General features: G+C 71.5%; 44 protein-coding genes, 1 tRNA gene and 2 pseudogenes (1 of these 47 only partly in view). 29 read left to right on the top strand and 18 right to left on the bottom strand.

The features are described 5' to 3' along the window. Positions 1 to 1,384, bottom strand: partial view of a molecular chaperone DnaK gene (dnaK, locus tag ACFYXC_RS17690; protein ID WP_388917874.1) — the 5' portion only. It extends 482 nt beyond the left edge of the window; only the first 1,384 of its 1,866 coding nucleotides appear in the window; its start codon is at positions 1,382 to 1,384; its stop codon lies off the left edge, out of view. A 602-nt stretch (positions 1,385 to 1,986) separates the two neighbouring features. On the opposite strand from dnaK, the gene ACFYXC_RS17685 reads away from it, so the two are divergent. Further along, positions 1,987 to 4,272 carry a heterodisulfide reductase-related iron-sulfur binding cluster gene (locus ACFYXC_RS17685; protein WP_388917871.1) on the top strand — a complete coding sequence of 762 codons (2,286 nt, stop codon included), beginning with the start codon at positions 1,987 to 1,989 and terminating at the stop codon, positions 4,270 to 4,272. 91 nt (positions 4,273 to 4,363) lie between these two features. Here ACFYXC_RS17685 and ACFYXC_RS17680 read toward each other — a convergent pair whose 3' ends face one another. Beyond that, positions 4,364 to 4,885: a GNAT family N-acetyltransferase gene (locus tag ACFYXC_RS17680; RefSeq protein ID WP_389552384.1), complete on the bottom strand. Its 522-nt coding sequence runs from the start codon at positions 4,883 to 4,885 to the stop codon at positions 4,364 to 4,366. A 63-nt stretch (positions 4,886 to 4,948) separates the two neighbouring features. Further along, complete coding sequence (locus ACFYXC_RS17675; protein ID WP_389552381.1) at positions 4,949 to 7,690, bottom strand: AAA family ATPase; 2,742 nt, start codon at positions 7,688 to 7,690, stop codon at positions 4,949 to 4,951. A 239-nt stretch (positions 7,691 to 7,929) separates the two neighbouring features. Between ACFYXC_RS17675 and ACFYXC_RS17670 the strand changes: the two genes are divergently transcribed. The 3 genes from ACFYXC_RS17670 (at position 7,930) to ACFYXC_RS17660 (ending at position 11,495) form a co-directional block, all read left to right on the top strand. Beyond that, positions 7,930 to 8,598: a LuxR C-terminal-related transcriptional regulator gene (locus tag ACFYXC_RS17670; RefSeq protein ID WP_388917862.1), complete on the top strand. Its 669-nt coding sequence runs from the start codon at positions 7,930 to 7,932 to the stop codon at positions 8,596 to 8,598. A gap of 192 nt (positions 8,599 to 8,790) precedes the next feature. Then, the gene (locus ACFYXC_RS17665; protein WP_389552833.1) at positions 8,791 to 9,492 is read left to right on the top strand and encodes a DUF4255 domain-containing protein; all 702 of its coding nucleotides are present in this window, start codon (positions 8,791 to 8,793) and stop codon (positions 9,490 to 9,492) included. Then, the gene (locus tag ACFYXC_RS17660; RefSeq protein WP_389552378.1) at positions 9,489 to 11,495 is read left to right on the top strand and encodes an ATP-binding protein; all 2,007 of its coding nucleotides are present in this window, start codon (positions 9,489 to 9,491) and stop codon (positions 11,493 to 11,495) included. Before ACFYXC_RS17665 ends, ACFYXC_RS17660 begins: the two co-directional genes overlap by 4 nt. 63 nt (positions 11,496 to 11,558) lie before the next feature. On the opposite strand, the gene ACFYXC_RS17655 is transcribed toward ACFYXC_RS17660, so the two are convergent. The 3 genes from ACFYXC_RS17655 to ACFYXC_RS17645 form a co-directional block, all read right to left on the bottom strand. After that, complete coding sequence (locus tag ACFYXC_RS17655) at positions 11,559 to 12,989, bottom strand: hydrolase (protein ID WP_389552376.1); 1,431 nt, start codon at positions 12,987 to 12,989, stop codon at positions 11,559 to 11,561. An 89-nt stretch (positions 12,990 to 13,078) separates the two neighbouring features. Beyond that, entirely contained in the window at positions 13,079 to 14,500 is a 1,422-nt protein-coding gene (locus ACFYXC_RS17650; protein WP_389552373.1) for an RICIN domain-containing protein, read from the bottom strand. Positions 14,501 to 14,584: 84 nt separating this feature from the next. Then, positions 14,585 to 15,760, bottom strand: coding sequence for a hypothetical protein (locus ACFYXC_RS17645; RefSeq protein WP_389552370.1), 1,176 nt, complete (start codon positions 15,758 to 15,760; stop codon positions 14,585 to 14,587). Between the two features lie 237 nt (positions 15,761 to 15,997). Here ACFYXC_RS17645 and ACFYXC_RS17640 point away from each other — a divergent pair, with 237 nt between their 5' ends. The 4 genes from ACFYXC_RS17640 to ACFYXC_RS17625 all read left to right on the top strand — a co-directional run bounded on the left by ACFYXC_RS17640 (position 15,998) and on the right by ACFYXC_RS17625 (position 18,768). Beyond that, positions 15,998 to 17,578 (top strand): phage tail sheath subtilisin-like domain-containing protein, encoded by a 1,581-nt coding sequence (locus ACFYXC_RS17640; protein ID WP_388917847.1) that lies wholly within the window; start codon positions 15,998 to 16,000, stop codon positions 17,576 to 17,578. 88 nt (positions 17,579 to 17,666) lie between these two features. After that, complete coding sequence (locus ACFYXC_RS17635; RefSeq protein WP_143640089.1) at positions 17,667 to 18,110, top strand: phage tail protein; 444 nt, start codon at positions 17,667 to 17,669, stop codon at positions 18,108 to 18,110. Further along, entirely contained in the window at positions 18,110 to 18,613 is a 504-nt protein-coding gene (locus ACFYXC_RS17630) for a hypothetical protein (protein WP_389552366.1), read from the top strand. Before ACFYXC_RS17635 ends, ACFYXC_RS17630 begins: the two co-directional genes overlap by 1 nt. Further along, positions 18,610 to 18,768 (top strand): DUF6760 family protein, encoded by a 159-nt coding sequence (locus ACFYXC_RS17625; RefSeq protein WP_188114298.1) that lies wholly within the window; start codon positions 18,610 to 18,612, stop codon positions 18,766 to 18,768. The genes ACFYXC_RS17630 and ACFYXC_RS17625 overlap by 4 nt, the downstream gene beginning before the upstream one ends. Here the strand turns inward: ACFYXC_RS17625 and ACFYXC_RS17620 are convergent. Then, positions 18,717 to 20,663 (bottom strand): hypothetical protein, encoded by a 1,947-nt coding sequence (locus ACFYXC_RS17620; protein WP_389552362.1) that lies wholly within the window; start codon positions 20,661 to 20,663, stop codon positions 18,717 to 18,719. The two genes, ACFYXC_RS17625 and ACFYXC_RS17620, sit on opposite strands and share 52 nt — an antisense overlap. 412 nt (positions 20,664 to 21,075) lie before the next feature. Between ACFYXC_RS17620 and ACFYXC_RS17615 the strand changes: the two genes are divergently transcribed. The 14 genes from ACFYXC_RS17615 to ACFYXC_RS17550 all read left to right on the top strand — a co-directional run bounded on the left by ACFYXC_RS17615 (position 21,076) and on the right by ACFYXC_RS17550 (position 38,672). Beyond that, positions 21,076 to 22,575 (top strand): hypothetical protein, encoded by a 1,500-nt coding sequence (locus ACFYXC_RS17615; protein ID WP_389552360.1) that lies wholly within the window; start codon positions 21,076 to 21,078, stop codon positions 22,573 to 22,575. Between the two features lie 99 nt (positions 22,576 to 22,674). Beyond that, the gene (locus ACFYXC_RS17610; RefSeq protein WP_388917836.1) at positions 22,675 to 23,100 is read left to right on the top strand and encodes a phage tail protein; all 426 of its coding nucleotides are present in this window, start codon (positions 22,675 to 22,677) and stop codon (positions 23,098 to 23,100) included. Positions 23,101 to 23,114: 14 nt separating this feature from the next. Further along, positions 23,115 to 23,840: a peptidase M23 gene (locus ACFYXC_RS17605; protein WP_388917833.1), complete on the top strand. Its 726-nt coding sequence runs from the start codon at positions 23,115 to 23,117 to the stop codon at positions 23,838 to 23,840. Then, positions 23,840 to 25,741 (top strand): VgrG-related protein, encoded by a 1,902-nt coding sequence (locus ACFYXC_RS17600; protein WP_388917830.1) that lies wholly within the window; start codon positions 23,840 to 23,842, stop codon positions 25,739 to 25,741. Before ACFYXC_RS17605 ends, ACFYXC_RS17600 begins: the two co-directional genes overlap by 1 nt. 97 nt (positions 25,742 to 25,838) lie before the next feature. Continuing rightward, positions 25,839 to 26,285 carry a GPW/gp25 family protein gene (locus tag ACFYXC_RS17595; protein WP_388917827.1) on the top strand — a complete coding sequence of 149 codons (447 nt, stop codon included), beginning with the start codon at positions 25,839 to 25,841 and terminating at the stop codon, positions 26,283 to 26,285. Continuing rightward, positions 26,285 to 28,243, top strand: coding sequence for a putative baseplate assembly protein (locus ACFYXC_RS17590; protein WP_389552355.1), 1,959 nt, complete (start codon positions 26,285 to 26,287; stop codon positions 28,241 to 28,243). Before ACFYXC_RS17595 ends, ACFYXC_RS17590 begins: the two co-directional genes overlap by 1 nt. A 31-nt stretch (positions 28,244 to 28,274) precedes the next feature. Then, complete coding sequence (locus tag ACFYXC_RS17585; protein ID WP_388917822.1) at positions 28,275 to 28,832, top strand: phage tail protein; 558 nt, start codon at positions 28,275 to 28,277, stop codon at positions 28,830 to 28,832. Beyond that, the gene (locus ACFYXC_RS17580) at positions 28,829 to 30,553 is read left to right on the top strand and encodes a zinc ribbon domain-containing protein (RefSeq protein WP_389552350.1); all 1,725 of its coding nucleotides are present in this window, start codon (positions 28,829 to 28,831) and stop codon (positions 30,551 to 30,553) included. Before ACFYXC_RS17585 ends, ACFYXC_RS17580 begins: the two co-directional genes overlap by 4 nt. A gap of 204 nt (positions 30,554 to 30,757) precedes the next feature. Then, positions 30,758 to 32,068 (top strand): FG-GAP repeat domain-containing protein, encoded by a 1,311-nt coding sequence (locus ACFYXC_RS17575; protein WP_389552348.1) that lies wholly within the window; start codon positions 30,758 to 30,760, stop codon positions 32,066 to 32,068. Beyond that, complete coding sequence (locus ACFYXC_RS17570) at positions 32,068 to 33,531, top strand: FG-GAP and VCBS repeat-containing protein (RefSeq protein ID WP_389552345.1); 1,464 nt, start codon at positions 32,068 to 32,070, stop codon at positions 33,529 to 33,531. The genes ACFYXC_RS17575 and ACFYXC_RS17570 overlap by 1 nt, the downstream gene beginning before the upstream one ends. 318 nt (positions 33,532 to 33,849) lie before the next feature. Further along, complete coding sequence (locus ACFYXC_RS17565) at positions 33,850 to 35,319, top strand: FG-GAP-like repeat-containing protein (RefSeq protein ID WP_389552342.1); 1,470 nt, start codon at positions 33,850 to 33,852, stop codon at positions 35,317 to 35,319. Positions 35,320 to 35,386: 67 nt separating this feature from the next. Next, entirely contained in the window at positions 35,387 to 36,373 is a 987-nt protein-coding gene (locus ACFYXC_RS17560) for a YIP1 family protein (RefSeq protein ID WP_388917807.1), read from the top strand. A 52-nt stretch (positions 36,374 to 36,425) separates the two neighbouring features. Then, positions 36,426 to 37,661: a sulfite oxidase gene (locus tag ACFYXC_RS17555; protein WP_389552340.1), complete on the top strand. Its 1,236-nt coding sequence runs from the start codon at positions 36,426 to 36,428 to the stop codon at positions 37,659 to 37,661. 132 nt (positions 37,662 to 37,793) lie between these two features. Continuing rightward, complete coding sequence (locus ACFYXC_RS17550) at positions 37,794 to 38,672, top strand: GyrI-like domain-containing protein (RefSeq protein ID WP_389552337.1); 879 nt, start codon at positions 37,794 to 37,796, stop codon at positions 38,670 to 38,672. Between the two features lie 17 nt (positions 38,673 to 38,689). Here ACFYXC_RS17550 and ACFYXC_RS17545 read toward each other — a convergent pair whose 3' ends face one another. Further along, positions 38,690 to 39,199, bottom strand: a complete 510-nt coding sequence (locus ACFYXC_RS17545; protein ID WP_388917798.1) for a phosphoribosyltransferase — start codon at positions 39,197 to 39,199, stop codon at positions 38,690 to 38,692. After that, entirely contained in the window at positions 39,196 to 39,771 is a 576-nt protein-coding gene (dcd, locus tag ACFYXC_RS17540) for a dCTP deaminase (protein ID WP_388917796.1), read from the bottom strand. Before dcd ends, ACFYXC_RS17545 begins: the two co-directional genes overlap by 4 nt. A 547-nt stretch (positions 39,772 to 40,318) precedes the next feature. Between dcd and ACFYXC_RS17535 the strand changes: the two genes are divergently transcribed. The 3 genes from ACFYXC_RS17535 (at position 40,319) to ACFYXC_RS17525 (ending at position 41,805) form a co-directional block, all read left to right on the top strand. Then, a tRNA-Gly gene (locus ACFYXC_RS17535) sits at positions 40,319 to 40,392 on the top strand. 73 nt (positions 40,393 to 40,465) lie between these two features. Next, positions 40,466 to 41,575 carry a DUF1152 domain-containing protein gene (locus tag ACFYXC_RS17530; protein WP_389552334.1) on the top strand — a complete coding sequence of 370 codons (1,110 nt, stop codon included), beginning with the start codon at positions 40,466 to 40,468 and terminating at the stop codon, positions 41,573 to 41,575. After that, positions 41,572 to 41,805, top strand: coding sequence for a hypothetical protein (locus tag ACFYXC_RS17525; RefSeq protein WP_389552331.1), 234 nt, complete (start codon positions 41,572 to 41,574; stop codon positions 41,803 to 41,805). The genes ACFYXC_RS17530 and ACFYXC_RS17525 overlap by 4 nt, the downstream gene beginning before the upstream one ends. 266 nt (positions 41,806 to 42,071) lie before the next feature. Here the strand turns inward: ACFYXC_RS17525 and ACFYXC_RS17520 are convergent, their stop codons facing one another. The 4 genes and pseudogenes from ACFYXC_RS17520 to ACFYXC_RS17505 all read right to left on the bottom strand — a co-directional run. Further along, positions 42,072 to 44,321 carry a caspase family protein gene (locus ACFYXC_RS17520; RefSeq protein WP_389552329.1) on the bottom strand — a complete coding sequence of 750 codons (2,250 nt, stop codon included), beginning with the start codon at positions 44,319 to 44,321 and terminating at the stop codon, positions 42,072 to 42,074. Positions 44,322 to 45,465: 1,144 nt separating this feature from the next. After that, positions 45,466 to 46,274 (bottom strand): IS5 family transposase gene (locus ACFYXC_RS17515; RefSeq protein ID WP_389552326.1). Its coding sequence is split into 2 segments (ribosomal slippage): positions 45,466 to 45,924 and positions 45,927 to 46,274, totalling 807 coding nucleotides; the frame shifts between segments, so codons are not numbered across the junction. A gap of 42 nt (positions 46,275 to 46,316) precedes the next feature. Further along, positions 46,317 to 46,465, bottom strand: a pseudogene (locus ACFYXC_RS17510) (VapC toxin family PIN domain ribonuclease); the annotation flags it as partial. 24 nt (positions 46,466 to 46,489) lie between these two features. Then, positions 46,490 to 46,681 (bottom strand): annotated as a pseudogene (locus ACFYXC_RS17505) (hypothetical protein); the annotation flags it as partial. Positions 46,682 to 47,077: 396 nt separating this feature from the next. On the opposite strand from ACFYXC_RS17505, the gene ACFYXC_RS17500 reads away from it, so the two are divergent. After that, positions 47,078 to 47,848, top strand: coding sequence for a polysaccharide deacetylase family protein (locus ACFYXC_RS17500; protein ID WP_389552323.1), 771 nt, complete (start codon positions 47,078 to 47,080; stop codon positions 47,846 to 47,848). A 7-nt stretch (positions 47,849 to 47,855) separates the two neighbouring features. Here the strand turns inward: ACFYXC_RS17500 and ACFYXC_RS17495 are convergent, their stop codons facing one another. The 5 genes from ACFYXC_RS17495 to ACFYXC_RS17475 all read right to left on the bottom strand — a co-directional run bounded on the left by ACFYXC_RS17495 (position 47,856) and on the right by ACFYXC_RS17475 (position 53,949). Further along, positions 47,856 to 48,227 carry a hypothetical protein gene (locus ACFYXC_RS17495; protein WP_389552320.1) on the bottom strand — a complete coding sequence of 124 codons (372 nt, stop codon included), beginning with the start codon at positions 48,225 to 48,227 and terminating at the stop codon, positions 47,856 to 47,858. A gap of 213 nt (positions 48,228 to 48,440) precedes the next feature. Beyond that, positions 48,441 to 50,396: a YncE family protein gene (locus ACFYXC_RS17490; RefSeq protein WP_389552318.1), complete on the bottom strand. Its 1,956-nt coding sequence runs from the start codon at positions 50,394 to 50,396 to the stop codon at positions 48,441 to 48,443. Positions 50,397 to 50,570: 174 nt separating this feature from the next. Continuing rightward, positions 50,571 to 51,731: a TAXI family TRAP transporter solute-binding subunit gene (locus tag ACFYXC_RS17485; protein WP_389552315.1), complete on the bottom strand. Its 1,161-nt coding sequence runs from the start codon at positions 51,729 to 51,731 to the stop codon at positions 50,571 to 50,573. Beyond that, a complete protein-coding gene (locus ACFYXC_RS17480) occupies positions 51,728 to 53,230 on the bottom strand; it encodes a sensor histidine kinase (protein ID WP_389552312.1) in 1,503 nt (500 codons plus the stop codon). Before ACFYXC_RS17480 ends, ACFYXC_RS17485 begins: the two co-directional genes overlap by 4 nt. 11 nt (positions 53,231 to 53,241) lie before the next feature. After that, positions 53,242 to 53,949: a response regulator transcription factor gene (locus ACFYXC_RS17475; RefSeq protein ID WP_389552310.1), complete on the bottom strand. Its 708-nt coding sequence runs from the start codon at positions 53,947 to 53,949 to the stop codon at positions 53,242 to 53,244. A 233-nt stretch (positions 53,950 to 54,182) separates the two neighbouring features. Here ACFYXC_RS17475 and ACFYXC_RS17470 point away from each other — a divergent pair, with 233 nt between their 5' ends. From ACFYXC_RS17470 to ACFYXC_RS17460, 3 genes are read left to right on the top strand one after another with little or no spacing between them, the layout of a single operon-like run. Continuing rightward, on the top strand, positions 54,183 to 55,208 hold the full coding sequence (locus ACFYXC_RS17470) for an amidohydrolase family protein (RefSeq protein WP_389552307.1): 1,026 nt from the start codon (positions 54,183 to 54,185) through the stop codon (positions 55,206 to 55,208). A 5-nt stretch (positions 55,209 to 55,213) separates the two neighbouring features. Further along, positions 55,214 to 56,152: an amidohydrolase family protein gene (locus ACFYXC_RS17465; RefSeq protein ID WP_389552304.1), complete on the top strand. Its 939-nt coding sequence runs from the start codon at positions 55,214 to 55,216 to the stop codon at positions 56,150 to 56,152. A 1-nt stretch (position 56,153) separates the two neighbouring features. Next, on the top strand, positions 56,154 to 57,512 hold the full coding sequence (locus ACFYXC_RS17460; RefSeq protein WP_389552301.1) for an MFS transporter: 1,359 nt from the start codon (positions 56,154 to 56,156) through the stop codon (positions 57,510 to 57,512). The last annotated feature ends 159 nt before the right edge of the window (positions 57,513 to 57,671 follow it).

Raw genomic sequence — 57,671 nt, 5'->3', positions numbered from 1 at the left:
GGTCCTTCGCGGTCACGTGCATGATGCCGTTGGCGTCGATGTCGAAGGCGACCTCGATCTGCGGCACGCCGCGCGGGGCCGGCGGCAGACCGGTCAGCTCGAACATCCCGAGCTTCTTGTTGTACGCCGCGATCTCGCGCTCGCCCTGGTAGACCTGGATCTGCACCGACGGCTGGTTGTCCTCGGCCGTCGTGAAGATCTCGGACCGCTTGGTCGGGATCGTGGTGTTGCGCTCGATGAGCTTCGTCATGATCCCTCCCTTGGTCTCGATACCCAGGGACAGCGGGGTCACGTCGAGGAGCAGGACGTCCTTGACCTCACCCTTGAGGACACCGGCCTGCAGGGCGGCGCCGATGGCGACGACCTCGTCCGGGTTGACGCCCTTGTTGGCGTCCTGGCCGCCGGTCAGCTCCTTGACGAGCTCGGCCACGGCGGGCATGCGGGTGGAGCCACCGACGAGGACGACGTGGTCGATCTCGCTCAGCTGGATGCCGGCGTCCTTGATGACGTTGTGGAACGGCGTCTTGCAGCGCTCCAGCAGGTCGGCCGTCAGCTGCTGGAACTGGGCGCGGGTGAGCTTCTCGTCCAGGTGCAGCGGGCCCTCGGCGGAGGCCGTGATGTAGGGGAGGTTGATCGAGGTCTCCGTGGAGGAGGACAGCTCGATCTTGGCCTTCTCGGCGGCCTCGCGCAGACGCTGGAGGGCCATCTTGTCCTTGCCCAGGTCCACACCGTGGCCGGAGGCGAACTGCTTCACCAGGTAGTCGACGACCCGCTGGTCCCAGTCGTCACCACCGAGGTGGTTGTCGCCGTTGGTGGCCTTCACCTCGACGACGCCGTCGCCGATCTCCAGGAGGGACACGTCGAACGTGCCGCCACCGAGGTCGAAGACGAGGATCGTCTGGTCGTCCTTGTCGAGGCCGTAGGCCAGGGCGGCGGCCGTCGGCTCGTTCACGATGCGCAGGACGTTCAGGCCCGCGATCTCGCCGGCCTCCTTCGTCGCCTGGCGCTCGGAGTCGTTGAAGTACGCCGGGACGGTGATGACCGCGTCGGCCACCTTCTCGCCCAGGTACGCCTCGGCGTCGCGCTTCAGCTTCTGCAGGATGAAGGCGCTCATCTGCTGCGGGTTGAAGTGCTTGCCGTCGAGCTCGATCTTCCAGTCCGTGCCCATGTGACGCTTCACGGACCTGATGGTCCGGTCCACGTTCGTGACCGCCTGGCGCTTCGCGACCTCGCCGACGAGCACCTCGCCGTTCTTGGCGAAGGCGACGACGGACGGCGTGGTCCTGGCGCCCTCGGCGTTGGTGATGACGGTGGGCTCACCGCCCTCCAGAACGCTGACGACGGAGTTAGTCGTGCCCAGGTCGATGCCGACCGCACGTGCCATTTCAATTCCTCCAGCAATGACTTGAGTGGAACAGGCTCAAGTGTGCACGACGCCGGCCGCTCGGTCAACAGAGGTGAGTCGTGGGGGCTCAACTCTTATCTCTTGCTTACGCGCACGTTGGGCTGTGACCTGCGGGTCGCTCCGCGGGTCGCGCGTCATCTGCGGGCCGGCGGGGGCCGTTCGCGCCGTTCCCCGCGCCCCTGAAAACCGCGTCCCGCGGTTGTCGGGTGCGGGTGCGTGGGGGTTGAGCGCGCAGTTCCCCGCGCCCCTGAAAACCGCGTCCCGCGGTTGTCGGGTGCGGGTGCGTGGGGGTTGAGCGCGCAGTTCCCCGCGCCCCTGAAACGCGGGGCTGCGCCCCAGCTTTTCGTCTTTGGGGGCGCGGGGAACTGCGCGATCAGCCCCCGCCGGCCCGCAGGCGACGAACAGGCCCGCCCCCGCCGGTCCGCAGGCGGCAGACAAGGCTGGGCCGCGCCATAGGCGGGCCTCAGCGACGCAGATCACCGTGCCGCTGACTACAGTGCGGGCACAGGAATGGGTAGTCTCGTAGGACTGCGTAAGCTACCGCTCAGTAATAGACCCTCGCAGGCCCGAGGAGCCCCGAAATGCAACTCGCCGCGATCATCGTGTCGCTGGTCCTGGCCGTGGTCGGCGTCGCGCTGCTCGCACGCGCCATCGGCCAGTTCGTCCGGCACTTCAAGCTCGGCCAGCCGGTTCCCGCCGGAACCCGCACCGACAACCCGTACCAGCGCAGCGTCACGCTGGTGAAGGAGTTCCTCGGTCACACCCGGATGAACCGGTGGGGCATCGTCGGTTTCGCCCACTGGTTCGTGGCCGTCGGCTTCCTGACGCTGCCGCCGACCCTCGTCCAGGCGTTCGGCCAGCTCTTCCAGGCCGACTGGGTGCTGCCGGTCATCGGCGAGTTCCTGCCGTTCGAGCTCTACATCGAGTTCATCGGCGTGATGACGGTCCTGGGCATCGCCGTGCTGATGGCGATCCGGCTGCTGAACCTGCCCTCACGGGCCGGCCGCAAGTCCCGCTTCGCGGGCTCCAAGTCCGGTCAGGCGTACTTCGTCGAGTACGTCATCCTCACCATCGGCCTCGCCATCTACGTGCTGCGCGGCCTGGAGGGCGCCCTCCACCACGTAGAGCACTACGAAGCCGGCTACTTCGCCTCGTACCCGCTGGTCCTCGCCTTCGACGGCCTGAGCACCGGCACGCTGCAGAACCTGGTCTACCTGGTCGCGACGATCAAGATCGGCACGTCCTTCGTATGGATGATCGTCGTCTCGCTCAACACCAACATGGGTGTCGCCTGGCACCGCTTCCTGGCCTTCCCGAACATCTGGTTCAAGCGCAACGCCGACGGCGCGACCGCGCTCGGGGCGCTGCAGCCGATGACGAGCGGCGGCAGGCCGATCGACTTCACGGACCCGGGCGACGACGACGTCTTCGGCGTCAGCCAGGTGGAGCAGTTCTCCTGGAAGGGTCTGCTCGACTTCTCCACGTGCACCGAGTGCGGGCGCTGCCAGTCGCAGTGCCCCGCCTGGAACACCGGCAAGCCGCTCTCCCCCAAGCTGCTGATCATGTCGCTGCGCGACCACGCCCACGCCAAGGCCCCCTACCTGCTGGCCGGTGGCGGCAAGGACATGGAGGGCACGGAGAAGGCGACCGCCGAGCAGCTCAAGGACGTGCCCGCCGCCGCGCTCGCGGAGGCCGAGCGGCCGCTGATCGGGACCCTTGAGGAGAACGGGGTCATCGACCCCGACGTCCTGTGGTCCTGCACCACCTGCGGCGCCTGCGTGGAGCAGTGCCCGGTCGACATCGAGCACATCGACCACATCGTCGACATGCGCCGCTACCAGGTGATGATCGAGAGCGCCTTCCCGTCCGAGGCCGGGACGATGCTGAAGAACCTGGAGAAGAAGGGCAACCCCTGGGGTCTGGCCAAGAAGCAGCGCCTCGAATGGACCAAGGAGGTCGACTTCGAGATCCCGGTCGTCGGCCGGGACATCGAGGACCTCACCGAGGTCGAGTACCTGTACTGGGTCGGCTGCGCCGGCGCCCTGGAGGACCGGGCCAAGAAGACCACCAAGGCGTTCGCCGAGCTGCTGCACATGGCGGGCGTGAAGTTCGCCATCATGGGCGGCGACGAGAAGTGCACCGGTGACTCCGCCCGCCGCCTCGGCAACGAGCCCCTGTTCCAGGAGCTCGGCATGGAGAACGTCATGTCCCTCAACGCCGCCTTCGGCGAGGAGACGGACGACGACGGCAAGGTCCTCCCGGAGTCCGCGAAGCCCAAGTCGGCCAAGAAGATCGTCGCCACCTGCCCGCACTGCCTCAACACCCTCGGCAACGAGTACCCGCAGCTCGGCGGCGACTACGAGGTCATCCACCACACCCAGCTGCTCCAGCACCTCATCGACGAGGGCAAGCTCATCCCGGTGACCCCCGTCGAGGGCCTCATCACCTACCACGACCCCTGCTACCTGGGCCGGCACAACAAGATCTACACGCCCCCGCGCGAGATCATGTCCGCCGTCCCGGGCCTGCGCCAGCAGGAGATGCACCGCCACAAGGAGCGCGGCTTCTGCTGCGGCGCCGGTGGCGCGCGGATGTGGATGGAGGAGCGGATCGGCAAGCGGATCAACAACGAGCGCGTGGACGAGGCGCTGTCGCTGAACCCCGACATCGTCTCCACCGCCTGCCCGTTCTGCCTCGTCATGCTGACCGACTCGGTCAACGGCAAGAAGAACGATGGCAAGGCCAAGGAGTCCGTCCAGGTCGTGGACGTGGCCCAGCTGCTCCTCGACTCCGTGAAGACCCTGCCGGAGCCTCCGGCGGGTGCGGCCGAGGCGGAGAGCGAGCCGCAGCCCGAGCCGGTCAAGTAGGCACGCGCGCAGTCAGGTGAGCCGAACGGCCCCCGCCCACCGGTGGGGGCCGTTCGCGCGGTTCCCGCGTCCCTGGAAAGCGTGCCGCCGCTCAGACGTCGTCGAACGGCTTCGCGTAACTGAACGTGCCGCGCAGGCTCGGTTCGTACGTCGTGAGGGTGCGGACCTGGAAGTACTCGCCCCAGGCCGGGTCCGGCGGGCGGATGCCCAGGTCGGTGGCGGGGCGGAAGCCGAAGCGGCCGTAGTAGGCGGGGCTGCCGAGCAGGGCGACGAGCGGTTCGCCGAGGGCGTCGGCGGCGCCCAGCACCGCGTGCATCAGGGCGCGGCCGGTACCGCGCCGCTGCAGGCCGGGCCGTACGCCGATCGGGCCGAGCCCTAGCACGGGGGCGCCGTCGAGGTGTCCGCGCGTACAGACGACGTGCCCGGCGACCTCCCCCTTCTCGTCGGCCGCCACGAACGACAGCTCCGGCAGCCAGCCGTCACAGGTCCGCAGCGCGTCGAGCAGGGTGGCCTCGACCGGATCCCGGTCCGGGGTGTCCGGCCCGGCGAAGGCCGCCGCGATCACGGCACGCGCGGCGGGGACGTCGGCGGGGGTCTCACGTCGTGTCAGCACCGGCCCAGTGTGGGCGGCGGGCGAGGGCGCGCGCAAAGCGATATCGGACCTCCCCGTCACCCGTCACCCGTCCCGCCGCTGCCGGCCGAGCACGGCCGGCAGGTCGGCCCGTCGGCGTATCCCCAGCTTCTTGTACGTGCTGGTCAGATGCGTCTCCACGGTACGGCGCGCGAGGTGCAGCAGTTCCGCGATCTCCGTGTTCGTACGCCCGCCCGCGGCCAGCTCGGCGATACGGCGCTCGCTGCCGGTGAGCGCGTCCGAGCCGGTGAGCGCGGTCGCGGCGCGGCGGGCCCCGCCCTCGCGCAGGGCCTCCTCGGCGGCGGCCCGCAGCCGTACGGCACCCAGCCGTTCGGCGCGTTCGGCCGCCTCCCGCAGGCAGTCGCGGGCGCGGGCCCGCTCCCCCGCGGCGGTGAGCTGGCGGCCCTGCGCGACCAGCGCGGGAATCAGCTCCGGTTCCACGGCGGCGTCCCGCAGCACCCGTACGGCCCGGTCCGCGAGTTCCAGACCGCGCCGCCCGCCGGTCGCCAGACCGAGCACCCGCAGGGCGCGGCCCACCGGGCGCGGGGTGTCCCACACCTCGGCCAGCCGCAGTTCCTCCTCGGCCAGCTCCAGCGCCTCGCGGGGCCGGCCGAGCGCCAGGCGGCACTCCGCCGCCGCCGTCCGCCAGGGGGTGACGACCGGGCTCACCACGTCGCGGGCCGTCTGGCGGCGCCCGCACTCGAGGAAGTCGTCGAGCGCGCCCGCCGGGTCCCCGGCGGCGGCCCGGAGCACCCCGCGCGCGTACAGGAACCGGTTCAGCTCCCAGGAGTCCTGCGCCTCCCGCAGGTCGAAGCCGCCCGCGAGACGGCCGGCCTCCGGCACCCGGCCGGTCTCGACCAGCGCGACCACCGCGTGGGCCTGGCCGTTGGCCGGGCCCTGGAGGCTTCCCGCCGGCCGCCGGGCCTCCGGGCCGCTGAGCAGCCGCGCGTAGTCCCCGCGGGCCGCGGCGATGTCGGCCCGCACGTTCAGCAGCGCCCGGTGCATCGGGTGCAGCAGGGACGGGCGCTGGCGGGCGAGACCGCGTTCGACGAGGCGTTCGGCCTCCTCCAGTTCGTCGGCCCACTGGGCGACGGCGGCGGCCGTGCCCAGCAGGTAGGGCTCGGCGAGCGGGTCGACGGGTTCCGCGAGGAGGGCGCGTATCCGGTCCATCGCGGCGTCCGCCGAGAGCAGGCCGGCCGTCGCCTCGTACCGGACGAGCAGTGCCTGGCCCGCGGTGCCGACCAGACCCGGTGAACGGTCCGCGGTGTCGTGCAGCCAGCGGTAGACCTCCTGCCGGATCTCGTGGTCGTGGTCGGACAGCAGCGCGGAGGCGATGTGCACCGTGCGGGCCAGGTCGGGGTGGCCCGTCAGCTGGGGGTCCAGGGAGCGCAGCACGTCGACCGCGGCGCGGGCCTCGCCCCGGCCGGCCAGTGCCGTGCCCAGGGCCACCGCCGCGCGCACCCGGTCCTGCGGGACACCGGGCAGCCGGACCGCCTCGGCGAGGCGCGGTATGCCGGCCGAGGAGCGCACGGTGGCGTACTCCAGTGAACCCAGTTCGGTGAGGAGCCGCTGCCGGCGGTCGTCGGGCAGCGGCTCGTCCAGAGCACGGCGCAGGAAGGGCAGGGCGTCGGCGGTGCGGCCGTCGCGGACGGCGATGGCGGCGGCGTCCAGCAGCACGCCGGTGACCCACGCCTCGCCGACCGCGTCGGTGCGCAGCAGCTGGCCGGCGACGGCCTCGGCGCGTTCGCCGCGCCGGAGCATCACCTCGGCGGCCGTCCGGTGCGCCGCCCGGCGCCGCAGGACGGGCCAGCCGCTCAGCACCGCGTCCCGCAGCAGGGGGTGCGCGTACCGGGGCCGCCCGTCGGCCCCCGGGCGCAGCAGACCCAGCCGTGTCATGGCGGTGAGCCACCCCGCCACCCGCGCGGGATCGGCGTCGGCGACACCGCCGAGCAGGTCGGCGAACTCGTCGGGGACCGCGTCGTCGTCCAGGGCGGCCAGCGCCCGGGCCACCTCCGCGGTCGCAGGGCCCGCGCTGTCCAGCCACCAGGACACCGCGGCCTGGTACCCGCCCGGGTACAGCGCGGCGGACACCTTGGGCACCGTGGCCGGCAGGGTGCCGCGCAGGTCGTCCAGGAGGGCACGCAGCAGCAGCGGGCTGCCCGCACTCGCGCGTACGCAGTCGTCCACCCACGTCTGCGGGACCGTGCCGAAGTCCGCGCGGACCAGTTCCGTCGCGGAGTCGACGCCCAGCGGGGCGAGGGTGAGGGTGCGGACGAGCGCGGGCGACAGCGTGTGGGCGAGACCGGCCGACGGCGCGTCGATGTCGTACTGACCGCGCTCGGTCACCACCAGCAGTATCGGTAATCGGTCCACCCGCCGGGCGGCGTCGACGAGCCAGCGCCGCGAGGAGTCGTCCGCGAGGTGGACGTCGTCCACGGTGACGAGGAGCGGTGCCCCGGCCGTGAACGAACGCAGCAGCCGCCACAGCCAGGCGCCCCGGACGCGTTCGTCCGGCACCTCACGGGTGTCCGCGAACTCCGCCGCGGGGGCCAGCAGTTGGCGGACGGCGGCGAAGGGCAGACCGGTGTCGTCGGGAGAGCAGCGGGCCCGCAGCACCCGCATCCCGTCCTGCGCCGCCTGCTCGGCGGCGGCCTCCAGGAGCGCGGTGCGGCCCGTGCCGGTGGCGCCCCGCAGCAGGACCAGCCGGCCGGTGCCCGCCCGGGCACGTCCGGCCTCCGCGGCGATCAGCTCCAGGGCTTCCCGGCGCTCAAGCAGCGGTGTGTTCATCCCTGCCTCCCTCGCGGCCGTGGTGCGGCCCACTGTGTGGGACGGCGGAACTCCTGTTGCCCGTTGCGTGACATGACCCACTGTCAAGACCGGAACATACGCAAGGTGGTTGCAATTCCCGTGGTGTGTCTCGTGGTGCTCCACGATTGCGCCGACGGCACGGCTCACAGAAGTGTGATGAGTGCACGCCTGTCACGGACGCCACAGAGGTGACGGGCTCGTGAACATAGGGGAGTCCGTTGCGCAGCTCATTTGGGACCGCGGCTCCGGGCACGGCCGAACCGGAGTCCCGGATACCCGTGGCGGTCCACGCCTCGGATCCGATCAGCCGGGAGGGGGCGCTCAGCCAGTTGCGGCAGCACCCGGTGATCGACCTCCGCGAGGAGACCGAGACCGGGCCGGACACCGTCGCCCTGCTGATCGCCGAGACACTGGACGAGACGGCGCTCTCCCGACTGCGAAGACTGGTGCGCAGCGAGGGCGCGCGTGCCGTGCTCGTGGTGAGCGTGATCCGCGAGACCGAGCTCCTCGACGTCATCGAGTGCGGTGTCGGGGCCATCGTGTGGCGCCACGAGGCCACCGCGCACCGGCTGGTGCAGGCCGTCATCGCGGCCTCCCGCGGGGACGGGGACCTGCCCGCGGACCTGCTCGGCCGTCTCTTCAACCAGGTGGGTTCGCTGCACCGCACAGCGAGCAGCCATCCCGGTGCCCCTTCTTCGGGACTCGCACCGCGTGAGGTCGATGTGCTGAGGCTCGTCGCCGAGGGGCTCGACACCGGAGAGATCGCCAGCAAGCTGTCCTACTCCGAACGGACCGTCAAGAACGTGATGCACGGACTCACCACGCGGCTGCATCTGCGCAACCGGGCGCATGCCGTGGCACACGCGCTGCGCGAAGGCTACATCTGATCGAACGGGCAGCCGGAGGCGGACACCCGGGCAGCACGGTCTGCCCGGCTGCCGTCCCCGGCGTGCCTGCGGAGGCGGGGGGCCGGAGGGCACGATCGGTTCCGACAGTGGTTCGGACGGCGGTTCCGGTGCCGGCGCAGGTCAGCCGTGCCGGCATCCGGCGACACGGCACGGCAGGGCGGGAGCGCGACGGTGATCCACGAGGTGGACGAGGTCCTCAAGCGGCTGCTCGGGGGTGGCGCGCTGGCCGGTTCGGGCATCGACGTGTCCTTCGAGGCCCCCACCCGCGACTGGGCGGCCCGGCGCAACGCGCCCTCCGTGAACGTCTACCTGTACGACATCCGTGAGGACGTCCGGCGGCGCCAACGCGGCCAGATGTCCGTCCGTGACGAGCGCGACATCGTCGTACGCCGCCGCCAGCCGCCCCGCTGGTTCCGGCTGTCGTACCTGGTCACCGCCTGGACCAAGCAGCCGCAGGACGAGCACCGGCTGCTGTCCGCGGTGCTGGCGACCCTGCTGCCGCGCGAACTGCTGGCTCCGGACGAACTGCCGGGCGCCCTGGGCGCGCTGGGCCTGTCCGTGCCGCTCACGGTGGCCGGGCTGCACACCGAGTCCCGGTCCCTCGCCGAGATCTGGTCGGCCCTGGGCGGCGAGCTGAAACCGTCCCTGGACCTCGTGGTCACCGTCCCCTTCCCGTCCTTCCCCGAGTACGACGCCGGTCCCCCGGTCACCGAGGGCGCGGGCGTGCGCGTACGCGGTCTCGACGGCACGCTGGAGGGATCGCAGGAACGCAGGCACCTGCCCCGGCACCTGAAGTCCTCGCCGACGGCCCCGCCCGCGCCCGCCTCACCGGCGTCGCCCGCGTCGCCCGCCAGTGGAGAACGGCAGAAGTGACCACCCACGCCCCCCGTACGTCCGACCCGCTCCTCCTCCGCCTGGCCCGACTGCGCGACCGTGTCGCGGAGTTGGTCGACGAGCGTTCCGCCGGCGATCCCACCGCGGGCGACCCACTGCGCGGCCTGTACCTCTCCGACGAGGCCGTACGCCATCTCCTGGCGCCCACGACGGCCCCGTTCCCCTCCGTGTTCGGGGACGGCACGGGGGCCGGGGACGAGGCCGGGACCGGGGCGACGGACGAGGGCACCGGAGCCGGCCGGCTGGAGCTGCTCGCGGTACGGCTCGGGCTCACCGAGCTGGACACCCGGATCCTGCTCATCGCCCTCGCCCCCGACCTGGACCGCTCCTTCGAGCCGCTGTACGGATACCTCAACGACGACGTCGGCAGGCGCCGGGCCACCACGGGGCTCGCCCTCGACCTGTGCGGACTGTCCGTGCACCTCGCGGACGCGAGGGCCCGCTTCCACCCCTCGGCGCCGCTGACCGCGCTCGGCCTGCTGAGCGTCGAGGAACCCGAACGGCCCTTCCTCAGCCGCTCGTTGCGCGTACCCGACCGGCTCGTCGCCCATCTGCTCGGCGACGACACCCTGGATCCCGCGCTCGTCGGCCACGTCCACCCGCTCGCCACGGCCCCCGCGTCGCACGACGACGAGTTCACCGCCCGGCTGGCCGCCCGGCTCACCGCCGCGCCCCTCACGGTCTATCTGCGCGAACACCGCGAGGGCGACGGGCTCGCGGGCGCGGCCGCCGCACTGCGGACCGCCGGCTTCGAGGCGCTGCACTACACGGGCCCCGAGGACCGCGTACCCGAGCTCCTGCGGGAGGCCCGGCTGCGCGGCGCCGCGATCGTCGCGTCCGCCCTCCCCGACAGACCCGGCGCGCTCGTCCGGGCGCTGGCCGGGTCCGGGGTGCCCGTGCTGCTCACCGGGCCGCGTCCGTACGACCCGCAGTGGTGCGAGCACGACCCCCTGGTCCTCGACGCTCCCCGGCAGCGGGCGGGCGCGGTGGACGCCTGGTCGGCCGCCCTGCGGGAGGAGCCCGGCTTCGACCTCGCGGCCGTCGTCGCCCCCTACCGGCTCGGCGGCGACCGCATCCTGCGCGCCGCGCACGCCGCCGAGGGCCTCGCCGTCTTCGACGGCACCCCGGTGACCGCCACCCACCTGCGGCTCGCCGCCCGGCAGCAGTCCGCCTCGGGCCTGGAGCGGCACGCCCGCCGGATCCGGCCCGACGTCGGCTGGCAGGACCTCGTGCTGCCCGACAAGCCCCTCGTGCAGCTGCACGAACTGGCTCTGCGCGCCCGCCACCGCGACCAGGTCCTCGGCGACTGGCGGCTCAGCGCCGGCGGCGGGCGGGGCCGCGGTGTGCTCGGTCTCTTCGCGGGCGAGTCGGGCACCGGCAAGACCCTGTCGGCCGAGGTGGTCGCCGCCGAACTCGGCCTCGACCTCTATGTGGTCCAGCTCTCCTCGATCGTCGACAAGTACGTGGGCGAGACCGAGAAGAACCTGGAGCGGATCTTCACCGAGGCCGACCGCACGGACGCCGTCCTGCTCTTCGACGAGGCGGACGCGGTCTTCGGCAAGCGCTCGGAGGTCAAGGACTCCCACGACAAGTACGCCAACATGGAGAGCGCCTACCTGCTCCAGCGCCTGGAGTCCTTCGACGGCATCGCCCTGCTCACGACCAACCTGCGCGCCAACATCGACGAGGCGTTCACCCGGCGCCTGGACCTGGTGGTCGACTTCCCGTTCCCGGACTCCGGGCAGCGCCTCGCCCTGTGGCGGCACAGCCTCGCCGCGGTGCCGTGCGCGGACGGCACCGACCCGTCGTCGGTCGCCCGCGACTTCGAACTGGCCGGCGGCTCGATCCGCAGCGCGGTCGTCACCGCCGCCTACGCCGCCGCGGGGCGCGGCGCCCCCGTCACGACGGCGGATCTGCGGGAGGGCGCCGAGCGGGAGTACCGCAAGGCGGGCCGCCTGGTCCCCGGAGAGGGCAACTGGTAGCCCGCCGCACCCCGTCGGCGTCGACGGGACGACAGACGGCCGGTCACGTGCGGCCGGCGGCCGTCACACCGTGAACTTGACCGCTTCGAGCCACCGGTCGTTCTCCAGCGATCCGCCGAAGACGAACCCCTCGCCGGCCCCGGGGTCGTCGCAGGCCATGCCGAGCCACGCCGCGTGCCGGACGTGCGCGGTCTGGCAGACGGCCCCGCCTCCGTTGTCGACGTTGATGGTGAAGCCCAGCAGGTTCGGGGCGTCCTTCTTGGTGCTGCCGATGTAGTTGTCGAGCCCGTCGGCGACACCCGACCACGGCGCGTTGTAGTGGCCGCGGCCGTCGGTGGACTCCGGGTTGTGGACGAGGGCGGCGCTGGCCGTGCCCTTGGTGCCGGACACCGCGATGTTGAGGCTCTTGAGCGGTGTCTCCTCGCCCACCGTGCCCGCCGTCTCGCCGTCGCAGACGGCGTCCGTCCAGCCCTTGCCCGCCACATAGGCGCGGTAGCAGATGTGCCGTCCGCCCGGGTCCTCCGCGGCCAGCTGCTGGACGGCGGTCGCCGCGGTCCGCTCCGGGGCCTTCGTCTCCTTCTCCTCCTCTTCCCCGCCACCCGCCGAGCCGGCGCCGCCCGCGGACTGCGTCGGTGCGGCGGCCGGGGGTGTCGTGGCAGCGACGGTGGGAGAGGGCGGTGCGGGGGGCGACGCCGTGGGGCTGGGCGGCAGGGTGCTGATGCCGGCTTCCTGGAGCTTTTCGGTGGCCATGCTGCGGACGGACGGTTTGTAGGCGATCCACAACAGCACGAACGTGATCGCGAGGGCCATGAACACCCCCAGGAACGTCGCCAGCCACCGCGGCAGAAAGCCCCGCTGAACGTACGTGCCCTCCACGTCCAGCGGCGCGACCCCCGACCGCTGCACCGCCAGCGTGTAGGGCCGGTCCTCCTTCGACCCGAACCAGATGATCTGCCGCGGCTTCAACGTCGTCTTCACGAACGCCGCACGACCCGGCTCGATCTGCACATTGCTCGGATAGATGTCATACGACAACTGATCACCGTTGTCGCTCCCACTCACCGACGCCGTCAGCCTCGTATTGCCGAGATTGTCCACCGCCAGCCTCGGACGACCCCGAAACCGCCCCTTCACCGTCGGCGGCACCAACTCCGCCCGCACCTCCGTGAACGGAGTGACCGTCAGATTCCCCTCCGGAACCGTCGTCGCCTCCGGATGCTCCGTCGGCGAGATCCGCACCGCATACGCGTTCGGACCCGCCGTCGCATCCGGCGTACGCGGCGGCCTGAACGTCAAGTCCACCGACCCCGTCGTCCCCGGATACAACCGCAACACCTGCGGCTCCACCGACGTCCACGGAGCAACCGGCCCCACCGCCTCGAAGCGGTACTCGTCCACCACATCACCGGTATTGCGCAACCGCAGCCGCACCGTCGTACTACCACCCGGGTCCACGGTCGCGGAGGCGGGTTCCAGGGAAGTCCAAAGGCTCACTCTCGGACGTTAAACGGCGCGCGGGTGCCGGGTCAGGAAGCGCCGGGGCACGATGGCTGCCCGAAGAGGCGTACGCGCTGCCCCGTGCCTCAGTCCTGGGACGGGTGGATGATCAGCCACTCCTGGTCATCGGAGTTGGAGCAGTCGTAGAGCGTCAGTTTCGTGTCGACGCCACCGGTGCTGAACCCGGAGACGTCCAGGCACTTGTTGTTGCTGGCGTAGTTGCGGATCCAGTAGGCGCCGCTCTCCTGCTTGTCGACCCACCACAGCTGGTTGTCGGCGGTCGTACCGTCGCAGTCGGCCTCGGAGATCTCCGTCCGGACGGGCTGTGCCCCGGAGCCCGGCAGGTCCATGCAGAGCTGGTCCTTGACGTTGCGGATCTGGAAGAGGACGGTGCCGCCGGGGCCCAGCTTCGGGTAGCGCTCCTCCAGGTCCCAGAGCTGGTTGTCGTCCTCCGTCTTCGCGGTGCAGCCGGCCTGCTGCACGAGGACGCCCGGCTTGCCCTTGTCCCGGCCCGGGAGTTCGGCGCACATCTTGGTGGTCGTGTTCCGCAGGAGGACGTCGGTCGCGGGGACGACGCCCTTGGGCTTCTCCTTCGGCTTCGGCTGCGGGGCCCCCGCTCCTCCGCCACTGTCGCCGGACGCCTCGGGGGCGGCGGGCTGGGAGGCCGCCGGCTCGGCGGACGGAGCCTTCGGCGCCTCGGGGGTAGGGGAGGGAGAGGGCGGCAGGGTGCTGATGCCGGCTTCCTGGAGCTTTTCGGTGGCCATGCTGCGGACGGACGGTTTGTAGGCGATCCACAACATCACGAACGTGATCGCGAGGGCCATGAACACCCCCAGGAACGTCGCCAGCCACCGCGGCAGAAAGCCCCGCTGAACGTACGTGCCCTCCACGTCCAGCGGCGCGACCCCCGACCGCTGCACCGCCAGCGTGTAGGGCCGGTCCTCCTTCGACCCGAACCAGATGATCTGCCGCGGCTTCAACGTCGTCTTCACGAACGCCGCACGACCCGGCTCGATCTGCACATTGCTCGGATAGATGTCATACGACAACTGATCACCGTTGTCGCTCCCACTCACCGACGCCGTCAGCCTCGTATTGCCGAGATTGTCCACCGCCAGCCTCGGACGACCCCGAAACCGCCCCTTCACCGTCGGCGGCACCAACTCCGCCCGCACCTCCGTGAACGGAGTGACCGTCAGATTCCCCTCCGGAACCGTTGTCGCCTCCGGATGCTCCGTCGGCGAGATCCGCACCGCATACGCATTCGGCCCCGCCGTCGCATCCGGCGTACGCGGCGGCCTGAACGTCAAGTCCACCGACCCCGTCGTCCCCGGATACAACCGCAACACCTGCGGCTCCACCGACGTCCACGGAGCAACCGGCCCCACCGCCTCGAAGCGGTACTCGTCCACCACATCACCGGTATTGCGCAACCGCAGCCGCACCGTCGTACTACCACCCGGGTCCACGGTCGCGGAGGCGGGTTCCAGGGAAGTCCAAAGGCTCACTCTCGGACGTTAACGAGCCGGTCGTCCCGCGGCAGCAGGCCCAGGTGCAGGCTGCGCTGCCCGAACGGCCCAGCGCCGTGGCCGTCAGCTCCTCGGGACCGGCGATCCGGTCGCCGTCATGACGAAGTGCGCGTAGGAGTCGGCGTTCATGAGCGCGCGCCGGCCCATCGCGTACCAGTTCTGCTGCCGCTGCGGACGCGCCGTCTCGTTCCGGCCCGTGTAGGTGTCCGGGTCGCGGGCGACGCGCCTGCCGAGCATCTCGGCCTCCTGCCCGGCCGCGTCGGCCGGGTCCAGGACCGCCGCCAGGGCTCCCTGCGCGGTGTCCTCGTGCAGCTCGTGCTCGTACGAGCTGTACTGGTAGTCGAGCGTGCCGGCGAACCGGTGCGTGGCCTCGTGGATGACGTACCAGGCCACCTCGCCCTCCTCCCGCAGATTGATCGGGCCGGAGCGCCCCGAGTCCATGGGGGGAAGGTCCTCGCTCTTCATGTGGTTCGGGTTCAGCCGGGCCAGCAGGTCCTGGCCGCTGGGGCCGACCCAGCCGGCCACCCCGGCGTCGCCCGCTCCCCTCGCCCCCAGGTCGAGCGGCGAGGTCTGCCCGACCAGGGCGATCTGCGCGCCCTGCGAGTTCAGGCCCGCCTGGACACGGCGCAGCACCTTGCCGATCCGCGGCAGGAACTGGCCGATCTGCTGGGAAGTCGCCGTCTGGAACACTGGGAAAGCCGACTTCAGCGCCCGCAGCAGCGGACCGTTCGGGCTGGCGCCCGCCGAGTCCAGCAGGGCCAGTGCGGCCGCCATCTTCTGCTGGGCCTCGACCACGGCCTTGCGGGTCCTGGTCTCGCGTCCGGGATAGGCGGCGTCGGGAATGGTCCCCCGTCGGGAGAAGGCGACGCTCCCGCTGCTGTGCAGTTGCCGGGTGACGTCGTCGTACTTGTCGCCGTGGTGCACGGACGCGGGGTCGACCCGCAGGTCGGCCGAGGTCCGGGTCCGGCCGGTGTCGTCGTACCACAGGCCGGAGTCCTGCCCCACGACGTTGTGCGTCCTGGTGCTGCCGTTGAACGTCCACACGGCACGCTGGACCACCGGCCCGGCGGAACTGTGCCGGTGCTGCTCCCCCTGCACGGCCCGGGTCACCGCCGCGTTGCCGGCCGCCCTCTGGAGCGCCAGGAGCCGGTCGGCGGTGGTACCGCGTTCCGTCGCCGGGCGGACCCGTGCCCGACCATCACCACCGGCCCGGTCGGCCCGGGCTTCCTGCGCGCGCATGCGTTCCCCATCTACCGCTGACCGCCCAGCCTTACCCGACGGGGCCGGGCGGCGGGGGAGCGGTGGGGGCAGTCCCACGGGCAGACCGGCGGGACCCGGGGGCACCGGGACGCGACGGACTGCCCTTGTGGGCAGGGACTGTGCCCCCGATCAGGTACCGCAGGACGTTTCAACGGACGCGCTTCGCGCGTGAGGGTCGTACGAGAGACCTGTCTCGTATCCCGAGGAGAGCAGAGCATGCCGTCCTACCTGTCACCCGGCGTATACGTCGAGGAGGTGGCCAGCGGCTCGCGTCCCATCGAGGGAGTGGGCACGTCGGTTGCGGCGTTCGTCGGGCTCGCCCCGACCGGCCCGCTGAACCAGCCGACCCTGGTGACCAACTGGTCCCAGTACGTCGCGGCCTTCGGAGCCTTCACCGACGGCTTCTACCTCGCGCACTCCGTGTACGGGTTCTTCAACAACGGTGGCAGCGCGGCCTACGTCGTACGGGTCGGCGGCAGCCCCGAGGGCGCGTCGTCGAACGGCTCCCCGGCCGCCGTCACCGGCTCCGCGGCCCCGGCCGCGCTCCCGGCGGGCGAGCCGAAGCAGCTCGGCACCTTCAGCGTGACCGCCGTCGCGGGCGGCTCGCTCAGCGTCGAGGTCGCCGACCCCGAGGGCGAGGGTCCCGCCGAGCGTTTCAAGCTGATCGTCAAGGACGGCGAGAAGCCGGTCGAGACCTTCGACGTGACCGCCAAGAAGGGCGGCCGCAACTACGTCGTCACGCAGGTGAAGGAGCGCTCCAAGCTCATCACCGTGCAGGAGGCGGCGCCCACCGCGCAGCTGGCGCGGCCGGAGAACCAGACCGTCACCCTGGCCGCCCCCGCGGCGTCCGCCGCGCCCGCCGTGCCGGCCGGCTCGGACGACGCGCACCCCGGCCCGGCCCAGTACCTCGGCGACTCCGCCGACCGCACCGGCTTCGGCGGCCTGGAGGCCGTGGACGAGATCTCCATGGTCGCCGTCCCCGACCTGATGGCCGCCTACCAGCGCGGCGCGATCGACCTGGAGGCCGTGAAGGCGGTCCAGCTCGGTCTGATCGCGCACTGCGAGCTGATGGGCGACCGCGTCGCCGTCATCGACCCGCCGCCGAGCCTCAACGCCCGGGAGATCCGCGTCTGGCGACAGGAGACCGCGGGCTACGACTCCAAGTACGCGGCCCTGTACTACCCCTGGATCAAGGTCTTCGACCCGGCGTCCGGCCAGTCCCGGCTGACCCCGCCGAGCGGCCACGTCGCCGGCATCTGGGCCCGCAACGACTTCGAGCGCGGCGTGCACAAGGCGCCCGCCAACGAGGTCGTACGCGGCGCGGTGGACCTGGAGCTCCAGATCACCCGCGGTGAGCAGGACCTGCTCAACCCCATCGGCGTCAACTGCATCCGCGCCTTCCCGGGCCGCGGCATCCGCGTCTGGGGCGCGCGCACCATGTCCTCCGACCCGGCCTGGCGCTACCTGAACGTCCGCCGGTACTTCAACTACCTGGAGGAGTCGATCCTGCTCGGCACCCAGTGGGTGGTGTTCGAGCCGAACGACCACAACCTGTGGGCGCGGATCCGGCGCAACGTCTCGGCGTTCCTGGTCAACGAGTGGCGCAGCGGCGCGCTCTTCGGCCAGCGGCCCGAGGAGGCGTTCTACGTCAAGTGCGACGAGGAGACCAACACCCCGGAGTCGGTCGACCTCGGGCGCGTGATCTGCGAGATCGGCATCGCCCCCGTCAAGCCCGCCGAGTTCGTGATCTTCCGGCTGGCCCAGTTCTCCAGCGGCAGCGGAGAACTGGAGGAGTAGGCACCGCCTGCCCCCGTAGTCCGCTCGTGCCGCTCCGTACGCCCACTCGTACAGCACCGACAAGAACCCTCAGAAGGACAGAGAACAGATGAGTCTCAGCCCGGGTGACGCTCTCACTTCACATAATTTCGGTCTCCAGATCGACGGCGTGATGGTCGAGTACCTCGCCGAGGTCAACGGCCTCAGCATCGAACAGGACGTCATCAAGCACCTGTCGAACTCGGCGCAGGGCAGGCCCGAGGTCAGTCTCATGCCCGGCGTGCAGAAGGACGGGCAGTGCACGGTGGTGCGCGGCATGACCCAGTCACCGGCGTTCACGACGTGGATCAACGACTCGATCGCCGGTCAGATGAGCACGGCCCGCAAGAACGCCTCCATCATCATGATGGATTACCAGAACAACCCGGTGAAGCGGTACAACATGCGCAACGCCTGGTGCAGCAAGATCGACGCCAGTGCCCTGAAGGCCGGCGAGGCGTCCGCGCTCACCGAGACCGTGACCATCGTCTTCGAAGAACTGGTCATCGAGTAATGCGCCGTACGGCTGCCAGGGCGGGCGCGCACCCGGTCGTGGACGCACCGGCGCCGGAACCGGTGGCGGTGCCGGAGCAGCATGCCGCTCCGGCGCCCGCCGCCGCCCCGGCCCCCGCGCCGGTGGCCCAGCCGCTGCGCACGGAGTTCCCCTTCGAGCTCCCGCGCGGCTACGTCGACGACTCGGGCACGGTGCACCGGGACGGCGTGATGCGTCTGGCCACCGCCCGGGACGAGCTGATCCCGCTGCGGGACGTCCGTGTCCAGGAGAACCCCGCCTATCTGTCGGTGGTCCTGCTGGGCCGGGTCATCACCCGCCTCGGCACACTGGCGATGGTGCACGACGGGGTGGTGGAGAACATGTTCGCCTCCGACCTCGCGTTCCTCCAGGACTTCTACCGGCAGGTCAACGCCGAGGGCCACACCCGGGCCGCCGTCCAGTGCCCGCACTGCTCGGAGCCCTTCGAGGTCGAACTCGGCGGGAGCCGCCTGGGGGAATCGTGACGTACGCGACCGACCGGCTGCACGAGGAGATCGCGTACGTCGCCTACCACTTCCACTGGAGCCTGGAGACGATCCTGGACCTCGAACACCAGGACCGCCGCCGCTACACGGAACAGATCGCGTCCCTGGTGACCCGGGGCGGGGCGGAGGGCTGATCGGTGGGGTTCTTCGACCGGCTGCGGGGCGGAACGGCGGCGACGCCGACCGCCGCCGCCGCTCCCGGCCCGGCTGCCGGGGACGGCGGTCCGGCTCCGGCCGCCGCTCCTGCGACTCCTGCGGGAGCGCACACGGGTACGGGTACCGGTACGGCCGCTGTGGTCGGCTGGGCGGGGCTGCCGCCGATCCAGCGGGCCGCCGTGGGGCGGACCGGTGTCGCGGACTCCGGCTTCGGCGGGCGGCTGAGCACCTGGCAGAACCCCTCCTTCAACGGAACCCTGTCCCACGCGGTCCTCGACGGCGCACCGGGCGGACTGATCAGGAACGCGCTGACCACGTCCGCCGGGCCGGTCCCCGGACTCGAACCGCCGTCGCGCACGCTGCCGGTGGCGGCCCCCGACCGTCCCGAGCCCGCTCCGGGCGGCGTGCCCGGTGACGCACAGGGCGCGTCCAGCGCGCAGGGCGCGCAGAACGCGCTGCCCGTCCAGCGCGCGTCCCGGGCGGTCACGGCGTCCCGGCCGAGGGGCCCCCGGGTGACGCCCGTACCCCCAAGACCCCATCGGCAGAGCCCGCTGACCAGGGCGACCGCCACGCCCGCCGCGGTACAGCGGGCTCTGCCGGTGGCCCGACGCGAGGCGCCGGGCGCCGGTACGGCTCCGGACGCCACCGGGGCGTCCGGCCCCGCCGCATCCGTTCCTGCCGCGTCCAGCCCTGGCACCTCCGGCTCCGCGCCGACGCCGGGGCACGTGTCACCGGGCCCCACGCCGCCGTCGAGCCCCGGAGGACCGGGGCGCGCCCTGCCGGGTCCTGCCCCCGCAGGTCCTACGGCCGTACGTCCTACAGCCTCAGGTCCTGCCGTGTCGGGCCCTGCGGCGGCCGGTACCTCGGTGGCGTCGGGCTCCGGGGCGCCGGGCCGCGCCGCGTCACACTCCGCGGGGTCCGGGCGCGCCGCCGCCGGCCCCGCGGCGGCAAGTCCCCCGGCGTCCAGCCCGGGTCCGTCGCGCTCCGCGGCGCCGGCGGCACGTCCGACGTCAGCACGACTGCCTGCGTCGGGCCCTGGTCCGGCGGGGGTCGAGGTCCAGCGAGCCCCGGCGAACGGTCCGGTCGCGGCGTCGGCCGGCTCCGGCGGCTCGGCACCGAACGGCCCGGGCGGACCGGGCGGACCCGCTCCGGCCGGGCCGGTCGGGCCCGCGTCGGGTGGCGGTACGGCACCCGGGACCGGCAGCCGTGGTGCCGGGGCCGACGGTACGGGGGTCGGTCCCGGCACCACGGTGAGCCACTCCGGCGGGGCGGCCCCCGCCAACGTCCAGCGGGCGGCAGCCAGTTCGGGTGGCACGGCGGCACCGCCCACCACGACCACGACCGGCTCCACGGGTACGGGGACCGGGCCCGGCAGCACGGCGCCCCCCTCCGGCAGGCCCGCAGCCGCCAACGTCCAGCGGGCGACAGCCAGGTCCGGCAGCTCGGCAGCCACGCCCACCACGACCCCGCCCTCGACCTCACCCGGTACCGCGGGTACGGAGGCCGGACCCGGCAGCACGGCGCCCCCCTCCGGCGGACCCGCAGCCGCCAACGTCCAGCGGGCAGAGGCCAGTTCCGGCAGCTCAGCGGCCACACCCACCACGACCCCGCCCTCGACCTCGACCGGCTCCGCGGGTACGGAGGCCGGGCCCGGCAGCACGGCGCCCCCCTCCGGCGGGCCCGCGGCCGTCAACGTCCAGCGCGCGGTGGCCAGCTCCGGTGGCTCGGCGGCCACGCCCGCCGCGAACCCGCCCTCCGCCTCGGCCACCACCAGCTCCGCCAAGACGGCGACCGGTGACACGGTGACCGGCTCCAGCGGGACAGCCGTCAACGTCCAGCGGGCCGGGGCCAGTTCCGGTGGCGTGACACCCACGCCCACCTCGGCCCCGGCATCCGGACCGGTCCGCCCCCCGACGACCGACCGCGGCGGCAGTGCCTCCGTGACCCGCGCCCACCGAACGGCTGTCGGCCCTGCCGGCGCGGCGCCCGTCGACGTCCAGCGGGCAGCGGCCGACTCCCGCGGAGCGACCCCCGCGCGCGCCGCGACGGCGGCCGGTACCGACAGTGCGCCGTCGGCCGGCGTCCCACGGGCACCGGCCGCTCCGAGCCGTACGGCAGCGGCCCCTGCCCCTGCCGGGACGGCGGACGGCCCGCGCGGCACGACGCCTCGCTCCGGCGGTGCCGCGGGCACGCCCGCCCGGGCCGCCGGAACGGCCCCCACCGCGGCCGTCGTGCAGCGCGCGACAGCCGGATCCGACGGGCGTACGACACCCACGGGCACCCCCGTGGCTCCGACGACCGGCCCCTCCAACCCTTCCGGCTCGGTGAACGGCCCCGCCCACCACCCGGCGACTCCGGCCACGCCCTCCGGGACCGGCACCCCGCCCGCCGCGGCCTCGTACCCGGTGCAGCGCAGCGCCTCCGCCGCGACCGCGCCGCGGCGGATGGGTCTCGGTGCGCCGACCCCGGGGGACCCGTCCCCCACCGGCGGCTCCACGGCCGCCCGTCCGGGTCCGGCAGCCCCCCTCCCCTCCACCCCGGCCACCCCTTCGCCCCCGTCCGCACCCGCCGCGCCGCCCGCGGCCACGAATGCGCCGGGGGCCGTGCCTCCGGCGGCGGCACCCGCTCCCGTCCAGCGCGCCACGGCACCCGCGCCGCGGCAGCGCCCGCTGCTCGGCGCTCCCCTCGCGGCCCCTCCGGCGGACGCGCGCCCGCTCTCCGGGCGTACCGCTTCCGGCGGTTCGAGGTCCGCCGGGCCGCCCCCCGTCCAGCGTGCGACGACGGCACACCCGGCGAAGGCACCGGACCGTGAGCCCGCCGCGAGCACCTCCGCTCCCGTGTCCCCGGCTCCCGGACCGCTCCCGACCCCGACCGCGGCGACGCAGACCCACCGTCCGCCGGCCGTACCCCTGTCGCCCCCGGCCACCCACACCCTCGCCGTGCGGGGCGCCAGGGCGGTGAGCGGCGGGCGCGCACCCGCGGTGCAACGCGCGGTCACGAACACACCCGCCCCGGCGGCGGCGACCCCGGTCGCACCCCCCGCTCCCGTACGGGGACTGGCCTCCACCCGCGCCCTCGCCCCGGTCCTGACGCCGACGGCGCCCTCCGCCGCCGGGCGCCCGGCACCCCCGGCGGCCGTCCCGCTGCGCCGCCCGGCGCCCCCGCGCGGCGGCAGCGGACCGGCGGTACAGCGTGCCGTCACTCCGAACGCCCCCGCCGGCCGGGCCGTGCCGCTCCTCGCGGCCGCCACCGCGGCCACGGCAACCGCCGCCGGTCCCGGCACCGCCCCGTCCGCCGGAGCCGCCAGGACGGCCCCGCAACCACTGTCCCGGCCACGGACCGTGCCCGCGCTGCCGGTCGTCCAGCGCCACTCCGTGGCCGCGCCGACCCCCACCCCGGCACCGGCCCCGACTCCCGGTCCGGCACCGCCCGTCCCCGTACAGCGGACGACGGGCGCACCGCCGTCGCCGTCCCCCGCGAGGACCACCGCGGCCGTCTCCGCCGTCTCGGCGCACGGCACCTCGTCACGTGCCGTCTCGCACAGCGCGTCGCACGGCTCGTCCGGATCGGGCTCCGCCCATGACGCGCCACCGCCCTACGACCCCGGCGGGCCGCCGCCCGAGTACACCGCGGTCGCCAAGGGGCAGTTCGACCCCCGTTCCCTGACCGACTTCCAGCTCGACGAGCTCACGCACCGGCTGATCGGCCGGATCACCCGGCTGATCCGTACCGAGCTGCGGCTCGACCGGGAGCGGATCGGCAAGCTCCGCGACCCGCGCCGCTGACCGGCCGCCGCAAGCGGCACCACCCGGCACCACCCCGCACGACCCGGAACCACCCCGCACCACCCCGCACGACCGACGTCCGCAGAAAGGCCGCCTCCGATGCCCCGCGATCTCGACCCGGGCTCCACCATCTTCTTCACCCTGACCATCGACGGCGAGAGCCTCGGGTACTTCAACGGGTGCGAAGGACTCTCGTCCGCGGTGGAGATCGAGCAGCGCCAGGAGGGCGGCAACAACGGCTTCGTCTGGCAGCTCCCGTCGCGCGTCACCCACTCCAACATCCGGCTGACCCGGCCGCTGACCCCCGACACCACGAAGGTCGCGGCCTGGATCTCCTCCGTGGCCACGGGCATCAAGCGGCCGACCGCGCAGATCGCCGCGCTGCGCGCGGACGGCTCGGAGGTGGCCCACTGGGGGCTGATCGACGTGCTGCCGGTGAGCTGGCAGGGCCCCTCCCTGGACCCGGCCAACCCGAGCGTGGCCACCGAGGTCCTGGAGATCACCCACCACGGGTTCACGGACTGAGGGGCGGACACCACATGGCCAAGGGAAGCAAGGGCGGCGCGGGCAAGAGCCTCGTGCGCGCCACGCTCGCCATCCACGAGCCGCCCGTCGGCTCCAGCACCACCCCGGGCGGGCTCATCAAGACGTTCAACTTCGACTTCAACCCGGCGCAGTTGCAGCTGTCCCGGCGTGCCCAGTGGAAGTCCACACCGGCGGCGGCCGTGCGCGACGGCACGGTCCCGGAGTTCATGGGGCCCGAGCCGCGCGAGATGACGGTCGAGATCTTCCTGGACTCGTCGACCAAGCCGACCAGCAACGTGGTGCTGAAGAACGTGGAGTCCCTGCTGGACTGCTGCGAGGTGACGGCCAAGAGCATCGCCGCCAAGCAGCCCTCGCCGCCGTGGGTGGTGTTCCAGTGGGGGTCGTTCTCCACGGCCCGCTTCACCTCGTACGTGAGTTCCGTGGACGTCACCTACTCGCTGTTCGGCACGACCGGTGTGCCGATCCGGGCCACCTGCCAGGTGTCGCTGCACGAGATCCCCAGCAAGACGAAGGGCCAGAACCCGACCTCGGGCGCGCTCACCGCGCAGCGGGTGCACCGGGTCGTCGCGGGCGACTCCCTGCAGTCGCTGGCCTGGCGCGAGTACGGCAACGCGGCCGCGTGGCGCGCCATCGCCGAGACCAACGGCATCGACGACCCCTCACGCCTGCCCACCGGCATCGAGCTCGTCCTCCCCGCCGTCGAGGAGGTGCGTCTCTGATGGCGAAACCGTCCTACTCCAACATCATCCACGTCACCATCGACGGCAAGAAGATCCCCGCCGACTACATCAACCTGCTCGTCGGCGGCTGGGTCGACCTCGGGGCCGGGGTGCCCGGCGAGTTCCGGCTCACCTTCCGGGACCCGGACCGGGAACTGCTCGGCAAGCTGAACATCAGGTTCGGCTCCAAGGTGGTCATCGCCCCCGTCTCCGACGGCAAGGGCGCGGGGACCCCGCTGCTGACCGGCGAGGTCACCGGCATGGAGACCGACTACGACGGCACCGGCACGTTCACCGTCGTCCGCGGGTACGACCCGGGCCACCGGCTGATGCGGGTGCGCAGGGTGGCCGCGTACCGCAACCAGACCGCCGCCGACCTCGCCCGCAAGCTGGCCGGGATGAACGGTGTCGCCATCGGGAGGATCCAGGCCACCGGGGCGCCCTACGAGTTCATCAGCCAGTCCAACGTGACGGACTGGGACTTCCTCGCGCGGCTCGCCGACGAGAACAAGATGGTGATGTCCCTGGACGCCAAGGGGAAGTTCGAGTTCGCCAAGCCGGACCCGGCGTCCACGGCACCCCCGGTGAGCTCTCCCGACGACCCGAACCCCCGCGTGCTGCGGGGCCGTGTCGACGTACTGCGCTGCCGGGCCGCCGTCAGCGCCGCCGACCAGGTGGACAAGGTCGAGGCGCGCGGCTGGGACATCCCGACCAAGAAGAAGATCGTCGAACTCACCAAGGCCGGCACCAACACCGCCTTCGCCATCGGGACCACGCCGCAGAAGGCCGCCAACGCCTTCAAGGCCGCCAAGCTGGTCGAGACCGACATCCCGTACGACCGCAGGCCCGAGGTCAAGTTCGCCGCCGCCTCCCTCGCGGAGGACATCACCTCCTCGTTCGCCGAGCTGGAGGTCACGGTGCACGGCAATCCCGTGCTGCGCCCCGGGGTGGCCATCGCGCTCACCGACGTGGGCGTCCCCTTCGAGGGCAAGTACACGGTCACCTCCGTACGGCACACCTTCGGCGCCGGCAGTCACTACGAGACCCTGGTGACCGTGAGCGGCCGGCAGTGGCGCTCGCTGTTCGGCCTGACGTCCGGCGGCGGCGCCGCGGCGCCCCGGCTGCCGAGCGTGGCCAACGCGCTGGTCACCGACGTACAGGACCCGCTCAGGCAGGGCCGGGTGAAGCTGCAGTTCCCGTGGCTGGACGACGCGTACGTCAGCGACTGGACGCGGACCGTGCAGCTCGGCGGCAAGGCGGGCGGCGGGATCTTCCCGCTGGACGTCGGCGACGAGGTGCTGGTCGCCTTCGACCGGGGCGCCCTCGACCACCCCTTCGTCATCGGCGGCCTCTACAACGGCATCGACAAGCCGACGGTCGTCAAGGACGTACAGCTGCACGACCCGGTCAAGAAGAGGGCGATGCGGCACACCCTGTCCGACCGGGACGGCAACCGGGTGGACCTGCTCAGCCAGCAGACCGGCGGCCGCAAGCAGGGCGTCCGGGTGGCCAGCGGCAACGACAGGCTGATCATCAACCTGGACCGCACCAAGACCGAGATCACCGTGGACAGCAAGGGCGCCGTCAGCATCACGGGCGGTACCTCGGTGTCGATCGAGGCGGGCACCGACCTCTCGCTGAGCGCCCGGCGCAGCATCAGCATCAAGAGCGGCGGGCCGCTCACCCTCCAGGGCCGCGGGATCGTCAACCTCAAGTCGCTCGGCGGCGCGGTGACCGTGGACGCGATGGGCGCCCTGAACCTCAAGGCGGTCGGCACCGCGATGATGAGCGCCGGCGGCACCATGCAGTTCAACACCATCGGCCAGATCGGTATGCGGGCCGTCAACATCGACCTCATGGGCCTGGTGACGGTCAACAAGAAGCCGTACCCGATCCCGTGACCGCGACTGTGACCGTGACCTTGAGAAGCAGGCCCGTGCGAAGCAGGCCCGTGAGAAGCACGACCGTGACGACGACGAGAAGGCGGGTGGCCCCCTGATGGCGGAGCAGTTCGTCGGATCCGGCTGGGCGTTCCCGCTGCGCATCGGCCCCACCGGGGGCATCGCCCTGGTCAGCGGGGAACGCGAGATCGAGGAGGCCATCCGGCTCGTCCTGGCCACCGCGCCGGGCGAGCGGCCGATGCGCCCCGAGTTCGGCTGCGCCATCCACGACCTGGTGTTCGCCCCGGTCAACGAGGCCACCGCGGGCCGTATCCAGCACGAGGTGTACACGAGCCTCGACCGCTGGGAGCCGCGCATCGAGGTCAGCGACGTCGAGGTGACCGCGGGCGCCGAGACCGAGCAGGGCGTGCTCTTCATCGACGTCCGCTACTCGATCCGCGGCACCAACAACCCGCGCAGCCTCGTGTTCCCGTTCTACGTCATCCCCTCCCACGAGGAGCCCGACGCCGTCGGCCCGGGCGACTCCCCTGAAAGCGACCGCTGATGGCCCTGCCCTCCCCGAACCTCGACGACCGCCGCTTCCAGCAGTTCGTCGACGACGCCAAGCGCTACATCCAGCAGCGCGCCCCGGAGTGGACCGACCACAACGTCTCCGACCCCGGTGTCACCCTCGTGGAGACGGTCGCCCACATGGCCGACCAGATCGTCTACCGGCTCAACCGGGTGCCGGAGAAGAACCACCTGGCGTTCCTGGACCTGGTGGGCATCACCCTCTTCCCGCCCTCCGCCGCCCGTACGGACGTCACGTTCTGGCTGTCGGCGCCGCAGGACGAGCCGGTGCTGCTGCCGGTGGGCACCGAGGTCGCCACCACGCGCACGGAGAGCGAGGAGGCCGCGGTCTTCGCCACCGAGCGCGAACTGACGATCGTGTCCTGCGAGTTGCGTCACCTCGTGGTGCAGCACACCGGCGAGCCCGGCACCGACAGGACCGCCGACCTCGCCGAGGGCAAGGACCTGCTGTGCTTCACCGAGTCCCCGCGGCCCGGGGACTGCATGCTGCTCGGGCTGAGCGCCGCCGTACCGCACTGCGCGGTCGCGCTGGAGCTGGACAGCCGCGTCGACGGTGTCGGCGTGGACCCGCGGCAGCCCCCGCTGCTGTGGGAGGCGTGGACCGAGGACGGCTGGGTCGCCTGCGAGGTCGACCGGGACGGCACGGGCGGTCTGAACCGGCCGGGCGAGGTCGTCCTGCACGTGCCCGGCGCGCACACGCTGTCCCGCACCGGCGGGCAGGAGGCCGGCTGGCTGCGCTGCCGGGTCACCGAGCCGCTGCCCGGCCAGCCCTTCTACACGACCTCGCCGACCGTGCGGTCCGTGGAGGCGTTCACGCTCGGCGGCACGACCTCGGCCGTGCACGCCGAGACCGTGTACGACGAGGCGCTCGGCGAGTCCACCGGCCTGCCCGGACAGCGGCTGCGCCTCGCCCACGCGCCCGTGGTCGGCGACACCCCGCCGGTGCTGCTGCAGACCGCCGAGCACGAGGGCTGGCTGGACTGGGAGGTCGTTCCGTCGTTCGCCGCGTCCACGCCGTACGACCGGCACATCACCCTCGACGCCGCGACCGGTGACATCGCCTTCGGCCCGGCGGTACGGGAACCCGACGGCACCCTGCGCCAGTACGGGTCGGTGGCGCCCAAGGGTGCCGTCATCCGCGCGCTGCGCTACCGCACCGGCGGCGGCCGGGCCGGCAACGTGGCGCGCGGCGCCGTCAAGGTGCTGCGCACGTCCGTCCCGTACGTCTCCGAGGTCGTCAACCGGGAGGCGGCGCGCGGCGGCGTCGACGGCGAGACGGTGGAGGAGGCGAAGACCCGGGCGCCGATCACCCTGCGCGCCCAGGAGCGGGCGGTGACCCTGCGCGACTACGAGGAGCTGGCCCGCCGGGCCGCCCCCGAGACGGCCCGGATCACCTGCCTGGAGGGCGACGAGGGCGAGCACGGGGCGTACGCGGTACGGGTGCTGGTGGTGCCGCAGGCCGTGGCGGACCCCGGTGGCCGGCTGCGCTTCGAGCAACTGGTGCCCGGTGACGACCTGTTGCGCCGCATCACCCGCCACCTCGACGAACGGCGCCTGATCGGCACCCGGCTGGCGGTCGGCCCGCCCTTCTACCAGGGCGTCACGGTGGTCGCCACGGTGCACGCGTTCCGCGGCACCGACACGGACCGGGTGCGCCGCCAGGCGCACGACGCCCTGTACCGGCACCTCGACCCGCTGACCGGCGGCGCCGACGGCCGCGGCTGGCCCTTCGGCCGCCCCGTGCAGTCCGGCGAGGTCTTCGCCGTCCTCCAGCGCGTCCCCGGCGTCGAACTGGTCGACGAGGTCCAGCTCCACCCGGCCGACCCCCTGAACGGCAAGCGCGGCGACGCGACCGACCGCATCGACCTCGACCCCCCGTCCCTGGTCTTCTCCTTCGACCACCGCGTCCGAGTGATCGGAGACCGCCCGTGACCGACCGGACGCATGCCGGAGGGGACCGCCGGTGAGGGGATCCATCGACGGGCTGGGGTCCTCCTCGCCCATCGGGATGACGCTGCCCGCCGTGTTCGCCGACGACGAGCTGGCCCAGCGGTTCGTCGGCGGGCTCGACGAGGTGCTCGCGCCGATCCTGGCCGTCCTCGACAACCTGGACTCCTACTTCACGCCGTCCCTGGCACCGGTGGACTTCACCCGGTGGCTGGCCGGCTGGGTCGGCGCGGAGACCGACGGGAGCGAGCCCGAGGACCGGCTGCGCGCCGCCGTCGCCGCCGCCGCCTTCCTGCACCGGGTACGGGGCACCAGCCGCGGCCTGTCCGAAGCGGTGCGCCTCGTCTTCGGCGTGGCCCCGGAGATCACCGAGAGCGGCGGCGCCTCCTGGGACGCCCGGCCGCTCGGCCCGGTTCCCGGTGACCGCCGCCCCCGCCTGCACGTCTCCCTGCGGCTGCCCGACCCGACCCCGGCGGACGAACACCGCCTCGACAGCCTCGTGGCGGCCGCCCGCCCCGCCCACATGCCCTACACGGTCCAGGTGACCGCCGCCGAAAGGATTCCCGAGAGATGACCAGCCAGACCTCCGGCACGGGACGGGAGCCGGCGCGCAGCTGTGTCGAGTGCGGCACCCGCGCGGAGCCCGGCCAGTCCTTCTGCGACTCCTGCGGGGCGGTACTCGGCTGGGCCGGGAGCCCGGACCGGTCCGCCGCGGCCCCCGTACCCGCGGCGGCGAGCGGAAACGCGGGAGGTACGGGTACGGCCCGCACGGGCCAGGACGCTCCCGCCGCCGCCCGCGCCGCGACCGGCGCCCCGGCCGGGGGGCGCCCCGCCGGGGACGAGCCCCACCGGCGCGACGGTCACACCGGCGGTACCGGCGGCCCGGTGGGCGGGGGCCGGCCCGAGCAGGACCCCGCTTCCCGGCCGCACGCCGACACGGACGCGGGTGCGGGTACGGGTGCGGGTACGGGTGCCGCCAGCGGTGCCGGTTCCGCTGCCGGAGCCGGTTCCGCGCAGGGTTCCGGCGGGACCCGGCAACCGGAGGCCGCCCCGGCGCAGGCCGCGGCACCTCTGGCGTATCCCGAGCCCGCTGGCTTCGGCAGCACCCCGCTGTCACCGTCCCCCTCACCGTCACCGTCCGCGGCACCGTCGTCGGCGGCGTCCGGAGCGGGGACGTCCGGAGCAGGGACGCCCGGAGCAGGGGCGCCTGCCGCGGGCACGGCCGGTGCCGCCGCCGGGGCTGCCCCCGCCGGTCCGGGCGCGGACGTCTTCTCCGCCCTCTCCCCCCGCACCGCGGCCGGGGACGACGACTTCCCGCCCGACGCCGACACCGAGCCGAGGGTGGCCCTCGGCCACCCCGGCGGCCCGCACCACCCCGCGACCCCTGCCTCGGCCTCCGCCGACGAGCGGGCCAGGTCCCTGCTCATCCCCGTGAACGACCCCGAACCCCGGGCCGCCGTCGCGCCCGCCGTGGCTCCCGTGCTCCCGGGCCGCCCGGTCGCGAACCGCCCCCAGGTCCGCGCCCCGGGCCCCGAGTCGGGTCCGGAGAACGGCCCGCCGTGCCCCTGGTGCGGCACCCCCAACCGGCCCGACCGGCACTTCTGCGGCCGCTGCGCCATGCCGATGGCGGGCGGCCCGCGTCCGCCGGAGCGGCGGACCTGGTGGCGCCGACTGCTCGACTTCCGCACCGCGGAGACCCCGTGGGCGGGCGACCGCCCCCGGCTGCGCCGCGGCTTCGGACGCCTCATGAACTGGGTCGTCGGCGCCCTCGTACTCGGCCTGATCATCACCCTCGTCGTCAACATCGGCGACGGGGTCGACGCGACCCGCGACCACTTCGCCAAGCGCGCCCCGGTCGGCCCGGACAGCGTCAGGGCGTCCCGCTCGTACCCCGGTCACAGCCCGCAGCTCGCCTTCGACGGCCTGAGCAACACCTGGTGGGGGCCCGGCGTCTCGCAGTCCGGTGAGGGCGAGTGGGTCGAGGCCCGCTTCGACAACCCGACCCGGCTGCTGGACGTGGTCATCACCTCCGGCGTCTCGGCCAAGGTGGAGCACCTCCAGGAGTCGGCCCTGCCGAACCGCATCGAGGCGCAGATCACCACGGCCGACGGAAAGAAGAGCACCCGGATCATCAACCTCGACCGGAGCGCCGGCGGCCAGCGCCGCAAGTTCCGGGTGGGCGCGGTCGTCGCGGTGCGGTTCACCCTGCGCTCCGCCTACGCCGCCGACGCCAAGAAGCAGGTGTCCATCGCCGAGATCGAGCTCTTCACCCGCTCGAACGGCAGCAGGTCGTAACGCACGCCATGCCACGTCCGCCGGCCCCGCCCGGCGCCCGGTACGGCCTTTTCCCCCCACTACCACCCGATCCCGTTTCCCCCGCCCTCACCCGTCGTCGTCCGATCTCGTACGCAAGACGGACACCTCTGATGACTTATGACCACTCGCCACCGCATCATGAGCAGGTTGTTGTCTCACGATGCGGTCGGGGTTGACGTGACCATGGAAAAGCGCGGGATTCGGGTGGCGAGTGCCGTGGCGGGCTGCGCCCTGCTCCTCGCCGGCTGCGGCGGGCCGGGCGGCGACGGGGACGGCGCCGACTCCGCCGGACGCGAGCCCGTCACGGTCGCCAAGGCCCCCGCCCGGGTCCCCGTACCACTGGGCAGGGGCAGCGAGGTCGACAGCGACTTCAACGGCGACGGCCACCGCGACCTCGTACTCAACGACCTCGTGAAGCGCGACACCCACGGGGACGACGCCGGCATCGGGATCGTGTACGGGTCGGGCCGTGGACTCACCCCGGGCGCCCGGCAGTTGCTGAGCACCGCCCAGCACGCCGCCGCCACCGAGGGCCAGCTGCCCGCCGTCTTCGACGCGGAGGCGAGCTGCGACCTGGACGAGGACGGCTTCACCGACCTCGTCGTCTCGACCGATCCGCCGTACGACGGGCAGGGCCGGCCGCCGGTGCCGCTGCAGATCCTCTTCGGCTCGTCCCGTGGCCTGTCCGGCAAGGCGGTCAAGCTGACCATTCCCGCGCAGGCGCGTTTCGGCAACGACTGGCCGGACCAGCCGGTGTGCGGCGACTTCAACGGCGACGAGACCGACGATCTCGTCGTGCACGCCTCCGACGGCCAACTCAGCTACTTGCGCGGGCCCTTCACCCGCAAGGGGGCCCCGAAGGCGGCCGGCGCACCGCTCGCCTCGCCGGGCAACGTCCCGACCTCGCCGGCCGTGGACATCGACGGCGACGGCTACGACGACCTGCTCGTACGTACGGCCGAGGGAGCCGGTGCCTCCGAGTCCTCCCTCGTGCTGGGCGGACCGACCGGCCCCGCCGGTGACGCGATCGCCCTCCCGAAGGGTGTCGACGTCGCCTTCGGCCAGTTCGGCAGGGGCAAGGGGCTCGACGCGGCGATCGGCACGATGCGCGCCACGGCCCTGCGCTACGAGGTGCCGGGCACCCAGCGCGGTGAACTCGCCGTCGCCGGTACGGTCCTGGACGCCGGGGACTTCGACGGCGACGGGACGGGCGAACTCGTCTCCAGCGGTTCGCAGCTCAGGATCCTCAGGAGCGGTTCCGGCGGGGTGTCCGCGACCGGGATGGTGACCGTGCAGCCGCCCGCCCCCGGGACCACCCGGGTCCTGGCGGTGGCCGACTTCGACGGCGACGCACGGGCGGACCTCGTGGTGCGCGCCTACCGCGGGGACACGAAGGACACGGTCGCCGTGTACCCGGGCGCGAAGAAGGGCCTGCTCGCGCGGGAGCCCGCACTCACCTTCTCCACGTCCGGGTTCCTCGGCGCGGAGGGCTGATGCGCTTCCCGTCCGGGTCCCGGCGCCTCCTGCCGGTCGCCGTGGCGCTGCTCACCGGCGGCTGTCTGCTCGCGGGATGCAACGGTGAAGGCAGTACCACCGCCGGGCGGAAGACGCCGAGCACCGGAAACCCAAGCGCCGGAAGGCCGAGTGCCGGAAAACCGTCCGAGGACCCCCGTCCCGGTGACTTCAACGGCGACGGCCACGACGACTTCGCGACCGTCGTCACCTCGCGGTCCAAGGACGGATCGCGGGCCGCGGAGAAGCTGGTCGTGGTCTACGGCTCCGCCGGCGGCCTCGACCCCGCCTCGGCGCAGCGGACCGCACCGGGCGGGAAGGGGCTGTCCTTCACCTCCGTGCTCCGCACCGACCTCGACGGCGACGGCTTCACCGACCTGGTCGCCGGCCGCGGCGAGGGCGACACGCGGCCGGGGGCCCTCGCGCTCTTCGGCGGCGCCCGCGGCCTGGCCGCCGCGACCGAACTCGCCCTGCCCGCCGGCTTCCGCCCCCTGGCCGCCGCCGACTTCGACGGCGACGGCGCCACCGACCTGCTCGACGGCGGCCGGGGCGGCTCCGGCGGGGTGCTCCTTCTCGGCCCCTTCGACCGTGCGGGCACCCCTGAGCGGCAGATCGCGCTGGAGCTCGGGCAGCAGGGGTACGCGTCGCCCGTCTCGGCCACCACGGGCGACTTCGACGCCGACGGGAAGGCGGAGGTCGTCCTCACGTACGCCTTCGACGCGGAGGAGGACGAGAGCGCGCCCGAGGACGCGCACCTGGTCGCCCACTACGAGGGCGGCCCGGACGGACTCGTGCGCGAGCCCGCCCGCGAGCCCGCCATCAGCGAGGCCGTGGGCACCTCCGACGGCCCCCGCACCCCCGCCGCGGGCGACGCGGACGGCGACGGCATCGACGACCTGCTGCTGCCCACCCAGCTCGAGGTGGCCCCCGCGGACATGCCGGCCGCGGGCGGCGCGCTCACCGTGCTGTACGGCGCCGAGTCGGGCCTGGGCGGCGGGCGCGAGAAGTCGGTGATCGAGGGCGCGGACGGCGCGAAGCGGCGGACCGACTTCGGCAGTTCGCCCGCCGTCGGCGACGTCGACGGCGACGGGAGGCCGGACGTCGTCGTCAACACCCCGGGCTTCCGGCGCCACGACGGCAGGGTCACGCTGCTGCGCGGCGGATCCGGGGGCGTACCGTCCGCGGACGGCGAGCAGACCGTCGACGCCGAGACCGACGGACTGCCCGGCACCCCCAACCCGCACCGCTGGAACGCCTTCGACCACCGGCCCCCGCTGCTGGACGTGGACGGCGACGCCCACGCCGACGCCGTCGTCTTCGCACCGCTCTACGAAAAGCGCCGCGGCGCGTTCCTGGTGCTACGGGGCACACCCAAAGGCTTCACCCCAGAACAAACCCAACTCCTCACCCCAACAGCCCTGGGCGTCCCCCTACACCTGCCTTAGCCCGCATGTGCATTGCCGGGCGGTGGGGCGTCCGGGGGCCCGAGGCCCGAAGGGCCGTAGGGGCGCGGGGAACTGCGCGACCAGCCACAACGCACCCGCACCCACCCAACCACCCCCACCAACCTCACCGGCAATCCTCACCGCACTCACCCCGGGCGAGGCAAATCGAGACCCCACGTACAACCCCCCACCCTCCCCACGGGTCTTCCGATCGCCGACCACCTGTGAACCCCAGGGAAACCCCGGGCCAACACAAGTGGTACGCACCCACTGACGACGGGCACCCACCGGCGCCCCGCATGCCGCAGGAGGACCCGCATGCCCAAGCCCAAGCACCGGCGACTCACCCTCGCGACGGCAACCGCCGCCGCCCTGACGGGTGGTCTCCTCACCCTCGCACCAGCCACGAACGCAGCCGCAGCGGCAGTGCCCCCCTCCACCAGCGACTTCAACGCCGACGGCTACCCGGACCTCGCCGTGGGAGTCCCCGAAGGAACCGTCGGCGGCAAGGCGAGAGCCGGTTACGTCAGCGTCCTGTGGGGCGGCGAGAAGGGCACGGGCGCCCACGGCGGCATCCGCGTCACCCAGTCCACCGCCGAAGTGCCCGGCACCCCCGAGACGGGCGACCGCTTCGGCGCCTCCGCGGTTCTGGAGGACCTCAACGGCGACGGCGTCGCGGAACTCCTCGTCGGCGCCCCCGGCGAGGACGTCACCGGCCGCGGCACGGACGCGGGCCTGGTCTCCGTCGTGGGCGGCGCGAAGGGCGGCCCGGGCCCCGGCTCCAACGTCGTCACCGGCCCCGCCCCCTCGGCCGCGTACGGACTGTCGGTCGCCGCGGCCGACCTGACCGGCGACGGCAGCAGGGACATCGTGACCGGCGGCAGGGACAAGGTCGTCCTGCGCACCGCCGACGGCCTCGCCGCCACCGTCGTCACCGCCCCCATGGGCGGCCGCGCCCCGGTCCTGACCACCGGCGACTTCACCGGCGACGGCGCGAAGGACCTGGCGGTGGGGTACTGGACGAACGACCCGTTCACCCAGTCGCACGTACGGATCTGGGCGTGGGAACGGGCGGAGAAGGCCCTGGCCAACGTGTGGAACACCGACAACGCCGGTGTCTCCGCCCTCGCCTCGGGCGACTTCGACGGCGACGGCCACGACGACCTGGTGCTCGGCGAGTGCCGGGAGATCGCCGACGAGAACATCGACGACCCGTGCGGCCCGGAGGAGTACGCGAAGGGCGGCGGCCTCCACATCCACTACGGCGCCGACGCGAACGGCTCCTTCGGGTTCCGCAAGCAGACCCTGAACCAGGACACGGCCGGCGTACCCGGCGTCGCCGAGTCCGGTGACCGCTTCGGCGCGGCCCTCGCCGTGGCCGACCTCGACGGCGACGGCCGCGACGACCTGGTCGCGGGCGCCCCCGGCGAGGCGATCGGCACCCGTCCGGACGCGGGCGCGGCCACCCTGCTGTTCGGCACGGAGAACGGCCTGGCCGACGCGTCCGGCGAGGGCCACGCGGTCGCGTACCACCAGGGCACGCCGCGTGTCCCGGGCGCCGCGGAGCCCGGTGACGCCTTCGGCGCCGCCGTGGCGACGGGCGACCACGATCACGACGGCACCCCGGACCTCACGGTCGGCTCCCCCGGCGAGAACGCCGCGTCGGGTGGCCTGTGGCTCTTCCCGCGGGCGGGCGTAGACGGTTCCTACGCCCTCACCCCGGCACGGCTGGGACTGCCCGACCCGAAGAGCGCCCTCGCCTACGGACGGCCCCTGAGCAGCCGCTGACACGGTCACCGGGCAGTCGGCACCCCTGAGGCGCCCCTGAGGCGCCCCTCAAGAGGTCCCTTAGGGGATGTCACAGGTCGGCAGCAAAGCCGGTCCCGAAGCCCCGGGCCCGGCACGGGACTCCGCAGGACCAGGTACGTTCGATGGCGTGGCTGGATTCAGGATCGGACGCGGCCGGGACAACCGCACGCAGCAGGCGCCTCCGCAACAACCGCGGCAGCAGCCGTACGGACAGCAGGCCCCCCGGGGCGGCCCGTCGTACGGCTATCCCCCCGCGCCCGGGGCCCACCCGCAGCCGCCCCAGTACGGCGGCGGCAACGGCCCGCAGCGGTGGCCCCAGGGGAACGGACACGGCGAGCCGGAGTACTTCGGCGACCACGGTCACCACCCGCAGGCCCCGGACCCGTACGCGGCGAACCAACCGGGTCACACGACGGCCTTCTCGGTCGGCGAGGACCCGTACAGCCAGGGCGAGACCTACCGCGCGGGCCACACCGCCGCGCCCCCGGTCGGCCCGCGGCTGCACTGGAAGGACCTGCTGAGCGGCGTCGTCCTGCGCCCGAACCAGACCTTCCTGCAGATGCGCGACTACACGATGTGGGGCCCGGCCCTCGTCGTGACGTTCCTCTACGGCCTGCTGGCCGTCTTCGGCTTCGACGGCGCCCGCGCGGACGCCATCAACGCCACGCTGTCCAACGCGGTCCCCATCGTCCTGACGACGGCGGTCGCGATCGTGCTCAGCGCGTTCATCCTCGGCGTGGTCACCCACACCCTCGCCCGCCAGCTCGGCGGCGACGGCGCCTGGCAGCCCACGGTCGGCCTCTCCATGCTGATCATGTCGCTCACGGACGCGCCGCGCCTGATCGTCGCCATGTTCGCGAGCGGCGACGCGCCGTTCGTGCGGATCCTCGGCTGGGTGACCTGGGTGGCGGCCGGCGCGCTGTTCACGCTGATGGTCAACAAGTCGCACGACCTGCCGTGGCCCAAGGCCCTGGCAGCCTCGGCGATCCAGCTGATCGCGCTGCTGTCGATCATCAAGCTCGGCACGTTCTAGAAAAGATCCGAGGGGCTGCTCCCGCGCGGACGGCGGGAGCACCATGGACCCCATGAACCCCATGAACGCCGTGAACGCGATGGACGGCGAACCCACGCACCCCGCAGGAACCACCGGAACGACCCCGGGGACCACCGGAGCGGCGACAGGGACCACCGGAACGACCTCGGTGACCGACGAACCCGCGGATCTCGCCGCCATCAGCGCTCCGGGGCGCGTGGCCGGCCCCGACGAGGGGATCGGCCACGAGGAGCTCGCCCTCGCGGCCCGCAACCACGGCCTCCCCCTGGAGGCCCTGCGCTACGACGTGACCCCGCCCGGACTGCACTACATCCTCGTCCACTACGACATCCCGCCCGCCGACGCCGACACGTGGACGCTCACCGTGCAGGGCCGCGTCGGTACGCCCCTGACGCTGGACATGGCGGCCCTGCGCTCCCTCCCGAAGGTCACCCACCGCGTGACGATGGAGTGCGCGGGCAACGGCCGGGCCCGGCTCACCCCACGGCCCGTGAGCCAGCCCTGGCTGGTCGAGGCGGTCGGCACGGCGGACTGGACGGGCGTACCCCTGCGGACGCTGCTCGCGGAGGCGGGCGTACGGCCGGACGCCGTCGAGGCGGTCTTCACGGGAGCCGACCACGGGGTGGAACGCGGCGTCGAACAGGACTACCGCCGCAGCCTGTCCCTCGCGGACGCGACCGCCGCCGATCCGGAGGTCCTGGTGGCGTACGAGATGAACGGCGCCCCCCTCCCGCCGCAGCACGGTCACCCGCTGCGCCTGATCGTCCCCGCCTGGTACGGCATGGCGAGCGTGAAGTGGCTGACCGACATCACGCTCACCGACACCCCGTTCACCGGCTGCCAGCAGGCGGTGGCCTACCGCTACCGGCAGTCCCCCGACGAGCCCGGCGAACCGATCACCCGTATCGCCCCGCGCGCGCTGATGATCCCGCCCGGCTTCCCGGACTTCATGTCCCGCACCCGCGTCGTACGCCCCGGTCCCGTACGTCTGGAGGGCCGGGCCTGGTCGGGCCGCGCCCCGGTCACGAGGGTCGAGGTCAGCACGGACGACGGCACGTCATGGCAGGACGCCGGACTCGCCCCGCCGGGCGAACACTCCTGGTCCTGGCGCCACTGGCACACGACCTGGACCGCGGAACCGGGCCGGCACGTCCTGACGGCCCGCGCCACGGACGCCGAGGGCACGGTCCAGCCCCTCACCCAGCCCTGGAACCGCGGCGGCTTCGGCAACAACGAGGTCCAGCGCATCACGGTGGCCTGCGCGTAGGACACCACTGCGCACCGGGCCACTGCGCACGGGGCCACGGGCCACCCGCACCCGACCGAACCGGGCACGGGATGTCGGGTCCGGCACGGTACGCCGTTCCTAACGTGGTGGACGCAAGGGAAGGAGAGCGGGTTGGCCGAGTCGCTGGAGCGGTTGAACGAGGCCCTGGAGCACATCGAGTCGCGTCTCGACGAGCGGTTCGAGGTGACCGAGCTGGCACGGATCGCGAGGACGTCGGAGTACCACTTCCGGCGGCTGTTCTCCGCACTGGCGGGGCTCCCGCTGTCCGAGTACGTCCGGCGCAGGCGGCTCACCGTCGCGGGCGCCGAGGTACTGGCCGGGGAGCGGACGCTGCTGGAGATCGCGGTGCGGTACGGCTACGGCTCGGGGGAGGCGTTCGCGAGGGCGTTCCGGGCCATGCACGGCGTGGGCCCGGGCGAGGCCCGCCGCACCGGAGCCGTGCTGACCGCCCAGCCTCGCCTGTCCTTCCGTCTCGTCGTCGAAGGGAACAGCAGCATGCGATACCGGATCGTGGAGAAGGAAGCATTCCGGGTGGTCGGCAGGAGGATCCGTGTCCCGCTCGTCCACGAGGGGGTCAACCCGGAGATCGCACGGTTCATCCGGGGCATCGACCAGGAGACACTGCGCCGCGTCGGCGCCCTCTCCGACCAGGAGCCCAAGGGAATCGTGGGGGTGAGCGACAACCTCGACCCGAGCCGCGCGGAGGGCACCGAACTGGACTACTACCACGGCGTGGTGACGGGTTCGGCCGCCCCGGAGGACTTGGACGGACTCACCGTCCCGGCCGGCACGTGGGCCGTCTTCGAGAACTCGGGCCCGTTCCCGCAGGCGCTCCAGCACCTGTGGCGGGACGTGTTCACCCAGTGGTTCCCGTCCAACCCGTACCGGAGCAGGCCGGGCCCGGAGATCCTCCGCACCCAGCTCTCCCCGGACGCCACGGAGGCGGACGCGGAGCTGTGGATCCCGGTGGAACAGGGACCGCCGTCCTGAGCGGCCGCTGAAGCGGTCTACAGCGCCTCTCTGTTCTCCTTGGCCGCTTCCCCCGACCTGTGCACCGGCGGCAGAACACTCCACGGAAAGTTGATCCAGTCGTCGGTGCGCTTCCACACGTACTCGCACTTCACCAGTGACTGCGACTTCTCGTAGATGACGGCGGAGCGGACCTCGGCGACGGCGTCCACGCAGAAGTCGTGCACGAGCTTCAGCGTCTTGCCGGTGTCGGCCACGTCGTCCGTGATCAGCACCTTCTTGTCGGAGAAGTCGATGGTGTCCGGGACCGGCGCCAGCATGACCGGCATGTCGAGCGTGGTCCCGACGCCCGTGTAGAACTCCACGTTCACGAGGTGGATGTTCTTGCAGTCCAGGGCGTAGGCGAGTCCGCCGGCCACGAAGACGCCGCCGCGGGCGATGCTGAGCACGATGTCGGGCTCGTACCCGTCGTCGGCGATGGTCTGGGCGAGCTCGCGGACGGCCGTGCCGAAACGCTCGTAGCTGAGGTTCTCGCGCACGTCGCTCATACCTGGGTCCGGTGGAAGTTGAGGAAGGAACGCGAGGCGGTCGGGCCGCGCTGCCCCTGGTAGCGGGACCCGTACCGGTCGCTGCCGTAGGGGAACTCGGCCGACGAGCTGAGCTGGAACATGCACAGCTGCCCGATCTTCATCCCAGGCCAGAGCTTGATGGGGAGCGTCGCGAGGTTGGACAGCTCCAGGGTCACGTGCCCGGAGAACCCGGGGTCGATGAACCCGGCCGTGGAGTGTGTGACGAGCCCGAGCCGCCCGAGCGAGCTCTTGCCCTCGAGCCGGGAGGCGAGATCGTCGGGAAGCGAGACGACCTCGTAGGTACTGGCGAGGACGAACTCCCCGGGGTGCAGGATGAACGGCTCGTCGCCCTCGGGCTCCACGAGCCGCGTGAGATCGGCCTGCTCGACGGAGGGATCGATGTGCGGGTAGCGGTGGTTCTCGAACACCCGGAAGTAGCGGTCGAGCCGCACGTCGATGCTGGAGGGCTGCACCATGGAGGCGTCGTAGGGATCGATCCGTACGCGCCCGGCGTCGATCTCGGCCCGGATGTCCTTGTCAGAGAGAAGCACGTCCCGAGGATACGCAGAGCCCGCGGGCCCGCCACCATCCGGTCGTCGTGGCGGGCCCGCGGGCGTACGGACAGGCGGTGGCGGGGCGCACCCCGGCCACCTCAGTGCTTCTCCAGCTCCACCGGTACGACGTTGCGGAGCCGGGCGCAACGGGGGCAACGGATGAGCCGGCCAGGCCCGAGCCGCTCGGCCTGCTGCATCGGAAGCGATGCGGTGCTGAACACGTGCCCTTCGGCACAACGGACGACGGTGCTGCGTTCCATCAAGTCCTCAGAGTCCCTTCCCCAGGAGCCGCGTCTGACTGACGAGGAAGCCACATTACGGGATGAAAGGGACGGGCCCGCAGGCGGCACTCCGATCCCGCCGGGCCCCTCTCGCACCCCTCCACCGTACGCCTCAACTCCTGCGCCCCGCAGCCCCGTCCACCCCCCGGAACCACCACGGAACAAGCTCGGACCCCACGGCTTCAGCACCGGGGGCCCGCCATGAGGTATGGTGAATCCGCGTTTCCGACACCGGCACGAACCACTCGTTTCCGGCGTCTCACGCGGGTGTAGTTTAGTGGTAGAACATCAGCTTCCCAAGCTGAGAGTGCGAGTTCGATTCTCGTCACCCGCTCCACGCAGAACCCCCAGGTCATGGACCCGGGGGTTCTTTCATGCGTGGTCAATCCCCCACCCCGTACGCTGACCGCATGACGCGGTTGATCGTCGCAGCAGGAGGAGGGGGCGACGCTGTCGCCGCCGCGATGCTTCACACCGCCCTCTACGGCGACGAGGACCGGGCGGTGATCCTCACGTACGCGTGGGACCGCCTCCTCGTCGATCCGGTGCCGGGCCCCCGAGGACCTGACAACTTCACCGGCCTCCACCAGCTCACCCCGGCAGTCTGGACAGTGCCGGCGGACGCCCGCCCGATCGCACCAGCGGGATCCACACTCCCCCGTCTCGCGGCAGAGCTCCCGCACACCTTCGCCCTCATCGACCCGCACCACGGCGCCGGGGGCGTCACGCGCCAGCTCGAAGAGCTGATCACCCAGCTGTCGCCGGAGTCGATCGACCTGCTCGACGTGGGAGGCGACATCCTCGCCCGCGGCGACGAGCCGACACTGAAGAGCCCGCTCGCGGACGCGCTCACGCTCGCAGCGTGCTGCCAGGTGAACGCGCCCGCCCGCCTACTGGTCGCGGGCCCCGGACTGGACGGCGAACTCCCTCTTGCCGATCTGCGGGGTCTGCTCGGCGCCCTCATCCACACCTTCACCACGGAGGACGTGGAACCGGTCGGCTCGATCCTGGAGTGGCACCCTTCCGAGGTCACGGGAATGCTCGCCGCAACCGCCCGAGGAATCCGCGGAACCTGCGAAGTCCGAGACGCCGGCTTCCCCATCCCCCTCACGCACGAAGGCCCGACCGTCCACGAGGTCGACCTGGACGACGCCGTCACCCGCAACCAGTTGGCTCGCGCCGTCATGGCGACTGAGACCCTCGACGAAGCCGAGGCACACAGCCGCGAAATCTGCGGCTACTCGGAGATCGACTACGAGCGCAACAAGGCCGCATGGCTCAAGGACCAGCCGCCCGCGGATCTGGACCCACAATCCGTGTTGGCCGAACTCGACGAGTTCGATAATGAGGCGAGGCGCCGCGGAGTCACCCACACGACGTTCTGCCACCTCACCGAAGTCCTGAACCTCAACGCCTCTCAGCGCGAGGACTTGCGCCGACTCCTCATCAGCAGCCGCCCCGAGCAATACACGGCGCCCTTGTGGCGCATCGCGACCAACGGCCTTCAGCCCACAGCATGAGCGCGTTCAGCAGCGATCCTGCTCTGAACGCGCAGGAAGTGACGGGCAACGGCACTGAGGTCGACGTCGCCGCCAACCTGCTGAACGGCGACATCAGGCTGTCGATCCTCTGGACACAAGAGATCCTGCTGTCCCCCGACAGCGCAGACCAGGTGGCCCAGGCCCTGCAACGGGCCGCAGCACAAAGCCGCAAGATCACAGCCAACGAGCCCCAGCCGAAGCCTGAGTAACAACTTTCTTTACGGGTTCAAAGCAGCTCGCTCCGCTCACCGCGCGCGGCCCGGCCCCCGGCCGGGCCTGCACTCCTGTCTCCGCCCCGCTCCAGCCCGGCCGGCGCCCGTGCCGCGCTCAAAGCATGCAGCCACCTGATGCCAGAGAAGGGGTACGTCGTGGCCGGGGCGGTCAACTCCATGGCTGCAAGGAGCCACTTTGGGGATCGCGCAAAATCAGTTCCAGCCCGAAGTCGTTGCGCCCGACCTGGCCCGATATGAAGATCCTAACTTTCGAGAGCGCCGAAGACTCTGCGCAGCATTTCAGCGAGTTGCGAAGAGTCACTGCGCGTCATCCGGCCCGGAAACCACTCAACGAAAACTTCATAAATTCCGCGCTGCCCAGGATGTCGAGTAGCCCTATTTCTATAGGGCTGTATGGCCTGATCAACTCGCCTATTAAGAATCTTTCGCATTCTTTCATTTTTGACATTTTCGAGAGATACGCGGCTAGTTGGCGCGAGGCGCAATATCAGTAGAGGACGATACTCGCGACCGGCAAGCTTTTCTCGCCACTCGATGGAAGCCTCCCAGGCCCCCGACGCACTGAGAAAGGAGGTTATCTCTTCCTGCCGCTGCGCCTTTCGAGTAATCTGAAAGGCGAGTTCTTTGGCATATTGAGCAGTAGTGATTTTGGCGTCCAACTCCGTATGCTGGAGGTCGTTGTGAATATCCCCCAGACGCCCGATCACTTCAGAAAAGTCCTGGATGCGTTGATGCCGATCAAAGCTTACGCATTCCTCATATAGCTTCATGAGCTTGGAGGCCGATTCGTTGGAACAGGAACCCTTGACAGCACTATTAAGTTTCCCGGCGTTTCCGGCTACGTTGATCGGATCTGGATCTAAATTGACGAAGCAGAACGATAGAAGCTGCCCGAAAGAAAAAACATCGAGGGTTGGCTCTCTACTGTAAGCCGCCTTTGGATCAAATGCAATGTATTGCTCGGGAGCGGCATAGTACACAACTCCCATCGCGCTCTTAGTAGCCCTCTGGGTCTGAGTACTGAACCAAGCCAGATCAAAGTCAGTGAGATAGGGGAGATACTCCCCATCATCCGTATATCGGCAGACAATATTCTCTGGCTTAATGTCACGGTGAATCACGCTGTGCGAATGTGCATGTTCGATAGCCTCGGCAGACTTCAACAGGATTGAGATAATTTCCGAGGGGGACAGAAAAGTACCCGGCTGCAACTCTCGCAAATTGCTGCCATCGACATAGTCCATTACGAATCCCGTCGGGCAATCGCTGTACCGATGCACTCTAACGATCTGGGGGTGAGCTAGTAGCTGCATGGCGTCATAGCCGTTCCGGAACCGCTTCACTTTCTCACGGTCATGCAGTTCATGTGGATGATAAACCTTATAGGCGTAGATGGAACCTTCACCTTCTTTGTCTTCCACCTTAAAAACAGATCCGAACCCTCCAGCCCCAATCTGCTTTGTGACGATGCCCTCTCTCGTCTTCGTGCCAGTTTCGATCAGCCCCAGCTCGGTCTGATAACGCGTCAATGTGTCGCGCGCCTGCTGGTACGTTAGTCGGGTGGATAGGCCTGGAACTATGTCCTTCTCATCGAACCACTTCGAAATATTCTCTAGTCTGCGACATGACGCATAGTGCCCACTAGTACGCCAAGTGTTGATATCAAAGCCGGACTTAAGTCTATTATAGGAGTCCAAAAAATCCTGAGCTTCCAGCTCATAGCGCTCATAGTCTGCCTCGGGGGGAGGAGGTCCGAGTTCGGGTGTGAATCCAGTGCCAACCAAGAGGCGTCCGCGAACCTGGCCCCCAAAAATAGGCAGCTGATTCGATCCACCTTTCGACATTTCGCGTGAGATCACCTCGTAGATACTGTGACCAGTCACGCTGCCCGTGTGATCTGCTGCGGCTCCAGTCAGTGCATAAAGAAGATAGTATGTGAAAATTCCATGACCTAGGTTATTAGTCTCCCAGGCGCTTTGATTTTCAGAGCAAGCAGCAACTACAGCTGAAGAGGACCCGACTTGCCTCACCACCTCTAGAATCTCTGAATTTAGCAACTCGGAAACGCGCATAACAGAGCCATTGCGCCCTGTTACGGCTCCTCCGGAGTGGCAACAATCAAGGAGTACGAAGACTTGAGATTCTTGGGCCTCACTTGGCTCCAAGATTCGAAGGATGTCAGGGAGCGGTACACCTTCATCAAAGTCCCGATTGTCGTATGTGACAATATAGTGCCCTAGTTCCGTAGATGCCCCATGGCCGGAAAAGTAGAAGAGAATTTTGTCAGCACCAGAGTTTTTGGCATCAATCAGCCATCTAAAAATATTAGTCTTTGTAGCTTCATCATTTTGCAGAAGCGTCACATGGAACCCGTATTCCTCCATCTCAAGGACAGCTGCCACCTGATCGGCATCATGGACGGAACATGAGAGCTTCGGCCACCGATCTTTGTAGGCATCAATCCCCACGACCAGAGCAAGCGCCAGCTCCATAACCCCTCCTTGTGATCTGTGTCACATCATCTTAGAGTTCATCGCCCGAGGGCGCAGGCTGATCGGCAAACCTCCGCACCGCCGCGAGTCTTCAGGGGCGGACCCTCCCGAGGTGCCTTCATGGGTCAGCCGTAGCCACATGCCCTGTCAACAGCACAGGCGTGGCTGACGCCAGTGGGAGTGCAGCGAGGCATACGCGCACCCGGTCGGTCGTTTGAACCATCGTCGTGGCTGACTGTCGTCGAGCACCAACTATTGCCCGGATGGGGTCAGTTCGAAAGGTATGAAGCCGAGGAAGTGATCGAGGCGGCGGCTGGTCGGTGGTGACCACCAGCGTCGTCCCCTGGGTGCCGCAGGCTCGACCGCGAACGTGCACGGCGACCAGGACCTGGAGGTAGGTCGGCCGGCCTCGCAGCCGCCAGCTGTAGGTTGTGCCGTCGACAACGATCCGGTGTGATCGCTTGCGGCCAGTGCCATGACTCCCCCTCCAACAGCGAAGATGCTAGTTAGCCTGGTTCCGCCGCCCGTCTCAGAATCCGTCTCATTCAGCGCCGTGCAAGGCCGTTCAGACGGGACCGGAGGCGGTAGCTGCCCAGACAACTGGCCGTCCGTGAACTCAGGTGAACGGCCCCGTTCGAGCCCCCGGGACTACCACCACAGTTGGAAAGCGTGCACCCACAGTCCACAAGCAGCAGTGATTGGTGCGCGGCCGGCGCTGACAGGTCTCACTCTTGGCCATCGACGAAGCCCGACCGTTGGTTAGGCCCAAAGGATCCCTCGGACCGCCCCCAGACAGAACCGGGGATGCAGCTGCTCTACAGAGCTGGACACCTCGGAAACCGACCGCGCGTCCAAGACCCTAGCCACGACCACTGACAACCATGCCTGTGAATGTGGCGCTCTTCGACCGTGCTCCGCTCGCCCCCGCACCACAAGCGCACCAGATCGAGCGGGGAGCAGCGGGGAACCATGGTGAAGAGAGCCGAACCCGCCGAGGGCACACCACGAGCGTTTGCCCAGGTCAATAACAGGACCGCCCTCAAAAGCCAGCAGCTTCCCAAGCTGAGAGTGCGAGTTCGATTCTCGTCACCCGCTCCACATCGAAGCCCCAGGTCATCGGCCCGGGGCTTGTTTAGACACCATTTCAGTTGGCGAGTCTGCGGTGGCATATGAGGGTTGCGGCGATGGCGGTGAAGGCGAGGAAGTGTTCTGGCTTGCGTTCGTAGCGGCGGTGGAGGCGTCGGCAGCCGGACATCCAGGACACGGTCCGCTCGACGACCCAGCGGTGCCGGCCCAGCCGCCGGGACGACTCGATGCCCTTGCGGGCGATGCGGTGCTGGATGCCTCGCTGTGACAGCCATCGCCGCAGGTGCCGGTAGTCGTAGCCCTTGTCTGCGTGCAGCTTGCCGGGGCGTCGCCGGCGGGGTCCGTGAGGTGAGCGGATGGGTGCAATGCCGCGGACCAGCGGGATGAGGGCCTGGCTGTCGTGGAGGTTGGCGGCGGAGATGCCGATCGACAGCGGCAGGCCATTGCGGTCGACGATGAGGTGGATTTTCGATCCGGCTTTGGCGCGGTCAGTCGGATTCGGTCCCGTCAGCCGCCCCCTTTGAGGGCTCGAACGCTGACGGAGTCGATTGCGCACCGCGACCAGTCCAGCTTGCCCTGTGAGCCGAGTTCGTCCAGGACCAGACGGTGGAGCTTGGCCCATACCCGGGCCTCGGTCCACACGGTGAACCGGCGGAACGCCGTCACACCCGACAGCCCTAAACCCGGCGGCAGTTGGTTCCAGGTGCAGCCCGAAGTGGCTACGAAGATGATCGCGGCCAGCACCTCACGGTCGCCCCGCCGGCGGTGCCCTCCGCCTTGCGGGCGTTCCGGAGCCGGCGGGACCACCAGCTGGAACAACTCCCACAGCTCTTCTGGCGCCAATCGTTCGACAAGCGCAGCAGTCATCACCTCAGACTGCCGCAAGATCACACCAACTGAAATGGCGTCTTATTGACAGTACCCGTAACGCCTGCGGCGGCCCAACGGCCGTACGGCCCGGACGTCGCGCCGGCGAGCGCCACGTTCACCGCGTCGGCTAGGTCCAGGTCGAGCGCGTCGTAGCGGACTCGGACGGACTGCGCTGAGGCCAGAGAGTCCGGACGTGTCCGCGATGACGATGATCACGCGGTGGTTCCGGGATCCGTCTCGCGGCGGGCCGTGTCGGCGACCGCGTCACGGACGTCAGTCTTGGTCGGCGTACGCCCCGTCCCCTCGAACGTCTGTGAAAAAGGAGGCTCGTCCCAGACTTGGTTCGCCATGGCCGCGAGATGGATTCCCCGACGGGTGATCTCAGCCTCGCTCATGCCCCTCCTGCACACCTCGTACCAAGCACGCCCTGCACGCCCATGTGCAACTCCCGGCCCGTGAAGCCTTTCGGGCGCGAGACCGCCCTCCCCGAAGGTACGACGAAGTGCCAGTTTATCGAGGGGGGTTGCGCGGTCATGCCGGGTCGTTCTCGGGAACAGGTCTGCGATCGGGCACGGTCGGCCTTCTCGTTGACCGGTTCCGGATGTGCCGCGCTCCGAAGAGCGCGCCGATCCCTCGGCGATCTCCCAGCCGGGCCCCGCAGTCGTCGAGTTGTGTGTGAATCACTTCGGCCTTGTCCTCGGTCCGTAACGGGCGCATCCCTCGGCCGCCGTCCCTCGTCCCTCCTGGTGGTCGCGAGTCGACCCGGGAATCGGCGAGGAACTGCGGGAGAGCGGGCGGACATGGCACAGCACGGCGGCGGGCGGGGCTGGTACGGCAAGGTGCTCGGTGCGGCGGTCGGGGTGGTGCTGGCCGCCTCCGGTGCCTCGGTGTGGACCGCGACGGCCGGTCCCGTGGGCTCGTCGCCGAAGGCGGCCGCGTCGGCGACGCCCGGCGGTGACGTCGAGCCGGTCGCGGTGACCATCGCCCACGCCTCGGACAAGGGGCCGCGCGGCGTCAACATCACCATCGACGACGGCCCCACCCCGGTGTGGACCCCCCAAGTGCTGGACGTGCTGCGGGAGTACGGGGTGAAGGCCACGTTCTGCATGGTGGGGACGCAGGCGCAGGCCCATCCGGACCTCGTGAAGGAGGTGGTCGCGGCCGGGCACCGGCTGTGCGACCACTCGGTGTCGCACGACACCACCATGGACAAGAAGCCCGAGGCATACCAGTCGCAGGAGATCCTCGACGCCGAGCGCATGATCACCGAGGCGTCCGGGGGCGTACGGCCGATGTACTACCGGGCCCCCGGCGGTGCCTTCACCCCGTACAGCCGCGAGCTCGCCGCCTCCCGCGGTATGCGTCCGCTGGGCTGGAACGTGGACACCAAGGATTTCGAGGGCCCGGGCACGGACGCCATCGTCGCCACCGTCGAGCGGGAGCTGCCCAACGGGCCGACGCTCCTCTTCCACGACGCGGGTGGCGACCGTTCCCAGACCGTCGAGGCGCTGAGCCGGATCCTGCCCCGGCTCAAGGAGCAGGGCTACTCGTTCGGGTTCCCGGTGCGCTGAGCCGCGGTCAGGGGCGGGAGGTGCCCGCACCGGTCTGGTGGAGCAGCCTGGCCAGGAGCAGGGCGCCTCCCGTTGCCGCGCCCACCGCCAGGAAGCCTCCTGAGGAGCGCCAGGACAGTACCGACCAGCGTGACTGGGCGGAGAACAGTGATCCCGTACTCAGCCATGAGCCGGTCGAGATCAGGGACAGGGAGGAGCCGATCGAGCCCACCGACAGGGCGCTTCCGATCGAGCCGACCGACAGGGCCGAACCGACCGAGCCGATCGACAGCACCGAACCCACCGAGCCGATCGACAGCACGGAGTCCTGCGACCACAACGACAGCAGACTGGAACGAGCGGAGTCACGGCGGACCGGTCGTACGGACGACTTTGTCATGGGGCCATCCTGCCCGCTGTTCGCTCCGCCGTCGCGGGGATGCCCAAGCCGGGGGGCCAAGTTGTGGGCCCAATCTCGGGCCCAAGCCGGGAGGCCCACCCCAGCACGGCCGTCTCCGGAAACGGCCGTCTCCGGAAACGGCCGTGCCGGTACGGCCCCCTGGAGTCGGGGCCGTACCGGCACGAGGTTCCGCACCTGTGACGCGTGAGCCGGTCAGTTGGTGAAGGTGACGTACTTCCAGGCGCCGTGCGTCGTGGAGTTGACCGTGTCGCCGGAGGAACCGTTGATGTACGACGAGCGCATCCGGGCCCGGATGCCGGACTCGCCCGGGGCCTCCAGCCTCACGACCGACTTGCCGTTCGTGCCGACGGCGAAGTACTCGGAGCCCGAGTCGTACCAGGAGCCCTGGTAGTACACCTGCAGCTGGAAGCGCTGCTTGCGGCCGGTGTAGTGGTTCATCGACGTGGTGAACACCGGGTCGGTGTTCTTGCGGAACCAGGAGTACGTCGTGGAGCCGATCTTCGCCGTCTTGTAGTGCTTGGAGACGACGGTGGAGACCTTCACCCGGGCGTACGCCGTCGACGTCGCGGTCTTCGCGGCGGAGCGGGCGTCGCCGGCGAAGACCGCGGTGACGGTGGTGTCACGGGTCATGTCGACGGTCGCCGACAGGTCGCCCCTGGAGTTGACCTTCGCCGTCTTCAGCAGCTTCTTCGCCTTGTCGGAGCCGAAGGGATCCGCGTAGATCGCGACGGTACGGTTCTTGTACGTCGTCCCGAGGTGCGCGGTGAAGGAGACGTCCTTGCCGTACGCGTACACCTTGCCGTTGTTGGTGAGGCTCAGGGCGGTCGCCTTGCGCGAGACCTCCACCGTGTCGGAGCCGGCGGCGGCCGCGTGTGTGGCGTCGCCCGCGTAGGAGACCTTGTAGGTCACCTTGCCGCCGGCGGGCGGGGTGTCCGTGAAGGAGAAGCTGCCGTCCGCCTTCGTCCTGACGGCGGTCAGCGCCTTGCCCTGCGGGGACTCGACGTCCGTACGGGTCACGCTCAGGGACGTGCCCGCGGCGAGGGCGGTCCTCGACGTCAGCCCGCCCGTGACGGTGAGCTTCTTGGCCCGGTCCGACTTCGCGGGCGCCGACACCTTGAGCGCGGGCAGTTCCTTGGTGGGGTCGGTCAGGGCGCGCAGCGTGTACGTGCCGTAGGTGTTCACCGAGACGGCGAAGACCCTGCTGCTGTCCGGCGCCCACGCCAGGGCGCCGTCCACGAGGGGGTCGGAGCCGCTGCTGTTGCCGGTGTTGGGGAAGTCGTACTCCCGCACCGGCACCTGCTCACCGGGCCGGTGGATGTGGACGTCCGGGTCGTACACGGAGTCGCTGCCGGCCGCGACACTGCCGTCGGGCGCGACCCGCACCGCGTTCGGGTAGGCGTCGATGGGGTAGCCGGTCTGCTCGGCGAGGTCGGTGGCCGCGTAGGCGCCGATGCCGTAGCCGTACTCGGGGCTGCCCCAGGAGGTGAGGACCTGGCCGCCGTCGGGCGTCAGGTCGATCTGCTTCACGGCGGTGTCCATACCGCCCTTGACCCGCAGCGCGGCGCCGTCGGCCGAGACGTCGTACACGGCGAGGGCACCGCCGTTGCCGGCCACGAGGACGCCGGGGACGGCCGGGTCGGAGGCCAGGAACATGCCGTAGGCGCCGGAGAAGCCGACGTCCCCTCGCTGGGCGAGGTGCACGACGGGCTCGGCGCCCGAGACGTCGAGCGAGCCGAAGTCGGTGCCGTGGGCGAACCAGACCCAACCGTCCACCACTTCCAGGTCCCCGGGCGGCGCGCCCACCGGGTAGCTCGCGGTCTGGGTGTACGTGCCCGTCTCCACCGAGACGATGCGGTTGCCGCTCTTCACGGCCGCGTACACCTGCCCGGAGTCGGCGGACAGCGCGAGGCCCGTCACGCCCTGGAGCCCGGTCAGGGTCGCCCTGACGGCACCCGTGTAGTCGGTGACGACGATCTTGCCGCCGGTGGGATCGGAGACGTAGACCCGCTGATGGGCGCCGTCCACGACGATGTCCCCCACGGACGCCACCGGAAGTGTCTTCGCGGAGTCGGCCGAGGCCGGCCCCGCCGTTCCCGCCGCCAGGGCCGCGGAACCGAGGACGACCGCGAGTGCCGTCGCGATCGACATGCTGCGCCTGCGCACAGTGATGGTGACCCCCCACAGAGATGCCCGGTACGGCCGGGCATGGATGAACCGGCCGCGCGCTCCCCCGCACCGTCGACGGTGCGTCGACGCGGCCGAAGACGCAGCGTATGGCATGCCAGTGACAACGACGCCCGATTTTCGATCTTCGGGCGCCGGTCAGCCGTGCAGCGCGCGGTACGCCTCCGCCGCCCCCGGGTGCAGGGCGATGCCGCCCGTGCCGATCAGGCTGCCGACGTCCAGGAACTGGGTGCCGACCGCGTTGTCCGGGACCAGGGCGCTCGCGCGCCGGGCCAGCAGGCGGGTCACCGCCTCGGCGACCGCGCGCGGCAGGTCGGGACGGCACACCAGCAGGTTGGAGACGCCGATGGTGGCGACCCCGCCCGCCGACCGGTACGCGCCCTGCGGCAGGGACACCTCCTCCAGGCCGGAGCCGGCCAGGCCGTCCCGGCCGCCGAGGCGCGGCAGCAGCCCGGCCAGCGGCAGGAACCGCAGCCCGGGGCCGTCGTCGAGGCCGGTCAGGACCGGCAGCGGTACGCCGCCCGCGACGATCAGGGCCTCGATCGAGCCCGCCCGCATCGCGTCGGCCGCGTCGGCCGGCGGGAGGTGGAGTACGGGGACGTCGGTGCCGGGGGACAGACCCGCGGCGTGCAGGATCCGCTCGCCGAGCACGGCCGCGCCCGATCCGGTCGCACCGAGCGAGACGGTGTGGCCGCCCAGCTCGGACACCTCGCGCACGGGTGAGTCCGCCCGGACGACGAACTGCAGGTAGGTCTCGTACACCCGGCCGATCGCGCGCAGGGGCACCGGCCGCGGGAAGAGGTCGGTGCCCTGTGCGGCCAGCGCGGTGTCGGTGAGGACGAGGGCGAGGTCGGCGCGGCGGTCGCGGAGCAGTCCGATGTTGGTGAGGCTGCCCGCGGTGGTGCGGACGCGGCAGCTCAGGCGGGGGTACGCCCTCTCGATCTCCGCCGTCAGGAGGCGGCCGAAGGCTTCGTAGAAGGCGGTCGGTTCACCGGTCGCGACGCGCAGGACACCGCTGGGTCCGGGACGCGTCCGGGAGGCGTCGGCGGTGAGCGCGCCACCGAGGACGGCGACGGCCGCCGTGCCGAGCGCGGCGTGGAGAAGCGCACGGCGGTCGACGGGGACGGGGGCGTGAGCGGGAACGGGGAGCGGGCGCGGCCGGGAAGGCGGGGGCGGCTGGCTGTGCTGGCCCTGCCGGCCGTGCTGACCCTGCTTACTCTCTTGGCTCCACCGGCTGTGCTGGCTCTGCTGCTGGCCGTGCTGGTTCTGCTGGTTCTGGCGAGGGCCGGGGCGGGTCATCGTGCGGCACCTCCCCCGTCCCGGTGCCCGGCGCCGGCCGCTCCGGGCTCTCCCGGCGGCGGTCCTGGCGCCGGCACCACCGCCCGCGCCCTCAGCCCTCGCGGTCGCGCCGTGCTCAGCTCCAGGTGGCCGCCCCGGCCCGCCAGGAGCTGTTCGGCGATGGCCAGGCCCAGGCCCGTGCCCGAGGTGCCGTTCCGGCGCTGGCGGCCCGCGCGCCAGAATCGTGTGGTGGCCAGGGCCAGTTCCTGCGGGCCGAGGCCGGGGCCGTCGTCCGTCACCGTGAGGACCGCGAGGACCGCGGGTCCGCCGTCGGCGCGGCCCTCGGCGGTGGTGCAGTGGAGGGAGATGGCGGCGCCCTCGCCCGCGTACTTGATGGCATTGTCCAGGAGGATGTCCGCGACCTGCGCGAGTTCGCGGTCCGTGCAGGCGGCCGGGACCGGGACAGGGGATGCGGCCGGGCCGGTCCCGAGGGTCAGACGGGCGCCGGCGCGTTCGGCGACCGGTTCCCACAGGCGGTGCCGCTCGGCGGCCACCGCCGCCGCGTCGCAGCGGACGTCCGAACCGTCGGTCACGGCCAGTTCCCCGGCCCGGTGTTCCGCGGTGGCGAGGGCGAGCAGGTCGTCGAGGAGGGTCTCCAGGCGGTCGAGTTCGGTGGTCACGCCCGTGTACGTACGCTCGCCGGAGGGGGCCAGGTGCGGGTGCAGGGCGTCGACGCGCAGCCGGAGCGCCGCCATCGGGTTGCGCATCTGGTGGGACGTGTCGGCGACGAGCCTGCGCTGCTGCTCCAGGGCGGCGGTGACCGTACGGGCCATACGGTTGAAGCCGATCGCCAGCTGGCGCAGTTCCGGCGGCCCCGCGGCCCCGGTCTGCTCGGTCCGCTCGGGCGGGAGCCCGGCGGCGAGCTGCCCGACGGCCCGGTCCAGGCGGCGCAGCGGGCTGACCACCCACCCCGTCGCGGCCCGGGCGAGGACCGTGCAGGCGACGGCGACCAGCGCGGCCCCCGCGAGGACGGCGGCCCAGCGCCGGGTGATCTCCTCCGACGCGGTCCCCACCGAGGCCCGCAGCACCACGGCCCCGGAGACCCGGGTCCCGGTGCCGGCCGGCTCCGCGAACATCCGGTGCCCCCGTGACCAGGGCCGCAGCGCGCGGGAGGGGCGCGCGGTCTGGTTGCGCAGGGCCGCGTCGAGCAGCCGCGCGACGGCGGGGTCGACGGCCCGCATGCCGCCGGTCTGGACGACGGGCCTGCGGCGCGTGTCGGTGACGACGAGCGGTTCCCCGTACAGCTGGGTGTAGCGGCGGGCCTCGGCGGCGACGGCCGAGGTGTCGCCGGTCGCCGCCGCCTGGTCCATGAGGGCGGCGAAGCGGTCGAGGTCGGCGCTGCGGGCGAGGACCAGCTGCTGGGTGCGGTCGGACGCGGTGAACAGCAGCAGCGGTACGGCGAACGCGGCCACCGCGATCACGACGAACAGCAGCAGCGCGGCCTGGACCCTGGTGCGCACGCGTCGGCTCCTCAGTCCCGGGGGCCTTGGCCGTCCCGGCCGGCCCCGAAGCGGTAGCCGAAGCCCCGGATCGTCGTGAGCAGGCCGGGGCGGCGCAGTTTGGCGCGCAGCTGGGTGAGGTGGACGTCCAGGGAGCGGGACACGGCGTGGTGGGCGTCGCCCCACACCTCGTCCAGGACCTGCTCGCGGCTGACCGCCGTGCCCGCCCGTCCCGCCAGTACGGCGAGGATGTCGAACTCCTTGGTGGTCAGCTCGACCTCCGCCCCGGCGACCCGGACCCGGCGCGCGTCGAGGTCCACCTCGACGTCACCGGCACGCACGGTCCGTGCGGTCCGTGCGGCGGTCCTTCCGGCGGTAGCGTGCTGCGCGGTGTTACGCCGGGTGACGGCGTCGATGCGGGCGAGCAGTTCGGCGAGGCGTACCGGCTTGACGAGGTAGTCGTCGGCGCCGAGGCGCAGCCCGCGCACCACCGAGCGCTCGTCGCCGCGTGCGGTGAGCACCACCACCGGTATGTCGCTCACCGCCCGCAGGGCGCGCAGCACGTCCAGACCGTCGGTGTCGGGCAGGCCCAGATCGAGAAGGAGCAGGTCGGAGCTGCGGTGGTAGGTGAGGACATCCCTGCCGTAGCGGACCCGACGGGTCACGTGACCGTGGTCGTACAGGACCTCGACGAGCGCCGCGGCCACGCCGTCGTCGTCCTCGGCCAGCAGTACCTGCATCCCGTCCACCTCCCTCGGCCCCCGTCCTCCGCGGCTTCCCGGTCGTCGCCGCGGTCCGGCCGCCGCCACTCCCGGTAGTCACGAAACCGAATGTAGACCACACCGGCCGCGCACCCGCCGGAGTGTTAAGGGGACGTTAGTTCTGTGTCCGGCCCTCTCGTGCGGCGGTGCGGGACGGAGTGAGGCTGCACGGCACCCAGCAGCAGAGCAGCAGCCTGTGAAGGACGCCGTAAATGATCATCGACTGTCACGGTCACTACACGACCGCCCCGCCGGCCCTGGCGGCCTGGCGCGACCGGCAGACCGCCTCCCTGACCGACCCGTCGGCCGCCCCCTCCCCCGCGGACCTGCGCATCGGCGACGACGAACTGCGCGAGAGCGTCGAGCCGCACCAGGTGCGGCTGATGGACGAGCGCGGCATCGACGTGACGGTCTTCTCGCCGCGCGCCTCGTTCATGGCCCACCACGTGGGGGACTTCGCGACCTCCGCGGCCTGGGCCGCCCTGTGCAACGAACTCTGCTTCCGCGTCTCCCGGCTGTACCCGGAGCGGTTCGTGCCCGCCGCGATGCTCCCGCAGTCGCCCGGCGTCGACCCGGCCACCTGCATACCGGAACTCACCCGCTGCGTGGAGGAGTACGGGGCGGTCGCGGTGAACCTGAACCCCGACCCCTCCGGCGGCCACTGGACGGCCCCGCCGCTCACCGACCGCTCCTGGTACCCGCTCTACGAGAAGATGGTGGAGTACGACGTCCCGGCGATGATCCACGTCAGTACGAGCGTCAACCCCGCCTTCCACACCACCGGCGCGCACTACCTCAACGCCGACACCACGGCGTTCATGCAGCTGGTCCAGGGCGACCTGTTCGCCGACTTCCCGGCCCTGCGCCTCGTCATCCCGCACGGCGGCGGGGCTGTCCCCTACCACTGGGGCCGGTTCCGCGGCCTGGCGATGGCGCTCGGCAAGCCGCCGCTGGAGGAACACGTCCTCGGCAACGTCTCCTTCGACACCTGCGTCTACCACCAGGCCGGCTCGGACCTCCTCTACGACGTGGTCCCGGCCCGCAACATCCTGTTCGCCTCGGAGATGATCGGCGCGGTCCGCGACATCGACCCGTGCACCGGACACCACTTCGACGACACCCGCCGGTACGCCGAGGCCGCGCGCCTCTCCCCGGACGACCTGGCGGCGGTCCAGGAGCACAACGCCCGAGCGGTGTATCCGCGTCTGGACGCCCTCCTGAAGCGTCAGGGGCGGTGAGCCGCGTGAGCACCCCTTCCCCCGCGGCCCCCCTCGCTCCCAGGACGCCCGGCTGGCTGGACTGGTACACCGGTCCGTCCGCGCCCGCGTTCCGGCTGCCGCCCGGGACCGTCGACGCGCACTGCCACGTCTTCGGGCCGCAGGCGGAGTTCCCCTTCGCGCCCGAGCGGAAGTACACGCCCTGTGACGGCGGCAAGGAGGACCTGTTCGCGCTCCGCGACCACCTGGGCGTGGCGCGCAACGTCATCGTGCAGGCCACCTGTCACGGCGCCGACAACAGCGCCATGGTCGACGCCGTCCGGTCGGCCGGCGGCCGGGCGCGGGGCGTCGCGACGGTCCGCCCCGACATCGCGGAGAGCGAACTCCTCGCCCTGGACGCGGCGGGCGTGCGCGGGGTGCGCTTCAACTTCGTACGCCGTCTGGTGGACACCTCGCCCGCCGACGACTTGCTCATCATCGCCAGGAAGGTCGCCCCGCTGGGCTGGCACGTCGTCCTGTACTTCGAGAGCGTCGACCTGCCCGAACTGGAGGGCTTCTTCGGGTCGTTGCCCGTGCCCCTGGTCGTGGACCACATGGGGCGGCCGGACGTGACACAGCCGGTGGACGGGCCGCAGTTCACCCGCTTCCTGCGCTTCGTCGACGCCAACGACGTCTGGGTGAAGGTGAGTTGCCCCGAGCGCCTGACCGTCACCGGCCCGGCCGCCCTGCACGGCGAGCGCCACGCCTACACGGACGTCGTCCCCTTCGGCCGCCGCGTCGTGGCGGAGTTCCCCGACCGGGTGCTGTGGGGCACGGACTGGCCGCACCCCAACCTCACCGACCACATGCCGGACGACGGCCTGCTCGTCGACCACGTACCGCACGTGGCGGTCACCGCCGAGCAGCGGCACAAGCTCCTGGTCGCCAACCCGATGGGCCTGTACTGGCCCGGCGAGGACTTCTGACATGCAACAGGCCAACGCGCTGAACCGGCTGGACAGGCTGCCGGTCTCCCGGTTCCACAAGGTCACCCTGCTCGCCGTCGCCTTCGCGTACTTCTTCGAGTTCGCGGACATCAACAGCTTCGCCACCACCGCGCCCAAGCTGATCAAGCTGTGGGGTCTGACGGTCGACCAGGTCGCCTACGTCACCTCGCTCTCGTTCGTCGGCATGTTCGTCGGGGCGATCGTCGCCGGGTCCATCGCCGACCGGTGGGGCCGCAGACGGGCGCTGCTGTGGACGACGCTGTTCTTCGGCCTCTCCTCGTTCGCGGCGGTGTTCTCCTGGGATCTCGTCTCGCTCGGCGTGTTCCGGGTGCTGACCTCGGCGGGCCTGTCGGCGATGACCGTCGTGGGCGTCGTCTACGTCAACGAGATGTACCCGTCGGCGATCCGCGGCAAGTACCAGGCGTACGCCATCGCCATCGGCATCTGCGGCACGCCCGTCACCAACCTCATCGCCAGCGCGGTCGTCCCGCTCAACGACTGGTCGTGGCGGCTGGTCTACCTGTGGGGGTCCCTGGGCATCCTGCTCGTCCTCTTCGCCGGCCGTCTCAAGGAGTCGCCCCGCTGGCTGGAGAGCCGGGGTGAGCACGCCGCCGCGGACGCCGTCCTGCGGGAGATCGAGGCGGACGTCGCGGCCGAGAAGGGACCCCTGCCCGAGCCGGCGCCGCCGGTCGTCGGGACGCCGTCGACGAAGGCGCCGCTGCGGCTGCTCCTGCGGAAGAAGTACCTGTTCCCGACACTGCTGCTGTCCGTGCTGTGGATGACGCAGACCATCGGCTTCTTCGGCTACTCCAGCTGGGCGCCCACCCTGCTGGCCAAGGAGGGCTTCAGCGTCGAGAAGTCCGTCTTCTACGTGGCCCTCACCACCGTCGGCGCGCCGCTCGGCTGCTATCTGGCGTCGCTGGTCACCGACCGGTTCGAGCGGAAGTGGTGCCTGGTGGGCTTCGGCACGGTCATCGCGGTGTGCGGGCTGCTGTACGGGCTCACCTTCGACCCGGTGCTCATCATCGTGTTCGGCTTCCTGGTGAACCTGTTCGAGCGAGGCTACACGGCGCTCGCGTACGCGTACTCGCCCGAGCTGTTCGACACGCGGGCGCGGTCGTTGGGCACGAGTGTGTCGTACGGGCTGGGGCGGTTGTCGAACGCCGCCGGGCCGTTGATCGTGGCGGCGCTGTACACCGGGCAGGGGTATCGGGCCGTCTTCTGCTTCATCGCGGGGACGTGGATGGTGGGGGCGGTCGTTCTGGCGGTGTTCGGGGCGCGGACGCGCGCCGTGCGGCTCGCCGAGGCGGAGGGCAAGCGGGTCGGCGTACCCGCCTGACCCTGCTTGCCCTCCGGGGCGGGGATCAGCGGGTGCGTGGTCGGGGGGGGCGGGGGGGGGGGCGGGGGGCGGGGGCGCCGCCCCCCCCCACAACCGGGGGGGGGGGGGCCGCGGGCCGCCCCCCCCCCCCGCCGCCCCCCCCCCCCCCCGCCCCGCGCG

It is taken from the genome of Streptomyces sp. NPDC002701 (assembly GCF_042889045.1).
Classification (GTDB): Bacteria; Actinomycetota; Actinomycetes; order Streptomycetales; family Streptomycetaceae; genus Streptomyces.
This window is presented reverse-complemented; position numbering and strand designations above follow the sequence as displayed.

What these genes read in the sequence shown, in the direction of transcription:
- ACFYXC_RS17685 (WP_388917871.1), top strand. Translation starts at nt 1,987, where the DNA reads ATGCAACTCGCCGCGATCATCGTGTCGCTGGTCCTGGCCGTGGTCGGC.
- ACFYXC_RS17675 (WP_389552381.1), bottom strand. Translation starts at nt 7,690, where the DNA reads ATGAACACACCGCTGCTTGAGCGCCGGGAAGCCCTGGAGCTGATCGCC.
- ACFYXC_RS17645 (WP_389552370.1), bottom strand. Translation starts at nt 15,760, where the DNA reads ATGCGCGCGCAGGAAGCCCGGGCCGACCGGGCCGGTGGTGATGGTCGG.
- ACFYXC_RS17640 (WP_388917847.1), top strand. Translation starts at nt 15,998, where the DNA reads ATGCCGTCCTACCTGTCACCCGGCGTATACGTCGAGGAGGTGGCCAGC.
- ACFYXC_RS17635 (WP_143640089.1), top strand. Translation starts at nt 17,667, where the DNA reads ATGAGTCTCAGCCCGGGTGACGCTCTCACTTCACATAATTTCGGTCTC.
- ACFYXC_RS17630 (WP_389552366.1), top strand. Translation starts at nt 18,110, where the DNA reads ATGCGCCGTACGGCTGCCAGGGCGGGCGCGCACCCGGTCGTGGACGCA.
- ACFYXC_RS17610 (WP_388917836.1), top strand. Translation starts at nt 22,675, where the DNA reads ATGCCCCGCGATCTCGACCCGGGCTCCACCATCTTCTTCACCCTGACC.
- ACFYXC_RS17605 (WP_388917833.1), top strand. Translation starts at nt 23,115, where the DNA reads ATGGCCAAGGGAAGCAAGGGCGGCGCGGGCAAGAGCCTCGTGCGCGCC.
- ACFYXC_RS17600 (WP_388917830.1), top strand. Translation starts at nt 23,840, where the DNA reads ATGGCGAAACCGTCCTACTCCAACATCATCCACGTCACCATCGACGGC.
- ACFYXC_RS17595 (WP_388917827.1), top strand. Translation starts at nt 25,839, where the DNA reads ATGGCGGAGCAGTTCGTCGGATCCGGCTGGGCGTTCCCGCTGCGCATC.
- ACFYXC_RS17590 (WP_389552355.1), top strand. Translation starts at nt 26,285, where the DNA reads ATGGCCCTGCCCTCCCCGAACCTCGACGACCGCCGCTTCCAGCAGTTC.
- ACFYXC_RS17580 (WP_389552350.1), top strand. Translation starts at nt 28,829, where the DNA reads ATGACCAGCCAGACCTCCGGCACGGGACGGGAGCCGGCGCGCAGCTGT.
- ACFYXC_RS17575 (WP_389552348.1), top strand. Translation starts at nt 30,758, where the DNA reads ATGGAAAAGCGCGGGATTCGGGTGGCGAGTGCCGTGGCGGGCTGCGCC.
- ACFYXC_RS17570 (WP_389552345.1), top strand. Translation starts at nt 32,068, where the DNA reads ATGCGCTTCCCGTCCGGGTCCCGGCGCCTCCTGCCGGTCGCCGTGGCG.
- ACFYXC_RS17565 (WP_389552342.1), top strand. Translation starts at nt 33,850, where the DNA reads ATGCCCAAGCCCAAGCACCGGCGACTCACCCTCGCGACGGCAACCGCC.
- ACFYXC_RS17560 (WP_388917807.1), top strand. Translation starts at nt 35,387, where the DNA reads ATGTCACAGGTCGGCAGCAAAGCCGGTCCCGAAGCCCCGGGCCCGGCA.
- ACFYXC_RS17555 (WP_389552340.1), top strand. Translation starts at nt 36,426, where the DNA reads ATGAACCCCATGAACGCCGTGAACGCGATGGACGGCGAACCCACGCAC.
- ACFYXC_RS17545 (WP_388917798.1), bottom strand. Translation starts at nt 39,199, where the DNA reads ATGAGCGACGTGCGCGAGAACCTCAGCTACGAGCGTTTCGGCACGGCC.
- ACFYXC_RS17530 (WP_389552334.1), top strand. Translation starts at nt 40,466, where the DNA reads ATGACGCGGTTGATCGTCGCAGCAGGAGGAGGGGGCGACGCTGTCGCC.
- ACFYXC_RS17525 (WP_389552331.1), top strand. Translation starts at nt 41,572, where the DNA reads ATGAGCGCGTTCAGCAGCGATCCTGCTCTGAACGCGCAGGAAGTGACG.
- ACFYXC_RS17520 (WP_389552329.1), bottom strand. Translation starts at nt 44,321, where the DNA reads ATGGAGCTGGCGCTTGCTCTGGTCGTGGGGATTGATGCCTACAAAGAT.
- ACFYXC_RS17500 (WP_389552323.1), top strand. Translation starts at nt 47,078, where the DNA reads ATGGCACAGCACGGCGGCGGGCGGGGCTGGTACGGCAAGGTGCTCGGT.
- ACFYXC_RS17495 (WP_389552320.1), bottom strand. Translation starts at nt 48,227, where the DNA reads ATGACAAAGTCGTCCGTACGACCGGTCCGCCGTGACTCCGCTCGTTCC.
- ACFYXC_RS17490 (WP_389552318.1), bottom strand. Translation starts at nt 50,396, where the DNA reads ATGTCGATCGCGACGGCACTCGCGGTCGTCCTCGGTTCCGCGGCCCTG.
- ACFYXC_RS17485 (WP_389552315.1), bottom strand. Translation starts at nt 51,731, where the DNA reads ATGACCCGCCCCGGCCCTCGCCAGAACCAGCAGAACCAGCACGGCCAG.
- ACFYXC_RS17475 (WP_389552310.1), bottom strand. Translation starts at nt 53,949, where the DNA reads ATGCAGGTACTGCTGGCCGAGGACGACGACGGCGTGGCCGCGGCGCTC.
- ACFYXC_RS17470 (WP_389552307.1), top strand. Translation starts at nt 54,183, where the DNA reads ATGATCATCGACTGTCACGGTCACTACACGACCGCCCCGCCGGCCCTG.
- ACFYXC_RS17460 (WP_389552301.1), top strand. Translation starts at nt 56,154, where the DNA reads ATGCAACAGGCCAACGCGCTGAACCGGCTGGACAGGCTGCCGGTCTCC.